This window comes from Streptomyces triticirhizae, assembly GCF_003696235.1.
Classification (GTDB): domain Bacteria; phylum Actinomycetota; class Actinomycetes; order Streptomycetales; family Streptomycetaceae; genus Streptomyces; species Streptomyces triticirhizae.
Genome location: NZ_RFFJ01000027.1, coordinates 1 through 43,412, shown reverse-complemented (window position 1 = coordinate 43,412; position 43,412 = coordinate 1). Strand labels below are relative to the sequence as shown.

The window sequence follows — 43,412 nt, the reverse complement described above, 5'->3', positions numbered from 1 at the left end:
TGCGGTAACGCGGCGAGGTGCCGCGTATGGCGTCGCGGGCCCGGCGAGACTTTACGGACACGGCCCAGCCGGGGCTCGTTGAGCCTCACGCGCCGTGGCCGGCGAGGAAGCGCCGGACCGCCGTGGCGATCGCCCCGGCGTCGATGCCGGCCGCCCGCAGCTGCTCGTCGGGCTTGGCCGAACCCGGCATGGTGTCCACCGCCAGCCGCAGCAGCCGGGGCACCTCCCGGCCGTCGGAGAACGCGTCCAGCACCGCGTCGCCAAGACCGCCGGCGTGCCGGTGGTCCTCCACCGTCAGCAGGCAGCCCGTCTGCTCGGCCGCCTCCCGCAGCGTCGCCGCGTCCACCGGCTTCACCGAGTACAGGTCGATCACCCGCACCGGCACACCCTCCTCGCCCAACTCCTCGGCCGCGCGCAGCGCCTCGTGCACCGTCACCCCGGCGGCCACCACCGTCAGCCGGTCGCCGGGCGAGGAGCGCAGCACCTTGGCGCCGCCGACGGGGAAGCGTTCCTCCGGCGGATAGATCACCGGGTCCGCGCCGCGTGAGGTGCGCAGATAGCGCAGCCCGCCGGTCTCCTCGGCCATCTCGGCGACCAGCTGGGCGGTCTGGTTGGCGTCGCACGGGTAGAGCACCGTCGCGTCGTGGAGCGCCCGGAACATGGCAAGGTCCTCAAGGCCCATCTGCGAGGGCCCGTCCTCGCCGATCGCCACCCCCGCGTGGGAGCCCGCCAGGCACAGGCCCACCCGGCTCACCGTCGCCATCCGCAGGAAGTCGTGGGCCCGGGTGAAGAACGCGGCGAACGTCGAGGCGAACGGCAGCCGGCCGCGCACCGCCATCCCGACCGCCGTCGCCACCAACTCCTGCTCCGCGATGTAGCACTCGAAGAACCGGTCCGGGTGCTCCTTGGCGAAGAACTCCGAACGCGTCGAGTCGCTGACCTCGCCGTCCAGCGCCACCACCTCGGGCCGCGCCGCGCCCAGCGCCGCCAGCGCCTCGCCGTAGGCGTTCCGCGTCGCGACCTTCTCGCCCACCTCGTAGCGCGGCAGTTCGGGCTGGGGCCCGCCCGGGGAGCGCGGAACCGTGGTCGCCTCCGGGCGGCGCACCTCGACCCGCAGGTCGCGCGGGCCGCCCAACTCCTCGACGGCCTCCGCCTCGTCGGGCACGGGCTTGCCGTGCATCCCCTCCCGGTCCTGCACCGCAGCGACCCCGCGCCCCTTCATGGTGCGCGCCAGGATCGCGGTCGGCCGGTCGGTGACGCCCGCCGCCTCCGTGTAGGCCGCGTCGATCGCCGCCGGATCGTGCCCGTCGACCTCGATGGTGTGCCAGTCGAACGCGGCGATCCGCCGCCGGTAGGCGTCCAGGTCCCACTCGTGCCGGGTCGGGCCGCGCTGACCCAGCCGGTTGATGTCCAGGATCGCGGTCAGGCTGGACAGCCGCTCGTAGCCCGCGTGTTCGAACGCCTCCCAGACCGAGCCCTCGGCCAGCTCGCTGTCGCCGCTGAGCACCCACACCCGGGACTCCGCCTCCTGGAGCCGCTGACCGGCCAGCGCGACGCCCGCGCCGATGGGCAGCCCCTGCCCCAACGAGCCGGTGGCCACGTCGACCCACGGCAGCCGGGGCGTCGGGTGACCCTCGAGACGGCTGCCCAGGGTGCGGAACGTCAGCAGCTCCTCGTCGCTGATCGCGCCGGCCGCCTTGAACGCGGCGTACAGCAGCGGCGAGGCGTGGCCCTTGGAGAGGATCAGCCGGTCGTTGCCCGGGTGCTCGGGCCAGTCGAAGTCGTAGCGCAGATGCCGCGCCAGCAGCACGGCCATCAGGTCGGCCGCCGACATCGACGAGGTCGCGTGCCCCGAGCCGGCCGTCGAGGTGGCGCGCACCGCGTCCACCCGGAGCTGCTGACCCAACTCGGCCAGATACTGGTCTGCGGATGTCATCTGCCTGCCTCCCGGATGCGCGCGGCCGGCTCTGCGGTGGTTTCTCGCGCTTCGTTCGCGCTCGGGGCGCCCGACGGGTCAGCCCGGCGTGCGCGGGCCGCCGCCGGGGATGTCCCCGGGCGGCCGGTGCCCGCCGTCGGGCACGCCGTCCCGGTACGACCACCGCAGCACCGCCCCCAGGCCGCCCGCCGGCAGCCCGTCCCGCGCCACGAACGGCGGCACCTCGGGCATCGGCCCCGACACCACGACGACCTCCGCGTCGGTGGCCGTCGCCGAGCGCAGCAGCGCGTCGTCGGCGCGGGCCGCGACCGGGTCGGGCTCGCCCAGATACGTCGACTCCGAGCGGCGCGCGGCCAGTTGGTCGGGCCCCGCGCCGACCCAGACGTCCCGGGCCAGGTCGGGCCCGTCCAGCCGGACCAGCAGGGTGTCGATCCGGTGCTCCCGCGCCGCCTCCAGCAGCGCCGGAACGCCCTCGACCGCCTCGATGCCGCGCTCGTCGGTCTCCACCCGGCCGGCCAGGAAACGGTCGTACATCTCGGCCGCGCGCCGCTCGCGCAGCCCCGCCCTGACCTCGTCGATCCGCTCGTCCAGCCGGTCCTCCCGCGCGCCCGCCGCGCGCCCGCCGAACTCGCTCTCCACGGTCGCGGCGCGCAGCGGCTCGGGCAGCCGCTCGATCACGGCGGCCCGCTCGAACGGGTCGCCCGCCAGCACCAGCAGCTCAGCGCCGGTGTCGGCGGCGTCCTCGGCGAGGTTCTCGGCGATCAGCCGGGCGTTCTCCTCCCAGGTGTTCTCCACGGCCAGCGTGAAGTGCCGCTCGGACCAGTCGGCCCGCCGGGTGCGGTGGATCGGCCAGTCCCGCCCGTCGACCTCGTCCAGCGGGCGCGGCCTGCCGTGCGTGCCACGCAGCTGGATGTCCGCGCCCTCCCGGTCCACGAACGCGACCAGGGTGGGCGGCCGGCGCTCCCCGAAGTCCAGCATCGGGCCGAGCCGGGGCAGCGGGGCCCACTCCGTCATCGGCGGCGAGGGCGGCGGCTCCGTCAGCGGGACGTCGAGCACGACACGTCCTCCGGTGGCGAAGAGCGCGTGCCCGACCTCCTCGCGGCCGAGTCCGGCGCACGCCTCGCGCACCGCCTGGCAGGTCGCGGCGTCGGCGCCCCGCGCGGCGAGCTGGTCGCCGGCCGCGCGGGCCTGGAGTTCCAGTTGCTCCTCCGCGTCCGCCGCGATCTGGGAGGTGTTGTAGTACACCGAGGCCCAGGGGCCGGGCTCGTGGAGCAGGGGGGTGAGAAATCCGAGATTCATGACGCCCTCCGGCGCGGTTCGGCGGTGGCTCGGGCGGCGGCCGGCTCAGGCGGCGACCCGGCCGAACTCGCGCAGCATCGCCTCGTTGAAGTACGGCAGGTCGTCCGGCCTGCGGCTGGTCACCAGGGGCCCCGGCTCGGCCCGGCAGACCTGGACCGGCTCGTCCACCCAGTGGGCGCCGGCGTTGGTCAGGTCAGTCCGCAGGCTCGGCCAGGAGGTCAGGGTCCGGTCGCGCACCACATCGGCCTCGATCAGCGTCCACGGCGCGTGGCAGATCGCCGCCACCGGCTTGTCAGCGTCGAAGAACGCCCGCGCGAACGCCACCGCCCGGGGGTCGGTGCGCAACGCGTCCGGGTTGGCGACGCCGCCCGGCAGCACCAGGGCGTCGAACTCCTCGGGCGAGGTGTCACCCACGGTGCCGTCCACCGGGAAGGTGTCGCCCCTGTCGAGGTGGTTGAACGCCCGCACCTCGCCGGCGCGGGTGGAGATCAGCTGCGGGGTCTCGCCGGTCGCGGCCACCGCACGCCACGGTTCGGTCAGCTCCACCTGCTCGACGCCCTCCGGTGCGGTGAGAAACGCGATTCGCATGGTCTGGTCCACCGTTCCTGTCGCTGGTCCTGCGCGTGGGCCCGGCGCCCGTCCGGGGCCGACCCGCGCACCGAGTAACCGGCGCGACGCACCGGAAAACCCCGCCCGCCGCATTCCTCGCCGGCACCGACGCGATCTCTCGCCCGGTCGCCCCCGGCGGCGACGCCACGACCTCGCGATGCCCCGCTTCGCACACCCCCGCGTCAACCCCACCCATCCCAAGCCCTCACGAAGGGGTGGTCTCCCGGGCGGAACGGTCTATTCCGGTCGCCGGCTCGGTAGCTTCCCCGCAGCGCGGCGGCGGGCCCCCTCCGCCGCGCCCTGTCACCGACAGCCACGTCCAGCACCATCCGAGGTCCCGGAGAGCCGATGCCCCCTTCGTCCGAGCCGCCCACCGCCACCACCCAACCGTCCACGTCGGCCCGGGTGCCGACCCAGAGCCCGGCGCCCGAGGCCGACCCGCTCCCGCTGCGCCAGAGCACCGAGATCCAGGGCGACATCCTGGCCGGCTTCAAGAAGGACCACGTGCACCTGCTGCTGCTCGCCTTCGGCGACCGCGACCAGGCCAGGGAGTGGCTGGACCGGCTGCGCCACCGGGTGGCCACCACCCGCGAAGTGGCCGACTTCAACCGCCAGTTCAGCCGCGCCCGGCGGGCACGCTCCGGCGTGGACCCCGAGCGGCACCACGCCACCTGGCGCTCGGTGAGCCTCACCCACGCCGGCCTGACCGAGCTGATCGGCGGCGCCCCCTACACGGACGCGCCCCGGGGCACCACCCAGGAGGCGTTCCTCCAGGGCCCGGCCCCGCGCGCCGAGTGGCTCGGCGACACCGAGGCCAGCGCCCCCGAGCACTGGCTCTTCGGCGCCGAGGAGCAGCCCGCCGTGCACGCGGTGCTCACCCTGGCGGCCGACCGTCCCGAGGACCTGGCGCGCGCGCTGGCGGAGGAGCGCGACGAGGCCGGGGACTCGGGTCTGACGGTGGTCTTCGAGCAGCCGGCCGGCACCCTCGCGGGCAGCCTGCGCGGCCGGGAGCACTTCGGCTTCAAGGACGGCATCAGCCAGCCCGGCGTGCGCGGCTTCGACGAGCCCGACCCGGACGACCCCGAGCACCAGCTGGGCAGGCCGGGCACCAGGATCGTCCCGGCCGGCGAGTTCCTCGTCGGCCACGAGAAGGACCACCGGCTGCCCGACTGGCTGCCCGAGTGGATGCGGGACGGCTCCTTCCACGTGGTGCGCCGCCTCGCCCAGGACGTGCCCGGCTGGTGGGCCCAGATGGCCGACCTGGTCGCCGAGTTGAAGAAGTCGAACGCCGTGCCGCAGCAGGCCACCAGCGAGTGGCTGGCCGCCCGGCTGATGGGCCGCTGGCGCTCCGGCGCCCCGCTGACCAAGCACCCCGACGCCGACCCGCACCCGGACCCCGAGACCGAGGCGGACAACGACATCCTCTACGGCGACGACCAACTCGGCCGCACCGTCCCGCTCTGCGCCCACCTGCGCAAGACCAACCCGCGCGACGGCCTGCTGGCCCGCGTCACCGACCCCGAACCCGTGCCGCTCCAGGGCGCGTTGGACGGCCGCCGCATCATCCGCAGGGGCGTCCCGTACGGCGAGCGCTTCGACCCGACCGGCGGCGCCGAGAACGGCCCGGACGCGCCGCGCGGCCTGGTCTTCGTCGCCTACCAGGGCGATCTGGTGGCCCAGTTCGAGTTCGTGCAGCGCTCCTGGGTCGACGCCGACGCGTTCCCCGAGCGCGACGCCCAGGTCGGCAGGGACGCGGTGATCGGGCGCGGCTCGCAGGCGTCCTTCCCGGTGCACGGCTCGCCGGACGCCCATGTCCCGCTCACCCTGCGGCAGTTCGTGCGGACGGAGGGCGCGCTCTACGCGTTCACGCCCTCGCTGACCGCGCTGCGGCTGCTGGCCGCCGGCGAGATCCCGCCGGGCGGGCCGCCGTCGGAGGACCGGGTGCTGGCCGCGCCCATGGTGCTGCGCAGGGGCGAGGTGATCAGCTCGGGGAAGGCCAGGCTGCGCTTCGAGGAGGACGGGGACCTCAGGGTCCGCGACGAGCGGGAGGAGGTCACCTGGGAGGCCGGCTACACCGGGGGCCGCTCGGGCCGCGCCGAGTTCTGGGAGGACGGCCGCCTGGTCCTGGTGGACTCCGACAGCGCGCCGGTCTGGTCCACGCCGACCGAGGGGAACGAGGGCGCCGTTCTGGTGGTGGCCGCCGACGGGGACGTGGCCGTGCGGGCGGCCGACGGCGGGGTGCTGTGGCGCACCGACACCGCCCACTGAACCGGTTCCGGGCCCGGGGCACCGCCGCCCCGGGCCCGGCCGGCTCAGCCCCGGCGGGGCGTCAGTCCGCGCAGCGGCCCGTCCAACTCCCGCTGGTAGAAGTCGAGGAACGCGTCCGGGTCGGGCCCGGCGTTCATCAGCACCAGCTGGTCGAAGCCGGCGTCCACGAAGGGCTGGGCGACGGCGAGGTAGCGTTCGACGTCGGCCCCGCAGGCGAAGCGCTCGCGGATGTCGCTCTCCCGGACGGTGGTGGTGGCGGCCTCGAAGTTGACCGGATTCGGCAGCTCGCTCATCACCTTCCAGCCGGTCACCGCCCACCGGTTGGTGGTCAACGCGGCCCGCACCGCCTCCTGTTCGTCGGCCGCGTAGGCCACGGACATCTCGACGAAGCGCGGCCCGTCGCCGCCCGCCTCCCGGTAGGCGTCCACCAGGTCGGCCCTGGGCTCGGTGGCGAAGAGCGCGGTGCCCAACTCGGCCGCGATCCGCGCCGCGTCCGCGCCGCCGGCCGCCACCGCCAACAGCGGCGGCGTGGGCGGCAGGTCGAAGACCCGGGCGTCCTCAAGCCGCAGGTGCTGGCCCTCGTAGGAGCGGTAGCCGCCCTGCCAGAGCAGCTGGATGATCTCCAGCGCCTCGCGCAGGAGTTGCTGACGCACCCGCACGGAGTCGGGGAACTCCAGCCCCACCACGTGCTCGTTGAGCCGCTCGCCGGAGCCGACGCCGAGGGTGAAGCGGCCGTCGGAGAGCAGCGCCAGGGTCGCGGCGGCCTGCGCGATGACCGCCGGGTGATAGCGCACGGTCGGGCAGGTCACGCCGGTGGCCAGGCCGATCCGCTCGGTCCTGGCGGCGACGCTGCCGAGCACAGCCCAGGCGAAGGGGGAGTGCCCCTGCACGTCGAGCCAGGGGTGGTAGTGGTCGCTGATCTCCACGAAGTCGAAGCCCGCGCGCTCGGCGAGGACCGCCTGCCGCACCAGCTCGGCCGGGCCGAATGCCTCGGCGGCCAGTTTGTAACCAATTCGCATACCGCTCCCTGGGCCTGGCGTATCCGTCCCCTTCGCTGGCACGCTGCCAGCGAGGGCGCCCGGCGCGGCGTTGGCAGGGCCGCCCCTCGGAGAGGAGTCCGTCGGATGGCCGACCCGTTGAAGGCTCAATGGTTACGTGACCATGACGCGACTCGTCCAGGTCAGGGATGGTGCAACGTTTTCTCTCTTCATCCCTTGAACACATGACGGGCCTTGAGTCCTCGTCAAAAGAATTCGGCGCGATGTATTGACGCCACTCGACCCAGACGATTAACTCCCTCGCAACATCGCCGGAACCGGTTCCGGAACCGGTGTCGGCGCTGCCGCCGAATGCCCGCGGCAGCCCCAGCTCAGCGTGCCGAGGAGCCTGCCCCATGCGTGTCACCATCGCCGATGTCGCCCGTAACGCGGCGGTCAGCAAGACCACCGTCTCACGCGTGCTCAACGGCAAGGGCGAGGTCGACTCCGAGACGGCGGAACGGGTCCGCACCGTGATCGCCGAACTGGGATACGTGCCCTCCTCCCGGGCCGTCGGCCTGGCCAGGGGAAACAGCCGCACCCTGGCCATGCTCGTCCCCTCGCTCACCTGGCCCTGGGTGGGCGAGGTGCTCCAGGGCGCGGCCGACACCCTGGAGGCCGCCGGCTACGGACTGCTGCTGTTCACCTGCAACCGGGGTGAGGAGTCGATGGCGCAGTTCACCAGCCAGGTCTCGGCCAGGGCCTTCGACGGGGTGCTGGTCATCGAGCCGGAGAACACCCGGGGTTCCATCGCGGCGCTCCACCACCAGGGGCTGCCGCTGGTCCTGGTCGACGATCGCGGCCAGGGCGCCGAGTTCCCCTCCGTCGCGACCACCAACCGCGAGGGCGGCGCCTCGGCGGCCCACCACCTGCTGACCTCGGGGCGTCGCGCGCCGCTGGTGGTCACCGGGCCGACCCAGTTCGGCTGCGTCCAGGACCGCCTGCACGGATTCGCCGAGGTGCTCGCCGAACACGGCGCGGCCCAGCCCGAATCCCGGGTCTTCGAGGGTGACTTCACCGTCCGCTGCGGCCAGAGCGTGGTCGAGTACGCGCTGGCCGAGCGGCTGCCCTTCGACTCCGTCTTCTGCCACAACGACCTCAGCGCCACCGGCGTGCTCCACGCGCTGCGCGCCGCCGGCCGCCGGGTGCCCGACGACGTCGCCGTCATCGGCTTCGACGACATCCCCATCGCCGCGTACACCGAGCCCTCGCTGACCACCGTCCGCCAGCCCATGCAGGCCATGGGCGAGGCGGCGGCCCGGCGGATGCTCAACCACCTCAGCGGTGCCACCACGTTGGAGCCGGACGCCGTCGTGTTGCCCACCGAACTGGTCATCCGGTCCTCCGCGCCAGGCTGACCCGTCCCCCCAGCTCGTCATCCGCCCACATTTCACAACCATGAATGATCACCCTGGGAGCTAACCCGTGAGAGTCCAATCACGATCCCGCAGAACCCTTGCTGTGGCGACGGGAGTTGTGCTGTCCCTCTCGCTGTTGGCCGCGTGTTCCGACGCCAACAGCAACCGGAACAACAACGGCGGCAGCAGCGGCGGCAACGGCGTTCTGACCGTGGGGATGCCCAACGGCCCGCAGGCCAACAACAGCAACCCGCTGCTGGAGACCTCGGCGAGCGCCTCGCTCGGCTACCGCGCCATGATCTACGAACCGCTGGTGATGACCAACGGCATCGCCCCCGAGGAGGAGGGCAAGCCCTGGCTCGCCGAACAGTGGTCCTGGAACGAGGACTTCACCGAGCTGGTGCTGACCGTCCGTGAGGGCCCGACGTGGTCCGACGGCGAGGAGTTCACCGCCGAGGACGTCGCCTTCACCTTCCAGCTGCTGAAGGACCACGCCGGCCTCAACGCCGGCGCCATCCCCTTCGAGGAGATCACGCAGGAGGGCAACACGGTCACCGTGACCTTCTCGTCCTCCCAGTTTGTCAACCAGGTCAAGATCTACCAGACCTACATCGTTCCCGAGCACATATGGTCCCAGGTCGACAACCCGGAGACCTACGAGGACCAGGAGCCCGTCGGGACCGGCCCCTACACCCTGAAGACCTTCACGCCACAGACCATCACCCTGACCCGGCGCGACGAGTACTGGCAGGACCTGCCCGAGGTCGAGGAGCTGCGCTACACCGGCTACAACGACAACAACGCGGCGACCACGGCGCTGGCCAACGGCGAGCTGGAGTGGTCCTACGTCTTCATCCCGAACTTCGAGGACGTCTACCTCTCCCACGACCCGGACAACTTCAACCTCTGGTTCCCCACCGGCCTGGGCATTCACGGCCTGTGGATCAACACCGAGCGTGAGCCGTTCGACGACGTGGTGCTGCGTCAGGCGATGAACATGGTCATCGACCGCCAGGCCATCCACGAGCAGGGCCACGCCGGCGCGTTCCCCGTGGTGGAGAGCCCCACCGGCCTGCCGCTGCCGGCCGGCGAAGCCTTCCTGGCGCCCGAGTACCAGGGCGTGGTGCACGAGCGCGACGTCGAGGGCGCCCGCGCCCTGCTGGAGGAGAACGGCTACACCTTCGATGGCGACGCGCTGCTGACGCCCGAGGGCGAGCCGGTCACCATGTCGCTGGTCGACCCGGCGGGCTGGTCGGACTACCTGACCTCGCTGTCGGTGATCTCCGACAACCTGGCCGAGATCGGCATCGAGGCGTCCGTCGAGACCGCGACCGTCGACGGCTGGCGCAACTCGGTCGACGCCGGCGGCTTCGACGCCACCCTGCACTGGACCAACGGCGGCGCCACCCCGTACGACACCTACCAGCACGTGATGGACGACGCGCTGCTCCAGCCGATCGGCGAGGCGTCCCCCGGCGGCAACTTCGGGCGCTTCAACTCCCCGGAGGCCGGCGACGCGCTGCGGGAGTACGCCAACGCCACCGACGACGAGGCCCGCACCGAGGCGCTGAACGAGCTTCAGCGGATCTTCGTCGAGGAGGTGCCGATGATCCCGACCGTCGCCTCTCCCGTCGGCGCCGAGTACAGCACCCAGAACTGGGTTGGCTGGCCGTCGGAGGAGGACCCCTACGCGCCGCCGCAGCCGACCCAGCGCAACGCCCTTGAGGTCGTGCTCAACCTGGAACCGGCCGACGGCTGACGCCCACAGCAACGAGGCCACCAAGCCCGCCCGCCCCCACCGCACATCCACCCCCACGCCCCAGGCGGTGGGGGCGGGCGCTCTCGCCGACGTACGACAGGAAAAACACACCGTCATGGCCAAGACTCCCGACCCGCCCGGCACAGCGACCAACAGCCCGCCCAGCGAAGGCGAAGTGGTCCTTGAGGCACGCGCCATCAGCAAGCACTTCGCCGTTCGCCGCACGCTGCGCAACTTCGCCGACCGCAACCGCCCGGTCGTGCACGCGGTGGACGACGTCTCCCTCAAGCTCCGCCGCGGCTCCGTCACCGCCGTGGTGGGCGAATCCGGCTCGGGCAAGTCCACCATCGCCCGACTGCTGGCGCAGCTGTACCCGACCAGCGGTGGGCAGCTGCTGCTGCACGGCAAGCCCACCAAGGTCGGCCAGGGCCGCGCCTTCCGCGCCTACTGTCGCCAGGTCCAGCTGATATTCCAGGACCCGTTCGGCTCGCTCAACCCCACGCACACCGTGCGGTACCACCTCACCCGCGCGCTGCGCATCCACAACCGCGCCGGGCGCACCGCCAAGGACCTGGAGCAGGCCCTCGCCCAGCTGCTGGAGCGGGTCCACCTCACCCCGCCCGAGCGGTATCTCGACTCCTTCCCGCACGAGCTGTCCGGCGGCCAGCGGCAGCGCGTCGCCATCGCCCGCGCCATGGCGGCCGACCCGTCCGTGCTCCTGGCCGACGAGCCCGTCTCGATGCTGGACGTCTCGATCCGTCTCGGCATCCTCAACCTGCTGCGCGACCTCAAGGAGCGCCTCAACCTCGCCATCCTCTACATCACCCACGACATCGCCTCGGCCCGGTACTTCGCCGACGAGACGCTGGTGATGTACGCCGGCCGGATGGTCGAGGGCGGCGACAGCGAGACCGTCACCCAGCGGCCCGCCCACCCCTACACCCAGCTGCTGACCTCGTCGGCGCCCGACCCGGACCGGATCGTCGCCGACCACAGCGCCGCCACCACGGTCGACCCGGCCGGCGGCGAGGTCGTCGTCGAGGAGGAGGAGAGCGAGACGGCCGGCGAGCCGCCGAGCCTGATCTCCCCGCCCAGCGGCTGCCGCTTCCACCCCCGCTGCCCCAAGGCGATGGAGCGCTGCCGCACCCAGGTGCCGCCCCGCTTCGACCTGGCCGACGGCCAGTGGGCGGCCTGCTGGCTGTACGCCGAGGACGCCCCCGAGCGGCCCGCGCCCCAGGAGGCATCGGCGTGAGGTATCTGATCCAGCGGCTCGGCTTCTACCTCTTCACCGCCTGGGCCGCCATCACCATCAACTTCTTCATCCCCCGGCTGATGCCGGGGGACCCCGTCGCGTCGCTGATCACGCGCTACGCCGGGCAGTTGGACAGCAAGGCGATCGACTCGCTGCGCACCCTGTTCGGCCTGGACAACGAGGAGTCCGTCTGGCAGCAGTACCTCGACTACTGGGGCAACCTCTTCCAGGGCGACCTGGGCACCTCGTTCACCTACTTCCCGACCGGCGTCTCCGAGATCATCAGCCAGAGCCTCCCGTGGACCCTGGGCCTGATGGGCCTGACCACCCTGCTCAGCTTCCTGCTGGGCACCGCGATCGGCGTCTACGCCGGCTGGAAGCGCGGCTCCTGGGTGGACAACATGCTGCCGGTCACCACGTTCCTCTCGGCCATCCCGTACTTCTGGCTCGGCCTGATCGCCATCGCCGTCTTCGCCGTGCAGTGGTCGGTCTTCCCGGCCTCCGGCGGCTATGACAACAGCCTGGTGCCGGCCTTCGACTGGCCGTTCATCTCCAGCACCATCTACCACGGCACCCTGCCGGCCCTGACCATCGTCGTCAGCGCCATCGCCGGCTGGATTCTCGGGATGCGGAACATGATGGTCTCCGTCTCGGCCGAGGACTACGTGCTGGTCGCCCAGGCCAAGGGCCTGCCGGAGCGGCGCGTGATGTTCTCCTACGCCGCCAGGAACGCGATCCTGCCGAGCATCTCCAACTTCGCGCTCTCGCTGGGCTTCATCGTCGGCGGCACCCTGCTGGTGGAGATGGTCTTCTCCTATCCCGGCATCGGCTTCGTGCTCTTCCAGGGCGTCGGCGCCAAGGACTACCCGCTGATGCAGGGGGTCTTCCTGATCATCACCCTCGCGGTGCTGGCCGCGAACCTGGTGGCCGACCTCATCTACCTGCTGCTCGACCCGCGAACCCGAAGGGAGGCGTGACGGTCATGGCGCTCCAGGCATCCGAGTCGGCCGTCGTCGCCGCGGCCGACACCGACGCATCGGCGCCGCGCCGCGACAAGCTGCGCTTCCTGCGCAACGGCAAGACCCTCGTCGGCCTGTCCATCCTCGGCTTCTTCGTGCTGCTCGCCATCTTCGGCGACGCGCTCGCGCCCTACGACCCCTCGGCGCGCGGCCCCAACATCATGGCCTCGCCGTCCTGGGACCACCCCTTCGGCACCACCCAGACCGGGCAGGACATCTTCTCGCAGATCCTGGTCGGCACCAGGGGCGTGCTGGTGGTGGGCTTCGTGGCCGCCGTACTGGCCACCGTGCTGGGCGTGTTGATCGGGGTGACCGCCGGCTATCTGGGCGGCTTCGGCGACGACGCGCTCTCCTCGTTGAGCAACATCTTCCTGGTCATCCCCGGGCTGCCGCTGATCATCATCATCACCAGCTTCCTGCCCGAGACCAACGACCTGACGATAGCGGCCGTGATCGGCCTGACCTCCTGGGCCTGGGGCGCGCGGGTGCTGCGGGCGCAGACGCTCTCGCTGCGCAACCGGGACTACGTCCAGGCCGCCCGCGCCACCGGCGAGTCCACCTGGCGGATCATCGTCTTCGAGCTGCTGCCCAACCTGACCCCGGTGATCGCCACCGGCTTCATCGGCACGGTCATCTTCGCGGTGCTCTCCAACATCACCCTGGCCTTCATCGGCATCGCCGACATCTCCGAGTGGAACTGGGGCACGGTGCTGTTCTGGGCGCAGAACAACCAGGCGCTGGCCCAGGACGCCTGGTGGTGGTTCGTTCCCGCCGGGCTGTGCATCGCGCTGCTGGGCACATCGCTGGCGCTGATCAACTACGGCATCGACGAGTTCATCAACCCGAGGCTGCGCAACGAGAAGGCGGACCGCAGCGTCACGATGCGCGTCGGCTTCACGCCCGTGCTGCGGGACCAGCCGGGCGTCCCGGCGGGCGTGGCCCAGGCCGGCTCGCCGGCCAGGGTGCCGGCACCGGCCCCGCCGCCGGGCAGCGCTCCGCAGGGCACCATCCGGAAGGACGACCAGGCATGAGCAGCACCCCACCCGTCCTGGAGATCTCCGGACTGAACGTCAACTACGGGCTGGGCGAGAAGGCCGTGCACGCCGTGCGCGACATCAACCTCACCCTGCACCGGGGCGAGGTCCTGGGACTGGCCGGCGAGTCGGGCTCCGGCAAGTCGACGCTGGCCTACGCCGTCACCCGGCTGCTGTCCCCGCCCGGCGTGATCACCGGTGGCGAGGTCCGCTACCACCCCCGGCAGGGCACCGACATCGACATCCTGTCGCTGGACTCCGAGCAGCTGCGGGCCTTCCGTTGGTCCGAGATCTCGCTGGTGTTCCAGGGCGCGATGAACTCCCTCAACCCGGTGCACACGGTGCGCTCCCAGCTCACCGACGTGCTCAAGGCGCACCGGCCCGACATGACCTCGGCCCAACGGCAGAAGCGGGCCGCCTCGTTGCTGTCCCTGGTCGGCATCTCGGCCGACCGGCTGGCCAGCTATCCGCACCAGCTCTCGGGCGGGATGCGGCAGCGGGTCATGATCGCCATGGCGCTCGCCCTGGACCCCGAGATCGTGATCCTGGACGAGCCGACCACCGCGCTGGACGTGGTGATGCAGCGCCAGATCCTCAAGCAGCTGTCCCGGCTCCGCCGCGAGCTGGACTTCTCGGTCGTCTTCATCACCCACGACATCTCGCTGCTGATCGAGTTCTCCGACCGGATCGCGATCATGTACGGGGGCCGGATCGTCGAGGAGGCGGCGGCCAAGGAGATCTACCAGACCGCCCACCACCCCTACAGCCACGGCCTGTTGCACTCCTTCCCCGCGCTGCACGGGCCGCGCAGGGAACTCACCGGCATCCCGGGATCGCCGCCCGACCTCACGGCGATGCCCCCTGGCTGCGCCTTCCACCCGCGCTGTCCCAAGGCGTTCGAGCCCTGCGACCAGCGAGTGCCCGCGCTGGAACCGGTCCCGGGGGACGGCTCACGGACCGTCGCCTGCTGGCTGCACGCCGACCACTGACAGGAGCGACCACAAGCGTCATGACAGCCCAACCCACCACAGCCACCACGACCACCCCCGTGGGCCCGCCCCGCGCCATCCCCGAACTGGCGGAGAACTTCACCTGGGGCGTCGCCACCTCCGCCTACCAGATCGAGGGGGCGACCGAGGCCGACGGCCGCACCCCGTCCATCTGGGACACCTTCTGCCGGGTGCCCGGCGCGGTGGTGAACGCCGACAACGGCGACACCGCCTGCGACCACTACCGGCTGATGCCCGATGACGTGAAGCTGATCGCCGGCCTCGGCGTGGACAGCTACCGCTTCTCGCTGGCCTGGCCCCGCATCCAGCCCGGCGGGAAGGGGCCGATCAACGCCAAGGGCATCGCGTTCTACGACCGGCTCGTCGACACCCTGCTGGAGCACGGCATCACGCCGTGGGCCACCCTCTACCACTGGGACCTGCCCCAGGAGCTGGAGGACGCCGGCGGCTGGCCGGAGCGGGACACCGCCCACCGGTTCGCCGAGTACGCCGAGCTGACCTACCGGGCGCTGGGCGACCGGGTGGTCAACTGGACCACCCTCAACGAGCCCTGGTGCTCGGCCATGTTGGGCTACCACGAGGGCATCCACGCCCCCGGCCGGAAGAACTTCTCCGACGCCCTGCACGCCGTGCACCACCTGCTGCTCGGCCACGGCCTGGCCAGCCAGCGGATCAGGGCGGCGGCGGCCGAGGCCGACAACGAGCTGAACCTCGGCATCGTGCTCAACCTGGGCCACGGCAGCCCCGCCAGCGACGACGAGCGGGACCGCGAGGCCGCGCGCCGCTCCGACGCCCTGGGCACCCGGCTCTACCTGGACGCCCTGGTGCACGGCCGCTACCCGGAGGACCTGCTGGCCGAACTCCCGGCCCACGGCGTCGAGTTGCCCGTCCAGGACGGCGACCTGGCGACCATCGCGCAGCCGCTGGACCTGCTGGGCGTCAACTACTACACCAGCCACCAGTTCGCCGGCACCGACGAGGAGGGCGCCACCACCGACGAGCGGGGCCTGCCGGTGGTGCGGATGGTGCCCTTCGGGCTGCCGCGCACCGCGATGGACTGGGAGATCGTCCCCTCGGGGCTCACCAGGCTGCTGCTGCGGCTGCACCGCGAGTACGGGGTGCCGCTGGTGATCACCGAGAACGGCGCCGCCTTCGACGACCGGGTCGCCGAGGACGGCGCGGTGCGGGACGCCGACCGCGTCGCCTACCTCGCCAGTCACCTGGCGGCGGTCGCCGAGGCCAGGGCCCAGGGGGCCGACGTGCGCGGCTACTTCGCCTGGTCCCTCTTCGACAACTTCGAGTGGGCCGAGGGCTACGAGAAGCGGTTCGGCATCGTCCGGGTGGACTACGACACCCAGAAGCGCACCGTCAAGGACAGCGGTGCCTGGTACCGGGACACCGTCCGGCTGACCCGGGGCGGCTAGCCGGCCGCCGCGCCACAACCACCAGACCACATCTCCCAGGGAAACGGCGGGGGCGAACGTTCGGCCACCTCGAACGTCCGCCCCCGCCGGCCTGTTCTCCTACCGGCGCGTCAGCCCGCCACCTCGGAGCGGTCGTCGCCCCAGAGCGTGTGGAAGCTGCCCGGCCGGTCCACCCGCAGATAGGTGTGGGCGCCGAAGTAGTCCCGCTGACCCTGGATCAGCGCGGCCGGCAGCCGGTCGGCGCGCAGCGCGTCGTAGTAGGCCAGCGCCGCCGAGAAGCCCGGCGCCGGAACGCCCAACTCGGTGGCGCGCGCGACCACATGACGCCACGCGTTCTGCGCCGAGGCCAGGTCCTCGGCGAACAGCTCGTCGGTCAGCAGCGTCACCGGCGCCTCCCCCTCGCCGAACGCCCGACGGATGCCGTTGAGGAACCGCGCCCTGATGATGCAGCCGCCGCGCCAGATCGCGGCCACCGACGCCAGGTCGATGTCCCAGCCGTACTCCTCGCTGCCGGCCTGGATCAGCTGCCAGCCCTGCGCGTAGGCCACGATCTTCGAGGCGTAGAGCGCCTGTTCCACCTGGTCGGCGAAGCGCGCCGCGTCGTCCGGGTGCAGCTCCGGGCGGTCGGGCCCGGGCAGCGAACGGGCCGCCTTCCGCAGCTCGGCGTGGCCCGACAGGCCGCGCGCGAAGACCGCCTCGGCGATGCCGGAGACCGGAACGCCCAGGTCGAGCGCCGTCTGCACCGTCCAACGCCCGGTGCCCTTCTGCTCGGCCTGGTCCAGCACCACGTCCACGAACGGCTTGCCCGTGGCGGCGTCCCGGTGCGCCAGCACCCGCGCGGTGATCTCGATCAGATACGAGTCCAGCCGGCCCTCGTTCCAGGTGCGGAAGATCTCCGCGATCCGCTCCGGCTCGTAGCCCGCGACCCGGCGCAGCAGGTCGTACGCCTCGGCGATCAGCTGCATGTCGGCGTACTCGATGCCGTTGTGCACCATCTTGACGAAGTGCCCGGCGCCGTCGGGGCCGATGTGGGCGCAGCACGGCTCGCCGTCCACCTGGGCGGCGATGCTCTCCAGCAGCGGGCCCAGCGCCTCGTAGGACTCGCGCGAGCCGCCCGGCATGATGCTCGGCCCGTGCAGCGCGCCCTCCTCACCGCCGGAGATGCCGCAGCCGACGAAGTGCAGCCCCCGCTCCCTCAGCGCGGCCTCCCGGCGGCGGGTGTCCTCGTAGTGCGCGTTGCCCCCGTCCATGATCATGTCGCCGGGCTCCAGCAGCGGCGCGAACTCGTCGATCACCGCGTCGGTGGGCGCGCCCGCCTTGACCATCACCACGATCCGCCGTGGCCGCTCCAGCGAGGCGACGAACTCCTCGGCCGACTCGGCCGGCACGAACGTGCCCTCGTGGCCGAACTCCTTGACCAACTCCCGCGTCCTGGTGGCCGTTCGGTTGTGCACCGCCACCGTGTGGCCATGACGCGCGAGGTTCCGGGCGAGGTTGCGGCCCATCACCGCCAGCCCCGTGACCCCGATCTGGGCCTGCCCAGCCATCTTCAATCAACTCCCATAGTGGAATGGTCACCGACCGGATGGGCCCGGTCGGGACGGAACGCTCGGCCGCGCCCCGGCCGTGCGGGGACGACGCGGCGCTGGTGGCGCCGCCTGGCCCGTGCGGGGCGGGAGGGGTGGCCGACTCACATCTCCTCGTGGTGGTCGGGATCGCCGCCCAACCGCCGGTGTGGGCGGTCGGCGACGGCGGCCATCTCCTCGGCGTCGAGCGAGAACCCGAAGATATCGATGTTGCCCCGTCGGCGCTCCGGATCCGCCGACTTCGGGATCGGCACCGCCGACAGTTGCAGGTGCCAGCGCAGGATCACCTGGGCCGGGGTCACCCCGTGCGCCCGGGCGATCTCCCCGATCCGCTCGTCCTTCAGCAGGTCGCTGCCCCGGCCCAGCGGGCTCCAGCTCTCGGTGACGATGCCCTGGCGGGCGTGGAAGGCGCGCGCCTCGTCCTGCGGCAGCAGCGGGTGCAGCTCGATCTGGTTGACCGCCGGCACCACCCCGGTCTCCTCGCGCAGCCGCGTCAGATGCGCCGGCGTGAAGTTGGAGACGCCCACCGAGCGCACCAGCCCCTCGTCCCGCAGCTTGACCATCGCGCGCCAGGCGTCGACATAGCGGTCCACGCTCGGGTTGGGCCAGTGGATCAGATACAGGTCGACATACTCCAGGCCCAGCCGGGACCTGGACTCCTCGAACGAGGCCAGCGTCTCCTGGTAGCCGTGGTGGCGGCCCGGCAGCTTGGTGGTGACGACGAGTTCCTCGCGCGGCACCCCCGATGCGGCGATGCCGCGCCCGACGCCGGTCTCGTTGCGGTAGTTGACGGCCGTGTCGATCAGTCGGTAGCCCTGCTGGATCGCGTCGGCGACGGAACGTTCGGCCTCGGCGTCGCTCAGCGGATAGGTCCCGAAGCCCACGGCGGGCAACGGATGGTCGTCGTTGAGGGTGTGGTGGGGGGCGGCCGGCACTGCTCCTCCTCCGATAGGCGATCCCCGGAAGGCGATCGCTCTCTACCGGTGCGCGTCCGTTCAGGGACGGTCACCGTCGATCATGTCCCGCCAGGGTAGCCACCACGCCTCCGCGTTGCCCCGCCCGCCATGCCCCGGCCGCCCGTCAGGCGTGCGACAGGCCGAACGACAGCAGGAAGCCGCAGACCAGGATCAGGCCGATGGCCAGCTGCGCGTCGTCGAACGCCTCCGGGATCATGGTGTCCGCGACCATCGCCAGGATGGCCCCGGCCGCCACCGACGTCGCCGCCGCGACCACCGCGTCGGGGAAGGAGCCCACCACCGCGTACCCCAGCAGCGCCGAGAGCGCGCTGACCGCCGCGATGGTGCCCCAGACCCCGAAGACATAGCGGGCGCCCCGGCCGGAGCGCCGCATCCCCGCCGCGCTGGACAGGCCCTCGGGCACATTGCTCAGCACCACCGCGACCACCGTCACCGTGGACACCGCCCCGCCGTCCAACAGGCTCACCCCGATCGCGGCCGACTCCGGCACCCCGTCCAGCAGCGCGCCCAGCGCCAACGCCAGCCCGGAGCCGCCCTGTTGGGACTCCGACGGCTGACGCTGGCCGGCGCTGTGCCCGGAGCGCTTGCGATGCCGGGCGCCACGCCGGGCCAGCCAGACGTTGCCCAGGGTGTAGGCGCCGGCGCCGAGCAGGGTGCCCACCACGGCCGGGGCCATCCCGGACCGCTCGAACGCCTCGCCCACCAACTCGAACGCGACGGCCGAGAGCAGCACGCCCGAGCCGAAGGCCATCACGGCGGCGATCAGCCATCGCGGCACCCGCGTCCCGTAGCCGATCCCGGCGCCCAGCAGCAGCGCCGAGCCGGCGACCAGGCCCCACAGGCCGGCCAGCACGATCTCCCACATGCCGCCTGCCTACCGCGCCGGCCGCCCCGGGCGGGGGAGGCGGGCCCCGGCACGCGTGTCCGCGCCCCGACGCGTTGATGACAAGGTCATGACGAAACGGTGGCAACGCGCGTCAACCGCGTTCCGTGGGAAGAATCCTTTCGTCCAACGCCCCTGTCGCCACGCGGCGTTACCCCACCGAGGAGAGTCCCCCCACATGCCTCCCACCCACCTCCGCCGCGCGCTGGCCGTCTCGGCGACCGCCGCCGCGCTCACCGTTCCCCTGCTCGGCGCCGCCCCGGCGGCCCCCGTCGACGCCGTCGCCCCGGCCGACGTGGTCGACGACTACTACGCCGACGCCGAGGGCCTCACCGGCGAGCCCCTGAAGCAGGCGCTCCACGAGATCATCAGCACCGACGTCACCACCCTCACCTACTCCCAGGTCTGGGACGCCCTCAAGGTCACCGACCGCGACCCGGCCGACCCCGACAGCGTGATCCTGCTCTACACCGGCCTCTCCCGCGACGCCGACGCCAACGGCGGCAACGTCGGCCAGTGGAACCGCGAGCACGTCTGGCCGCAGTCCCACGGCGACTTCGGCACCTCGCCGGGCCCCGGCACCGACCTGCACCACCTGCGGCCCAGCGACGTCCAGGTCAACAGCGACCGGGGCAACAAGGACTTCGACGAGGGCGGCACCGAGTCGCCGCGCGCCCCCGGCAACTACACCGACGCCGACTCCTGGGAGCCGAGGGACGAGGTGAAGGGCGACATCGCCCGGATGGCCTTCTACATGGCCGTCCGCTGGGAGGGCGGCGACGGCTTCGCCGACCTGGAGGTCAACGACACCACCGGCAACGGCTCCGTCCCCTACCTCGGCCGGCTCTCCACCCTGCTCGACTGGCACGCCCAGGACCCGCCCAGCGCGGCGGAGGAGGCCCGCAACGCCACGGTCTTCGAGGACTTCCAGGGCAACCGCAACCCGTTCGTGGACCACCCCGAGTGGGTCGAGGAGATCTGGTAGCGCGCGGAGTTCCGGCGAGGCGGGGCGGTCCGGTGACGCGCACGGGCACGTGACGCGCCGGGCCGCCGCCCAGCTCAGCGGGGCGATGGCGCAGACTGGGGCCATGGAACTCCAGATCACCGCCACCGACCCGGAGCACCCCACCACGCTGCTCGACCTGCCGTGGGACGTCCCGCTGGTGGACTGGCCAGAGGAACACCTGGTCTCGCTGCCCCGGGGCATCTCCCGGCACGTCGTGCGCTTCGCGCGCGCCGGCGGCGAGGTGTTCGCGGTCAAGGAGGTGGGGGAGTGGGCGGCGGTTCGCGAGTACGAGTTGCTGCGGGACCTCGACCGGCTGGAGGTCCCGTCGGTCGATCCCGTGGCCGTGGTCACGGGCCGAACGGACGCCCTGGGCGGGCCCCTTGAGCCGGTGTTGATCACCCGGCAGCTCAAGGGCTCGCTGCCCTACCGTTCCATGTTCGAGACCACCATGCGGCCCACGACCATCAAGCGGCTGCTGGACGCCCTGGCGGTGCTGCTGGTCCGGCTCCACCTGGACGGCTTCGCCTGGGGCGACTGCTCGCTGTCCAACACGCTCTTCCGCCGGGACGCCGGCGCCTACGCCGCCTATCTGGTGGACGCCGAGACCGGACAGATCCAGCCACGGCTGAGCCGGGGCCAACGGGAGTACGACCTGGAGGTCGCCCGCGTCAACATCGCCGGCGAGCTGATGGACCTGGAGGCCGGCGGCTCCCTCCACCCCTCCGTGGACCCGGTGCTCTTCGGCGAGGAGATCGTCACCCGCTACGGCGAGCTGTGGCACGAGCTGACCCGCACCTCGGTCTACCCCAGGGACAAGAAGCACTACATCGACCGGCGGATCAGGCGGCTCAACGAACTCGGCTTCGACGTGGCCGAGATGCAGATCCAGCGCTCGCCCGACGGCGACCACGTCACCTTCCTGCCCAAGGTCGTCGACGCGGGCCACCACCAGCGGCAGCTGCTTCGGCTGACCGGCCTCGACGCGGAGGAGAACCAGGCGCGCAGCCTGCTGAACGACCTGGAGACCTGGATGGCCGGCCAGGACGACTACGCCCCGGGCGACCCGCTCGGCGCCCGGCCCGAGGTGCTGGCACACCGCTGGGTGCGCGACGTGTTCCGCCCCGCCGTGCGGGGCGTGCCGCGCGAGCTGCGCGAGGGCATCGACACCGCGCAGATCTACCACGAACTGTTGGAACACCGGCTGACACTCTCCGAACGCGCCCAGCGTGACGTCGGCATGGACGTCGCGATCGAGGACTACGTCACGAACATCCTCCCCAACCGCCCGGCGGGCGAGCCGGTCCTCGACGTCGAGGAGTGACGGCAGCGCCGTGCCGCCGTGCGGTGCCGGCGCGGTGGGGTGGTGAGGCACGCGAGGCCCGGGGCGGGGTGGGTGGTGGGTGCGGGTGGTGTGTCCGGTCAACGACCACGCTGCCGCGCGAACATCGCCTGCCGTCCTGGTAGTCCGCGCGCCGCCGACGTCCGGGCCGGGGTTGGGGGCTCTTTCTCTGGGCGCCCGTCTGGAAGTGAACAGTTCGTTCAACGACCCGCGACATCCCCGACACCGTTCCGGGGCGTCAACGGGCGCCCCGCGCGCCCAGCGCCCTCGCCCACTCACGCCCCGCGCGCCCAGCGCTCCCGCGCCCGCGCGCCGCCGCGCCACCCCCAAGCCCAGCGGCGGCGTTCAGCACCCATCTTGACACCGCCATGGCGAGGAGTCAGGCTCCCTGCGGTGGGACCGCTCCCATGGGAGTTGCCTCCCGCCACCCGGCACGGGCTAGTCGTGGCGTCCGAGGCGAGGGCCCCGGCGCGAGGAGGACCTCATGGGCAGAATCCGGAAGTCGTTCCGTTCCCGCTGGGGGACCGCCGTCGCGGCGGCCCTGCCGCTCGTCCTGCTCGCGGGGTGCTCGACCAGCGGCGGCAGCGAGGGCGGGCGTTCGGACGACGGGACGGTCACCATCACCATGGGCCTCTTCGGCGTCATGGGCTTCGAGGAGACCGGAATCCTGGAGCGGTACGAGGAGGAGAACCCCGGCATCGAGATCGAGGCCGAGGTCGCCGGCGACGAACAGACCTACTACACCGCGCTCCAGACCCATCTCGCCGCCGGCAGCGGCCTGAAGGACATTCAGGGCATCGAGATCGGCCGCGCCAAGGAGATCGTCGACACCCAGGCGGACAGCTTCGCCGACTTCTCCGGGATGTCCGGGACCGACCACTTCCTGCCCTGGAAGCTTAACCAGATGACCACTCCCGACGGTCAGGTGCTCGGACTCGGCACCGACATCGGGCCGATGGCGGTCTGTTACCGCAGGGACATGTTCGAGGCGGCCGGGCTGCCCACCGACCGGGAGGAGGTGGCGGCGCTCTGGGAGGGTGACTGGTCGAAGTACGTCGAGGTCGGCGAGACGTTCATGGCCAACAGCCCCGACCCCGACCTGTCCTACATGGACAGCTCGACGGGCCTGTTCAACGCCATGGTCTACGGCAGCTCCGAGCAGTTCTACAACGCCGAGGGCGACCTGATCTACGACGAGAACCCGGTGGTGCTCGACGCCTGGGACCTCGCCTCCGAGGCCGCGACCTCGGGGATGACGGCGGCCCTGCGCCAGTACCAGCCGGAGTGGGACCCGGGCCTGGCCAACAGCACCTTCGCGACGGCCGTCTGCCCGGCCTGGATGCTCGCCCACATCAGCGAGAAGGCCGGCCCGGACAACGCCGGCAACTGGGACATCGCGCGGGCGCCCCAGGGCGCCAACTGGGGCGGCAGCTTCCTGTCCGTGGTGGAGGACAGCCCGGTGCGGGACGAGGCCATGGACCTGGTGGCCTGGCTGACGGCTCCGGAGCAACAGGAGTACATCTTCCAGGAGTTGGGCAACTTCCCGTCCTCCGAGCAGGCCATCGAGTCGGAGGGGGTCTCGTCGACCTCCTCGGCCTACTTCAACGACGCCCCGATCGGCGAGATCTTCGGCGCGGCCGCCCAGGAGATCCCCGACGAGCAGGTGCTCGGGCGCAAGGACGGCACGATCAAGGACGCGTTCACCCAGGGTCTGCAACTGATCGAGTCCCAGGGCAGAAGCCCGGAGGACGCCTGGAGCGCGACCGAGGAGAACATCGCCCGCGCCGTCGGCTAGTGCCGCGTCAGGCGTGTCCACCCGCCCCGGGGGCCGGCGCACGGCCCCCGGGGACCAGGGACCCGGGTGACCCGGGCCCCGGGCCACCCAAGGAAAGGACCAGCCAGCCGTGGCCACCCGCACTCCGGCGCCCCCGGCAAGGGAACGGCGGCGGCGCTGGCGCGACCTGCCGCACCGTCTCGACCTGCGCGTCGCGCCCTACGCCTTCATCGCCCCGTTCTTCGTCATCTTCGCCGCCTTCAGCGCCTACCCGCTGATCTTCACCTTCTGGGTCTCCCTGCACCGGGTCGAGCTGGCCACGATGGATCGGATGGAGTGGCTCAGGCTCGACAACTACACCGCGCTGTGGAGCGACGACCGCTTCTGGAACGCGCTGGCCAACACGTTCACCATCGGCGTGATCTCCACCGTTCCCCAGCTGTTGATGGCCCTGGGCCTGGCCCATCTGCTCAACTACAGGCTGCGCGGCTCGGCGTTCTTCCGGGTCGCGGCGCTGACGCCCTACGCCACCTCGGTGGGCGCGGCGGCGCTGGTGTTCACGATGCTGTTCGAGCGTGACTTCGGGATGATCAACTGGGGTCTTGGCCTGTTCGGTTTCGACAACATCGACTGGGAGAGCCGCAAGTGGCCCGCCCAGATCGCCATCTCCTGCATGGTGATCTGGCGTTGGACCGGCTACAACGCGCTGCTCTACCTGGCCGCGATGCAGGCCATCCCGCGCGAGCGCTACGAGGCGGCGGCGATCGACGGGGCCTCCCGCTGGCAGCAGTTCCTGCGGGTCACGGTCCCCGGCATCCGGCCCACCATCGTCTTCACCATCGTGCTGTCCACCATCGGCGCCACCCAACTCTTCGGCGAGCCCCTGATCTTCGGGCAGGGCGTCAACGGGATCACCGGCGGCGCGGACAACCAGTACCAGACGCTGGGCCTGCTGCTCTACGAGGAGGGCTGGCGCAACTACCAGATGGGCCGGGCCGCGACCGTGGCCTGGGCGATGTTCCTGCTGTTGATCCTTCTCTTCGTGCTGCACCGCGTGCTGCGGCGCGTGCTGTCCCGCCGAGCCTGACAGGAGCGTCGCCGACGATGACCACGCGGATTCTCAAGGACGCCGAGGGGCTCGCGCAGGCGGAGCGCGCGCCCGACGACGGGGGCGCGCGCCGGCGTTCGCGCTTCCGGCCTGGCGCCGGGCGGCAGCACCACGGCGGCCCGGTGGCCTATGTGCTGCTGGGGCTGGCCGCCCTGCTCTCGCTCTTCCCGCTCTACTGGACCATGGTGGCCGCCTCCACCGACAACACCCGGGTCACCCAGAGCCCTCCGCCGTTCCTGCCCGGGCCCAACCTGTTCACCAACCTCAGGGCCGCCTGGCAGGACGCCGGGTTGGGCGCGGCCATGGCCAACAGCCTGGTGGTGGCCACGGTGATCGCCACCTCCACCGTCCTCTTCGCCACCCTGGCCGGCTTCGCGTTCGCCAAGCTGCGCTTCCGGGGCCGCAACATCCTGCTGATGCTGGTGATCGGCACCATGATGGTGCCGCCCCAACTCGGCGTCGTCCCGCTGTTCATGCTGATGAGCGACCTGGGTCTGGGCGGCTCGCTGCCCTCGGTGATCTTCCCGACGCTGGTCAGCGCCGTGGGCGTGTTCTTCATGCGGCAGTACCTGGCCGACGCGCTGCCCGACGAGCTGGTGGAGGCGGCCCGGGTGGACGGCGCCCACGCGCTGCGGATCTTCTGGAGCGTGGTGCTCCCGGTGGCCAGGCCGGCGATGGCGGTGCTGTTCATGATCACCTTCGTGCACGCCTGGAACGACTTCTTCTGGCCCTATATCGCCCTGGACGACTCCAACCTCACCGTTCCCGTCGCCCTGACCCGGCTGAGCGCGGGCTATGTGCGCGACCAGTCGGTGATCATGGCGGGCGCGCTGCTGGGCACGCTGCCGCTGCTGGTGATGTTCGTGGTCTTCGGCCGGCAGATCGTCGGCGGCATCATGCAGGGCGCGGTCAAGGGCTGAGCGGCCGCCTGCGGTTGGGCGTGCCCGCTCCGCCGCCGGCGGGGCCGGGCCACGCGGCCGCCGGCCCTACCCGGCCGCGCCCGAGGGCAGGCCCGCCGTCAGCAGCAGCCCCATCTCCAGCGCGGCCACCAGCAGCACGGTGGGGAACGCCAGCCGCACCCCGCCGCGCCCGCTGCCCAGCCACAGCAGCCCGGCGACCGCCGTCAGCGCGGCGGCCGCCAACGCCAACAGGCTCAGCGCGCCGCCGAGTCGGGCCGCCCCGCCCAGGGCCAGCGCGGAGCCCAGCAGTGCCAACGCCGCCGCCACCCGGCTGCCCGCAGGGCCCAGCCGGTGGGGCAGCCCGCGCACCCCGACCCGGGCGTCGTCGGCCAGGTCGGGGAGCGTGTTGACGAAGTGCGCCGCGCACCCCAGCAGCGCGCCGGAGAGCACCAGCCACGGCGGGGGCGGCGGGGAGCCGGGCAGCGCGAAGGTGACCACGCCGGGCAGCAGGCCGAAGGAGACCAGATAGGGCAGCACCGACCAGGCCGTGGCCTTGATCCCCAGGTCGTAGACCCACGCCGAGGCCAGCGCCAACAGGTGGGCCAGCGCGGCCCTTCGCCCGCAGAGCGCGGTCAGCGCCGTGGCCAGGAGGGCCGAGCTGAGCACCATCCCGGCCACCGAGGCGGGCGCGAGCCGCCCCTGCGCCACCGGCTTGGCGAGCCGCCCGGCCCGCGCGTCCCTGGCCGCGTCCACCAGGTCGTTGAGCCAGCCCACCGAGAGCTGCCCGGCGAACACGGCCAGGGCGACCAGCGCGGCGGAGCCCGGCGGGTGGCCCACGCTCACCGCCAGGCAGACCGTCAACCCGGTGACCACCAGCACCGGAACGGGGTGCGCCGCCCGCGCCCAGGCCCGGGCCGCCGACGGCACCCGTCCCGGCGGCCCGCCCCCTCCCCACTCGCTCCCGTGCCCCCCGTGGCTGTCCGTGCGGACCCGCATCGCCTCGCCTCTTCCCTGGCTGTCACCGACCGTCCTCGGCCGCTGGCTGTCGTTCGGCACCGGCTGGTTGACTCGTGTGCCTTCGCGTACCTTGTCGCGTCTTCCTCGCGGTAGCGCCGGGGCGTTCCCCGGTGTCCCACCCCGGACGAGTGTCGGGCCGTTCACCCTCAGCGGGTAGGGCGCGCAACGGGCGTCGCGCGCCCCCGGACACCCTGGCGGCCCCCGCGCGGCGCCGCCGCATAGGCTGGGCGCGCCAGCGCGCCCCCGGGCGAACCAGGCGCGCACGACGGGGAACGCCCGCTCGCCGGGCGCGCGGGTCGGCCCGACGGGGGACGGAGACGGGCCCCCGGGCCGGGGAAGGGAACGGGGAGAACGCGTGGCCTATCGGGCGATATCCGCTCACCATCCGGACGGTCTCCGTCTGGAGAGTTACGCCGAGATCCTGGCCGAGGTCGCGACGACCGGCCGCCGGCTGACCCGGGCCGAGGTGCACGAACTGCGGGAGTTGGGGGAGCGGGCGGCGCGCGAGGGGCTGGGGCTGCGCGAGGTGGTCCGGGCCCATCTGGCCCTGGCCAGGGCCGCCTGGCCCGACCTCCCAGGCGCCAGCGACGCGTCCGGCGTCCGCCAGGTGCGCTCGGCCGCCACCTGTGTGCTGGCCGCGTCCGAACAGGCCGTGGACGCGCTGGCCGAGGGCTACGAACGGGCCCAGCTGGTCGCGGTGCGCCGGGACGAGGCGGCCCGCCGGGAGTTCATCGACGACCTGCTGCACGGCCGCAGCGACCTGGGCGACCTCTCGGCGCGCGCCGAGCGCTTCGGCCTCCAACTCGCCCACACCCACACGGTCGCCGTCGCCAGGGGCGACCAACCCCACGACGACACCGACCCGTTGACCCGGCGCGTCGAGACCGCGCTGACCACCCGCTTCGGCCCGCGCCGGGTGCTGCTGACCACCAAGGACGCCCGGCTGGTCTGTGTCGCCCCCGGCCACCAGCCCGACGTCGTCGAGTACTTCGCCGAACAGGCCCGGGTCGCCCTGGCCATGGAGGGCACCACCGAACGCGGCTGCCGGGTCGCCATCGGCCGGGCCCACCCGGGCCCCGGCGGCGTGGTGCAGTCCTACGAGGAGGCGCTGAGCGCCCTGGAGTTGGCCGACCGGCTGCGCCTGGAGCCCGTGGTGCTGCGCGCCTCCGAGCTGCTGGTCTTCCCCGTGCTCACCAGGGACCGGCACGCCATGGCCGACCTGGTGAGCACCGTGCTCGGCCCGCTGCGCGGGGCGCGCGGCGGCGCGGGGGAGCTGGTGCGGACGTTGAACGCCTACTTCGACGCCGGCTGTGTCGCGGCGGAGGCGGCCCGTCGGCTCTCGCTGAGCGTGCGGGCGTTCACCTACCGGCTGAAGCGGATAGAGCAGCTCACCGGCGCCGACCCGGCCGACCCGTTCCAGCGCTACACCCTCCAGACGGCGGTGATCGGCGCCCGGCTACTGGGCTGGCCCGAACAGGAGCTGTGAGCCCGGCGCGTGGGCGCGGCCCCCGCCGGGCGAACGCCCGGGTGCCCCGGCGGCCCCCACCGCCGAGGCACCCACCCGACCCGATGGGTGAGGCCGCTCAACTCCCTGCCCATCCAGCCTGGTTGGCGCGGCCCCGAGCCCGGCCCGCGCCGGCGCCCGGCCCCCCGCCGGATGCGCCGCCGCCGTCGGACGCCCGCGTCACCGAAACCCCCACCCGACCTCGGGGCGAGATCTTCCCCCGCTCGCCCCTCGGCCCTCTCGCGTTCGGTCACGCCCGGGCGTCCGGCCCGGCCGGGCCGCCCCCTCGCGGGGCCGCGCCCTTCCCCCTTCCCCCCTCGCCGCCCACCCCGGCGGCACCAGCGGTGGGCCCGGCCCGGCCCCCCGGCGCGCGTCGGGCCCACCTACGGTGACGGACGGTGGAGCCTCCCGGACGCGACGTCGCCGTCGCACACCCCGCCGGGGGACCCGCCGTGGTGGGGCGTCCAACGCCGTCATGCCGACATCGGGCAACCACCCCGGGAGCCTTCGCTCCCGTTGCCACCGCTTCCTGCTGGTGACTTGATGATGCCATTCCTGAGATGCGATTTTCATTGCCTGAACCCGGCAATCTTAACGCTTCTTTAATGCCAGTCACGTGAAGTGTGGGCCCGTTCACCCAGCTCGCACGCCTCCCGCCTCACTCCGGTGCGGCCGCGCGACTCCGGTGCCGGCGTGAGGTGTTGACGGTCCATGGGGGCGCCTCTATGGTCCGTTCGGATGCCTGGGCGGCGTTCGATATCTCGGATGTTGCGCGGGTGGCCTTCGATGCGAGACCAGAAGCAGGGACGACTTCGGGAGACCGCATGGCAAGCAGGAGACTCAGGACGGGTCTCACCACGGGAGCGCTGATCGCCGGCGCGCTCGTCGTGGCTCCACCCACGGTGGCCGACCCCGCCGCGGCGGAGACCGACTACACCCTCTCCGTCGACGCGGGCGCCACCGGCCCCACCATCGAGGAGACGATGTACGGCGTCTTCTTCGAGGACATCAACCACGCGGCCGACGGCGGACTCTACGCCGAACTGGTGCGGAACCGCTCCTTCGAGTTCACCACGCAGGACAACGCCTCCTACACCCCGCTCACCGGGTGGCGCGAGGTCTCCGCCGGCGCGAGCGGCACCGCCGAGGTGGTCGACGACGACGGCCGCCTCAACGAGAGGAACCGCAACTACCTGCGGCTGGCCCTCAACGGCGACGGAGGCTCGGCCGACGCCGGCTTCGGCCTCGCCAACGCCGGCTGGGGCGGGATCGCCCTCACCGAGGGCGCCGGCTACGACTTCTCCGTCTGGGCCAGGACCGACCAGCCCGCCACCCCTCTCACCGTCACCCTGAGGGACGAGCAGGGGACCGCGCTGGCCAGCCCGTTGACCGTCGAGGTCACCTCGGGGGAGTGGACGAGGTATCAGGGCACCCTCACCGCCGACGCCACCACCGACGCCGGCCAGGTCGAGGTCGTCGCCGGCGGCGCCGGCAGCGTCGCGCTCGACATGGTCTCGCTCTTCCCCCAGAACACCTTCCGCGACCGCCCCAACGGCCTGCGCCCCGACCTCGCCCAGGCCGTCGCGGACCTGGAGCCGAGCTTCGTCCGCTTCCCCGGCGGCTGCATCGTCAACACCGGCACCCACGAGGCCTACGAGGCGCCCGACTTCCCGAGGGAACGCTCCTTCCAGTGGAAGGAGACCGTCGGACCCGTCGAGGAACGGCCCACCAACCACAACTTCTGGGGCTACAACCAGTCCTACGGGCTCGGGTACTTCGAGTACTTCCAGTTCAGCGAGGACATCGGCGCCATGCCGCTGCCCGTGCTCCCCGCCCTGGTCACCGGCTGTGGCGAGAACCACCACACCGACGACCCCGAGCTGCTCCAACGCCACATCCAGGACGCCCTCGACCTGATCGAGTTCGCCAACGGCCCCGCCGACTCCACCTGGGGCGGGCTGCGCGCCGAGATGGGCCACCCCGAACCGTTCGGCCTCACCCATGTCGCCATCGGCAACGAGGAGAACCTCGCCGAGGAGTTCTACGCCAACTTCGAGCGCTTCCGCGCCGCCATCGAGGCCGAGTACCCCGAGATCACCGTCGTCAGCAACTCGGGCCCCGGCTCCAGCGGCCCGCTCTTCGACGACCTGTGGCGGCTCAACACCGAGGGCGGCGTCGACATGGTCGACGAGCACTACTACAACGACCCCGGCTGGTTCCTGGAGAACAACGACCGCTACGACTCCTACGACCGCGAGGGCCCCGACGTCTTCCTGGGCGAGTACGCCTCCCGGGACAACACCTTCTACAACGCGCTCGCCGAGGCCTCCTTCCTCACCGGCCTGGAGCGCAACGCCGACGTGGTGAAGATGGCCTCCTACGCGCCGCTCCTCGCCATGGAGGACGGCTACCAGTGGCACCCCGACCTGATCTGGTTCGACAACCGTGAGTCCTGGCCGTCGGCCAGCTACGAGGTGCAGAGGCTCTTCAGCGTCAACCGGGGCCACGAGGTCGTCCCCAGCCAGGCCAGCACGACCCCGATCGAACAGGAGCCCATCACCGGCGGCATCGGCCTGGGCACCTGGCTGACCAGCGCCACCTACGACGACGTCGAGGTCACCTCGGCCGACGGCGAGACCCTGTTCGCCGACGACTTCTCCGGCGGCGCGGACCGCTGGAGCGGCAACGGCAACGGGAGTTGGCAGGTCGTCGACGGCGCCTACGCCCAGACCGACGCCGGCGTGGAGGACGCCCTGGTCATCGCCGGCGACACCGGCTGGACCGACTACGACCTGAGGCTCACCGCCACCAAGCGGTCCGGCCAGGAGGGCTTCCTGATCGCCTTCGGCGTGCGGGACACCGGCAACTACTACTGGTGGAACCTGGGCGGCTGGGGCAACACCCGCTCGGCCGTGGAGCGCGGCGTCGACGGCGCCAGGAGCCCGGTGCTGGAGGGCGACACCACCACCATCGAGGAGGGCCGCGCCTATGACATCGAGGTCCGGGTGCGCGGGCGCGAGGTCACGCTGCTGCTCGACGGACAGGAGTGGGGCATCTTCACCGACGACGCGGTCGCCGAACCCTTCCGGCAGGTGGTCACCCGCGACACGGAGACCGGCGAGCTGATCGTCAAGGTGGTCAACGCCCAGGACGACGCGGCCCGCACCGCCATCGACCTCGGGAACGAAGTCCAGGTCGGCGACACGGCCGAGGTCACCGTGCTCCAGGGCGACCCGGAGGCGGTCAACACCCGCACCGAGCGGCCGATCCAGCCGGAGACCTCGACGTTCGAGGGCGTGGCCAACACGTTCGGCTACACCTTCCCGCCGAACTCGGTCACCTTCCTGCGGATACCGACCGGGCCGTAGGAGCCGGAGGAGCCGGCTCGGCCGCGCCGGGCCGCGCCGGCCGGGCATGGTCAACCGCTCGGCCGACGCGGCGAGTTGGGACTCGTCCCCGGTTGATCCGTCCGCCGACGCATCAACCGGGGACGACATCTGGTGGACGCCGGTCCGCTGGCCTATGGTTCCGTTCGAGCGTGAATGGGAGCGCTCCCAAGAGGCGGCGCACCCCGTGGGCGTCCGCAAGCCACCGTCCGACATTCAGCCATCGAGCGGAGTTCCCCATGATCCCCCGCACCGCCACCCACCGGCGTCTGGCCACGGTGCTCGCCGCCGCCGGCCTGCTCGTCTCCGCCACCGCGACGGCCGCAGCCTGCCCCACCCCGGACCCGGAGATCAACTGCGCCACCGACCAGCGGGAGTTCCTCTTCTGCGAGGACTTCGAGCTGCTGCCGCCCGGCGAGGTCACCGAGGCGAGCTGGGGCGTCGACACCCGCGACGGCGGCCTCACCGTGGTGGACGACGAGCGCGCCGAGGACGGCCAGGCCCTCGCCGTGCGCACCGAGGGCAACGGCCACGCGTTCCTGACCGTCGAGGACTTCGAGGCGCCGGGGAACAGCTTCTACGGGCGGATGGACCTCTTCGTCGCGGCGTTCCCCACCGAACCCGACTGGGCGCACTTCACGCTGGTCGAGGCGGCGGGCGAGGGCGACGGCACGCTGGTGCGGCCGATCGGCGGCCAGTATGTGCCCGAGGTGGGCGACGGGGTGGCGCTGTGGGGCGTCGGCTCCGACGGCGGGCCCACCGGGGACTGGACGGACTGGCGGGAGTCGGCCCCGGCCGAGGCCGGGCGCTGGACCTGCGTGGAGTGGCGCCAGGACGCCTCCGACAACCGGGTCGACGTCTGGCTGGACGGCGAACACCAGCCCGACCTGACCGTCACCACCACCCAACACGGCGGCGAGCAGGTCGACTTCGTCTTCCCCGAGTTCGACACGGTGCGCGTCGGCTGGCAGCTCTACCAGGTCGACCCGTACCCGACCTCCTACGACCTGCTGCTGGACGACGTGGTGCTGGCCAAGGAGCGGGTCGGCTGCGAGGGCTGAACCCGGCCGGGTCCCCGGCGCCGGTGGGGCCGCGCGGTGCCGAGGCGTCGGCCGCGCCGCCCGGGAAGGGCTCAGCCCTCGCCGAGGCGCGCCTGGACGGCCGCCAGATCGTCCCTGGCCCGGTCCAGGGCGGGTCGGTAGACGGGGAGCACGCGGGTCAACTCCGTGTAGATCCGCACCCCGTCGCCCGCCAGCCTGCGGGTCTCCGCCCGGTGGTCGAGCCCGACGCAGCCGGGCAGCACCGCGCCGCGAAACCGGCGCCGCTCCCGGACGAACGGCAACGGCTCCTCGTCCGTCACCGTCCACCGCCGCCGTTCCCTGGCCAACACCGCCGGGTACTCCGCCATCAGACGGGCCATCAGCAGCCGGGAGGACGCGGCGCCGGCGATCCGCTCGTCGGCCGGAACGGGCGCCTCGTCGCCGGGCGCCACCCGGGGCAGCCGCTCCGGCGGGCCCGAGAGGGTCGGGCCGATCGACTCGGGTACGCCCCGGCTGGGGTCGGCCAGATGCGCGGCGGCCAGCCCGGTGCGGGCGTGCAGGGTCGCGAACCTGCGCGACCTGGCCGCCTCGATCACCGGCACGCCCTCGCGGGTCACGGCACCGAGCGCGAAGAGAACGGGCGTGAGGTCGGTGCGCGGCGCCGACCCGGCCTCGCTCTCCGCGCGGCGCAGCAGGGTGCGGTGGAGCAGGAACGCGTTGATCCCGCGCTGGTAGACCATCCCCGCGCGGGTGGTCCGCCCGGCCTCCCGCAGGTTCCTGGCCCGCTGCCAGGCGTCGAGCGCCTCCGTCAGATGGCGGGTGATGTCGCGTGCCATGGTCCGTCCGTCCCTGGTTCTCGCGTCGGCCGTCGCCGGGGGAACGTCGGGCGGCGGGCCGGGCGTTCCCCGGGCCCCACGGCCCGCCGTGCGTGCCCGCTCACGGTACCGGGAGCCGCCACGATCGCGAGATGTCCGACATGTGGGCGTGGTTCGCCACCATCTGGGGGGAGTTGTCGACCAACGCGGCGAGTTGGCGTGTCGTGGCGGTGAGTTGGGGTGGGGAGTTCCCGGGTGCCTGTCTCAGGGTAGCGCCCCCGGGGCGTTCGCCGTGGGGTTTCGGCCCTTCCCGTTGGGGTGGGCCACCAGCGCGAAGCGGTGGCAGCTCACCTCCAGCGGCCGGCCCGCGCGCATCGCGCGGTGCAGCGCCCGCAGCCGGGCGTCGTACCGCGCCACGTCGAAGTCCGGGACCTGCCAGGGGGTGATCCGCAGGAAGAGCACCAACGCCCCGATGTCCGGCAGGCGTTCGGGCACCCGGGCCTCCGCCGACCAGTCCACGGTCCACCCGGCGTCCACCAGTTCCCGGCTGGCCGAGTTCCGACAGAAGTCGTGGTAGGCGTGCTCGGGGGCGCCCAGGGCCGCGTTGATCTCCGCCAGGTCCAGGCCGCCCACCTGCTGGGTGACGAACACCCCGTCGTCGGTCAGCACCCGGCGCAGCTCGTCGGGGTCGTAGGCGGTGTGCCGGCTGATCACCAGCTCGAACGAACCATCGGGGAACGGCAGTTCGCCGTTCTCGCCGTTCTCGTCGAGCGCGGCGACCTCCACGCCCAGCGGTGCGAGTCGGCGCCTGGCCACCGGGACGTTGGGCGGATAGCCCTCGGTCGCGGCCGTCCGCGCGGGCAGCGGGGCCAGCGAGGACAGGAACTCCCCGCCGCCGGTGCCCAGGTCCAGCAACGACCCCACCCGGGGCAGCCGCTCGCGCACCAGGCCCTCGTAGCTCCAGGGCAGGTCGCCCTCGGGGTCCGTCAGGCGCCCGTGCCACGGGCCGAAGTCCCACCCCTCGAAGGGAGCGGTGAGCCCCTCGGCCACCAGCTCCGCATAGCCGTCGTCGTCGGTTCGCTCCTCGCTCATCCGGCCATCCTGCGGGCGACGTTGACCGCCGCGCAACGCGTTATCCGGTACCGGCCCCGCCCGCGCCGGCCTACCGTCGTTCCCGTGCGGATCGAGGGCCGGGACCCCAGGGACACCCGCTGGGAAGACGACGACGCGGTCTACCGGGTCTCGTTCTGGGACCGGCGGGTGAACGTCGCCGACGAGTACGAGGTGCGGGGCGCGGACGTGGAGGAGGTCCTGGGCTGGGCGCGGGAGCGGGCCGCCGCCGACGGGCTCGCGTTCACGCTGTGGGCGCTGGTCGACGACGGCGTCCAGGGGCCGGGGCTGGTGCGGCTCGCCGGGGTCGCGGGCGACCCGTTCGCCCAGCCGAACGAGGCGCGCGGGGACCGGGCGGATGTGGCGGACGTGGACGAGGCGGCGCCGACCGGGGAGTGACCCGGCCGGACCCGCTCGCCGTGCCAGGCCGCCGGGCCGCGCCTAGGGTCGGGCCCATGCCGGAGCTGGCGGACATCGAGGAGTACCGGCGGGTGCTGGACACCTGCGGGCGGGGGCGCCGAGTGACCGGCGTCAGGGTGAAGGACGCGGGCGTGCTGCGCGGCGGGCTCGGCGCCCGGCGGCTGCGCGACGCCCTCACGGGCGCCCGCGTCGCGGAGCCCGAGCGGCACGGCAAGTGGCTGATCATGCACACCGGCGGACCGGCCGTGCTCTTCCACTTCGGGATGACCGGCCGGCTGGTCTGCGTACCCGAAGACGAACCGCCGGCCGCCCACGACCGGGTGCTGTTGACCCTCGACGACGACCAGCAGCTGCGGTTCCGCGACCAGCGCAAGCTCAAGGGCCTGTGGCTGGCGGCCGACCCGGGCGAGGTGGACCGGCTCCTCGCCGACCAGGGACCCGACGCCCTGTCCCTCACCCGCGAGCAGCTCGCGGACGCGCTCGACGGGCGGCCGCGCCAGCTGAAGGCGGCCCTGCTGGACCAGTCCCGCGTCGCCGGGCTGGGGAACCTCCTCACCGACGAGATCCTCTGGCACGCCCGCCTCCACCCGGCCCGCCGCACCAACGAGCTCGACCGTGCCCAACACGGCCGGCTCAGCCGGGCGTTGAAGCAGGTGCTCCGGGTCTCCGTGAGGGCGGGACGCGTGCCGCCGCGTCGCTCCTGGCTGACCGGCCACCGCGACGAGCCGTCCGGGGCCTGCCCGCGCTGCGGCACCGAACTGGCCCACGGCCGGGTCGCCGGACGCGGCACCGTGTGGTGCCCCCACGACCAGCCGGCCGCCCACGGCTGAGCGCCTCGCGCCACTGCTCCATTGGCGTCGCGACCGGTCCCGCCCAGCGTGTGCCGGTCGGGGCGGACCCCGGCGGCTGCCTACTGTCCGGAACCGAGACCGCCACGCCACCTCGGGCGCGCGGCCGGCCCGCGCACGAAGGAGACCCCGCATGACCGACGACTTCGTCCTCGATGTGACCCGGATTCGCGACGAGGCCAGGGCACGGATGGAGGCAGGACCGGTCACCGACACCTACGGCCTCAACCACGACCGGGTCATCGGGGTGCTCAACGACGTGGTGGCGACCGAGGTGGTCTGCTGGCTGCGCTACACCCGGCACGCCATCGCCGCCACCGGCATCGACCGCGCCCAGGTCTCCGCCGAGTTCACCGAGCACGCCAAGGAGGAGCTGGACCACGCGCTGCGCGCGGCCGAACGCATCTCCCAGCTGGGCGGCGACCCCGACTTCGACCCCGCGACCCTGGCCCAGCGCGCCACCACCGACTACACCACGCCGAAGGACGGCGACCTCAAGACGATGCTGAAGGACAACCTCCTCGCCGAGCGTATCGTGATCTCCACCTACCAGGAGATCATCCGCTGGCTGGGCAACGAAGATCCCACCACCCGGCGGCTGTTGGAGTCGATCCTGGAGGAGGAGGAAGACCACGCCGACGACCTCGTCGACCTCCTCGGCATCTGACGCGGTTTCCGGTCTCCTTCCGCCCTCGGCTCCTCCTGCCACGTCTCGTGGTGGCCCGGGCCGGGGGCGGCCGGCCCGGTCAACCCCGTCGCCCGGTCCCCGTCAGCCGTCCACCTCCACGATCTGTCGCGCGCCGTCCCTCGGTCGCTCCCCGCCCCCGGCCGGCCCGGGCACCGGCCGGAACTGGGCGGCCTGAAGGTCGTGCAGCGCCCGGTAGTGCCCCCGCTCGTCGGCCAACAGCTCCTCCGGGGTGCCCGACTCCACCAGCCGTCCCTCGTGCAGCACATGGACCACGTCGGCGTGGCGCACCGAGGCCATGCGGTGGGTGATCAGCACGATCGTCCGCCCCCGTTCCGCCAGCGACCTGATCTGCTCGAAGACCCGCGCCTCGGCCCTGGCGTCCAGCGCCGCCGTCGGCTCGTCGACCACCAGCAGCGGGGCGTCCCGGTAGTGCGCCCTGGCGATGCCGAGCCGTTGCCACTGTCCCCCGGAGAGCTGGTGCCCGCCCTTGAAGGTGCGTGACAGCAGGGTCTCCCAGCCCCGGGGCAACTCGGCCACCAGCCGCTCGGCGCCCGCGTGCGCGGCCGAGTCCGCGAGCCGCTCCTCGTCCACCGGCCGGTCGGTGCGGGAGATCGTGGCGTTCACCCGGGCCGTCATCGGCCAGCGGAAGTGGTCCTGGTGCACGATCGCGCAGTGGCCGAAGACCGCCTGCCGGTCCATCTCCCGCACGTCCACCCCGTTCCACCGGATGCTGCCGCCGTCCGGCAGGTAGAGGCCGCAGAGCAGCTTGGCCAGGGTGCTCTTGCCCGAGCCGTTCTCCCCGACCAGGGCCACCACCGCGCCCCCCTCGGCCGGCAGGGTCAACGACACGTCGCGGAGCACCGGTTCGCCGCTGCCGCCCGGATAGGCGAAGGAGACCCGGTCGAACTCGATGGTCCGCAGCGGGCTGGGCAACGGCCCGCCGCCCCCGGGAATCCGGTGGCGCTCCGACTCCACGATCAGCCGGTCCAGATCGCCCACGTACAGCGACTCCTCGTGCAGGTAGTTGATCTGGCGGACCAGGCCGTCCAGGTTGGCCGTGCCGGTGCGGATGGCCAGCACCGCCGTGCCGGCGGCGGCCAGCGCCATGGCGCCGGTCCACAGCAGGCCGGCCAGCAGCAGGTAGGTCGCCAGGGCCGCCGCTCCCGCGCACAGCGCGGCCAGCAGCTCGGTGCGCGCCGCGAGCCGCGCCAGGCGCGCCTGCTCGCCCTCCTGACTGGCTGACATCCCCCGGAAGTGCCGCAGGACGTACGGCCCGACGCCGTGCACCCGGATCTCCGGCGCCGCGTCCGTGTCCGTCATCAGCCGACCCAACATCGCCGCCGCCCTGCTGTGTTGTACCCAGCGGTGGAAGCTGCGGTAGCGCCGCCTGGCGACGCTGAGGGTGGCCAGCGCGCGGGGCAGCACGATGGCCACCAGCATCGGCAGCAGCAGCCAGTGCAGGGTGGTGAGCACCGCGCCCGCCGCCGCCAGCGAGAGCAGCGCGGCGATCACCGAGACCGCGTGCCGGATCATGTTGCGCGCCGAGGACGCCCCGTACTGCGCCGACTCCAACAGCCGATGGAAGTCCTCGTCCTCCATCGCGCGCATCTCCACCTGGTAGGCGCGCTCCAGATAGCGCTCCCTGGCCAGGCGTTCGACCTTGGGCTCCAGCGGGCCGGTGGCCAGGGTGGAGACCGCCCCACAGACCGCGCCCAGACCGGCGACGAGGCCCAGCAGCACGGCCACCGGCACGGCGTCCCGCAGGCGTTCGGTGATCTCGCCGCCGGCGAGCAGCGTGGCCAGCAGCCAGTTGACCCCGAGCAGGCCGAGCGCCTGGCTGACCCCGCGCAGCAGCTCGGCGACCGCCACCTGGATCGTCGCCCGTCGGTCGGCCCGCCAGGCGAGCCCGACGGCGCGCCCGACCAGCCCCGGCATCCCGCCGATCATCGAGCGCAGGTCCAACTGGTAGCGGGCTTCCTCGTGTTGGCTCCAGGAGGTGTCATAGACCAGCTGGCCGCCGAACAGCTCCCGCTCGGACGCGGAGACCTCGACCTCGGGTCCGTGGTCCGCCGCGCCGCGCCGCGCGCCGGCCGATCGGCGGCGGGCCCTCATCGACGGCCTCCCGTCCGGGCGCGGTCGCGGTCGGGGGAGCGGCGGGGCGCGGTCGGTCGTGCGGGTGGACGGGGGAGCGGAAGGGGAAGCGGGCGCATGGGCGTCGCCTTTCGTGGCCGGTCCGTTGGGCGAAGGAGACGGGGCCGCGCCCCGTTCTCATCACCCTGAGTGACATAACGGCCACCCTAGGGACGGGGTCTGACAGCCGCGCCGGGATTTCCGGGCGCCGCCCGGTTGTCCATGGCTGGTTGTCGCGCAACCATCCGACGACGGCCAGGGGGCGCTCTCCCCTGTGCGGATGGGAAGCCCGACCGCCCTCGGGCCGTTCCCCGCGCCTCAGGCGATGCCTTCGCGGTCGTTGCTCCGGGTAACGGGCGCCGACGGGGGCCGGGTTGACCGAGCCACGACCCGACCGAGACCTCCGAGGCGCTGGGGCGGTATCCGGACATCTCCTGGAAGGCGCACTCGGCATGAGCGCACGCCCTCAGCGCGCGCCGGGCGAAACACTCACCCGTCGGCGCGCCCCGCCGGATCGGCCTCCGTCACGGCCGCCATGTCCCGCACCAGCCGGGGCAACAGCCTGGCCAGCGCCCGCCGGTCGGCCGCCGACCAGCCGGCGGTCGCCTGGCCTACCACCTGCCGCCGGAACGCGCTGACGCCCTCCAGCGCTCGCCGCCCCCTGGCGGTCAGCGCCACCGGCGAGCGCCGCGCGTCGTGCCGGTCGGCGACCCGGCGCAGCACCCCGGCCGACACCGCCTGGCCCACCAGCCGGCTGGCCCGTGGCTGGTCCACGCCCAGCGCCGTGGCCAACTCGCCCACCGTGGGCCGCTCCCCGCGCCCGGTCGCCGCCGCCACCGCGTCCAGCAGCTCGAACACCGCGTTCGGCAGGTCGGGTTGGCGCCCGGGGGGCGCGTTCCTCCGGCGGGCGAGCGCCGCCAGCGCGCGCCGGGAGCGCGACCGCGCCAGCGCGACCAGCGCGCCCTCGATGGCCGCCAGCTCCCGCTCGGCGCCGCCGTCCCTCGCCCCGGTCCGTTCCGCCGAGCCCCGTTCCGAAGCCATCGCCGTCTCCTGCCCGTTCCGCTCGCCGTGGCCGGTGGGCCACGGAACCCCCGCCCGGAACGATACCCGGTCCAGGTTCCAACGCATGTACTGTTACATGTACAAACACATGTATGGGAGGCGAACCCGTGGAGACCGCGACCCGCAGGCCGATCGGCTACTGGCTCAAGCACCTGCACAACCTGTTGGAGGAGCAGCTGGAGACCACCCTCGCCCACCACCGCGTCGGCCGCAGACACTGGCAGACGCTCAACTCGGTGGCCCAACACCCGCACGGCGAGGCGGAGTTGCGCGAGGCGCTGGCACCGTTCTGGGGGCAGGGCGAGCCGGCGCTCGGCCCGCTGCTCGACGACCTGACCGAGCGCGGCTGGGTCGTTCGACAGCCCGACACCGACGCCCTCGCCCTCACCGACCGGGGCGCGGCCGTTCACGCCGAGCTGACCCGCCATGTCCAGCGCACCCGCGCCCTGCTGCTGACCGGCGTCAGCCCCGAGCGGTACACCGACACCGTCCACACCCTGGCCACCATGGCCGGGAACGTCGAACGAGCCCTCGCCGAGGAACGTTCCAAGTCGGCCTGACCGCCGACCCGTTCAGCCGGTCGCCCCGAGGTTCAGCCCGGCGATCCTGGGGAGGGCGCCGCCTCGCCGGCGAGGCGGCGCTGCTCGTCCTCGACGATGCGCCGCGCGATGGCCGCCTCCGAGAGGTCCGCCGCCTCGTCGGCCGAGGCCGCCACCTCGCTGTGCCGCGCGTACCGGTCGAAGAGGCGCTCCTTGCGGGCCAGCAGCTCCAGCATCCGCTCGTCCACGCTGTCCGCCGCCAGCAGCCGGTGCACCTGGACCGAACGCACCTGCCCCATCCGGTGCGCGCGCGCCACCGCCTGGCTCTCCCAGGTCGGCTTCACCTGCGGCTCGCACAGCACGACCACCGAGGCGGCCTGGAGGTTCAGCCCCACCCCGCCCGCCTGGATCTGGCACAGCAGCACCGCGTGCCCGTCCACGGCGGCGAACCGGTCCGCCAGCTCCTCCCGGCGCGGCGCGCTCACCGAGCCGTCGATCGTGCCCACCGGCCGTTCCCCCAACGCCGCGCCGACGGTCGCCAACACCTCCCGGAAGAAGGAGAAGACCAGCACCTTCGACCCGTTCTCCCGGGCCTCGGCCACGATCTCCCGCAGCCGACCCAGCTTCGCCGAGCCGGCCGGGTCGGCGTAGGCCGCGCGGCGCATCGCCGGGAAGCTGCCGCCGGCCACCGCCGCCCGGTAGGCGACCAGGTCCCCCGGCGACAGCTCCTCCCACTCGTCCACCCGCACCAGCTCCGGGAGTTCGGCGAGCACGTCCACCTGGTTGCGGCGCAGATAGACCGGCGCCACCGCCCTGCGGAACGCCACCGCGCCGGCCACCGCGTCCCGCCCCAGGACCTCGTCCGCCAGCGCGGGCCGCAGATAGCGGACCAGGTCGCGGAACTCGCCGACCCGGTTCTCCATCGGCGTTCCCGTCAGGAAGAGCACCCGCTCCACCCGCTCGGCCCAGGCGGCCACGGCCAACGACCGCAGCGCCGCGCGGTTCTTGACGTAGTGCGCCTCGTCCACGACCAGCATCGCCACCTCGGGCCCCGGCGCTTCGGGACCCGGCAGCGCCCGCAGCCCGTCGAAGGTGGTGACCGCGACCCCGCCGCGCGCCGCCCACTCCGCGCGCGCCGCCGCCCGGTCCTGGCCGTGCAGCCGGTACGCCGGCAGCGCGCTGCGCGCCTCGACCTCCCGCACCCAGCCGAGCAGCACGCTCGCCGGCGCGACCACCAGGAAGTGCCGGGCGCCCTCGGCCGACCACAGGTGCGCCAGGGCCGCCAGCGCCTGAACGGTCTTGCCCAGGCCCATCTCGTCGCCCAGGATCGTCCGCCGCTGGCTGAGCGCGAAGCGGGCGCCGAACTCCTGGTAGCCACGGAGCGTGACCCGGCGCGCGGTGTCGTCCAGCGGCGTCAGCCGCACCCGGGCCGCCACCTCGGCCGGCAGAAGGCCCTCGGAGGACGCCAACTCGGCCGCGCCCGAGGTCAGTTCGCCCAGCACGGCGTAGTACTCGGCCGACCTGGTGGTGAAGTCGAGCCAGGCGTCGAGCGCGGAGGGCGGCTCGCGCAGCAGGTCGGTCGAGACCTGCGCGAGCAGCGTCGGCACCTCGCGTTCGGTCAGTTCGGCCAGCGTCGCGGCGAGCCGGGGGAGCGCGGCGCGGGCCGCCGCCCTGCGCCGGCGCCGCCTCCGTCAGCAACGCCCGCAACTCCCCGGTCAGTCGCGCCGCCGTGCGCCGGGCGCGCGGCAGTTCGGGACCCGCGCCCACCAGACGCCCGAGCGCCACCACGAGCGCCGTGGCGCCCGGCTCCTCGCGCCGGTCGATATCCAGCCGAACGGCCACCGTCTCCTCGGCGGCCCGCGCGATCCCGGCCGCCGCCGCCCGCGCCTGCCGCGCGGACACCTCGCCGACCCCCGGCACCTGCCGCAGCCGGTACTCCGCCGCCTCGGCCACCTTGCCCACCGTGTCGAAGCCGGCCTCCTCCAGGGCGGCGACCCGCAGCCGGCCCGAGGTCACCTCGCGCAGCCGGGAGACCGGGATGCGCGCCAGCTCGGCGCGCACCAGCTCGGCGCGCAACGGAGCGAGCGCCTCGCGCGCGCTCTCCCATGCCCGCGCGTGGTCCGCGACGAGCGCCTCGGCGGACGCGACCAGCGCCTCCGCCCGCGCGCACAACTCCCGCGCCGCGAAACGGCCCCCGCCCCCGACGGCGTCCCCGTTCCCGCCCATGCCTCCCCACCCCGTTCCCGTCATCCCGCCTCACTCGCGCCCGGCGTCCCTCGCGCCCCTGGTGACCCCGTGCCGGCGGCCATCATCGCGCACGCCGGCGCGCGCAACGCCGCGCGAGCGCCCTCTCGTCCCGTCCGCCCCGTCACGCGGGAGTCCGCCCGCACACCTGGGGCCCTACCCGCTCATCGGTGCGATGCTGGAGGCATGACCGTCAACGACGCCGGTGACCGTACCGGCCTGCTCGCCGAACCGCCGCTCAGCTACGGACAGATCCTGCGGCTGGACGAACTGCTCCGGGTCGCCAGGGTCCACGAGGACGACGTGGACCGCACGCTGTTTCTCGCCACCCACCAGTCGTGCGAGATATGGTTCGCCGTCCTGCTGCGCCACCTGGAGATCGCCGGGCGGGCGCTGCGCGACGGGGACGGCGGGACGGCGCTGCGGCGGATCGAGCCGCTGCCCACCGTGATGCGCGTGCTCGGTGGCCAGTTCGACGCCCTGGCCACCCTCGCCCCCGACGCCTTCGGCCGCATCCGGGTCGAGTTGGGCGACACCAGCGGCTTCCAGTCCGTGCAGTGGCGCGAGGTCGAGTTCCTCTGCGGCCTCCGCGACGAGCGGCTGCTGCGCACGCGCGGCTTCACCGAGGCCGACCGGGAGCGGCTGCGGGCCCGGCTCGCCGCGCCCTCCGTCGCCGACTCCTTCGACGCCTACCGCGCGGGCGGGCACCCGCCCGAACTGGTGGAACGCGTCCGCGCCGCGCTGCTCTCCCTCGACGAGGCCGCCGCCCTGTGGCGCGCCCGACACGCCGCGCTGGCCGAACGGTTCCTGGGCGGCGCCCCCGGAACGGCCGGTTCCGAGGGCGCCGACTACCTCTGGCGGGCGGCCAGGCGACGGCTCTTCCCCGCCGCCTGGCCCCAGGACTGAGTCAGCCCACGGGCGCCCGCCCCTCCGGATCGCGCCCGCGCGCGCTCCGGCGCGGGGCCGCCGCGCGCAACGCCCCTCGCCCCAACGCGCCCACCGCCAGGGCCGCCGCGACCAGCCCCGCGCTCA

General features: G+C 73.1%; 33 protein-coding genes and 1 pseudogene. 21 read left to right on the top strand and 13 right to left on the bottom strand.

Annotated features, from left to right (window positions below; genetic code table 11):
- Positions 1–85 precede the first annotated feature (85 nt).
- The 3 genes from EBN88_RS07880 to EBN88_RS07870 all read right to left on the bottom strand — a co-directional run bounded on the left by EBN88_RS07880 (position 86) and on the right by EBN88_RS07870 (position 3,823).
- Positions 86–1,936: a transketolase gene (locus EBN88_RS07880; RefSeq protein WP_122183073.1), complete on the bottom strand. Its 1,851-nt coding sequence runs from the start codon at positions 1,934–1,936 to the stop codon at positions 86–88.
- 78 nt (positions 1,937–2,014) lie between these two features.
- Positions 2,015–3,235 carry a baeRF2 domain-containing protein gene (locus tag EBN88_RS07875; RefSeq protein WP_122183072.1) on the bottom strand — a complete coding sequence of 407 codons (1,221 nt, stop codon included), beginning with the start codon at positions 3,233–3,235 and terminating at the stop codon, positions 2,015–2,017.
- Between the two features lie 45 nt (positions 3,236–3,280).
- On the bottom strand, positions 3,281–3,823 hold the full coding sequence (locus EBN88_RS07870; protein ID WP_122183077.1) for a type 1 glutamine amidotransferase domain-containing protein: 543 nt from the start codon (positions 3,821–3,823) through the stop codon (positions 3,281–3,283).
- Between the two features lie 369 nt (positions 3,824–4,192).
- On the opposite strand from EBN88_RS07870, the gene EBN88_RS07865 reads away from it, so the two are divergent.
- Complete coding sequence (locus EBN88_RS07865) at positions 4,193–6,112, top strand: Dyp-type peroxidase (protein ID WP_122183071.1); 1,920 nt, start codon at positions 4,193–4,195, stop codon at positions 6,110–6,112.
- A 44-nt stretch (positions 6,113–6,156) separates the two neighbouring features.
- On the opposite strand, the gene EBN88_RS07860 is transcribed toward EBN88_RS07865, so the two are convergent.
- On the bottom strand, positions 6,157–7,131 hold the full coding sequence (locus tag EBN88_RS07860) for a TIGR03557 family F420-dependent LLM class oxidoreductase (RefSeq protein ID WP_122183070.1): 975 nt from the start codon (positions 7,129–7,131) through the stop codon (positions 6,157–6,159).
- A gap of 374 nt (positions 7,132–7,505) precedes the next feature.
- Here EBN88_RS07860 and EBN88_RS07855 point away from each other — a divergent pair, with 374 nt between their 5' ends.
- From EBN88_RS07855 to EBN88_RS07825, 7 genes are all read left to right on the top strand, one after another.
- A complete protein-coding gene (locus EBN88_RS07855) occupies positions 7,506–8,507 on the top strand; it encodes a LacI family DNA-binding transcriptional regulator (RefSeq protein ID WP_122183069.1) in 1,002 nt (333 codons plus the stop codon).
- A gap of 103 nt (positions 8,508–8,610) precedes the next feature.
- A complete protein-coding gene (locus EBN88_RS07850) occupies positions 8,611–10,266 on the top strand; it encodes an ABC transporter substrate-binding protein (protein ID WP_407703385.1) in 1,656 nt (551 codons plus the stop codon).
- 115 nt (positions 10,267–10,381) lie between these two features.
- A complete protein-coding gene (locus EBN88_RS07845) occupies positions 10,382–11,518 on the top strand; it encodes an ABC transporter ATP-binding protein (RefSeq protein WP_122183067.1) in 1,137 nt (378 codons plus the stop codon).
- A complete protein-coding gene (locus EBN88_RS07840; protein WP_122183066.1) occupies positions 11,515–12,495 on the top strand; it encodes an ABC transporter permease in 981 nt (326 codons plus the stop codon). Before EBN88_RS07845 ends, EBN88_RS07840 begins: the two co-directional genes overlap by 4 nt.
- 5 nt (positions 12,496–12,500) lie before the next feature.
- A complete protein-coding gene (locus EBN88_RS07835) occupies positions 12,501–13,568 on the top strand; it encodes an ABC transporter permease (RefSeq protein WP_122183065.1) in 1,068 nt (355 codons plus the stop codon).
- Entirely contained in the window at positions 13,565–14,560 is a 996-nt protein-coding gene (locus EBN88_RS07830) for an ABC transporter ATP-binding protein (RefSeq protein WP_122183064.1), read from the top strand. Before EBN88_RS07835 ends, EBN88_RS07830 begins: the two co-directional genes overlap by 4 nt.
- Positions 14,561–14,580: 20 nt before the next feature.
- On the top strand, positions 14,581–16,005 hold the full coding sequence (locus EBN88_RS07825) for a GH1 family beta-glucosidase (protein WP_122183063.1): 1,425 nt from the start codon (positions 14,581–14,583) through the stop codon (positions 16,003–16,005).
- Positions 16,006–16,115: 110 nt separating this feature from the next.
- Here the strand turns inward: EBN88_RS07825 and gndA are convergent, their stop codons facing one another.
- The 3 genes from gndA to EBN88_RS07810 all read right to left on the bottom strand — a co-directional run bounded on the left by gndA (position 16,116) and on the right by EBN88_RS07810 (position 19,433).
- Positions 16,116–17,552, bottom strand: coding sequence for an NADP-dependent phosphogluconate dehydrogenase (gndA, locus tag EBN88_RS07820; protein WP_122183062.1), 1,437 nt, complete (start codon positions 17,550–17,552; stop codon positions 16,116–16,118).
- A gap of 143 nt (positions 17,553–17,695) precedes the next feature.
- Positions 17,696–18,526, bottom strand: a complete 831-nt coding sequence (locus EBN88_RS07815) for an aldo/keto reductase (protein ID WP_122183061.1) — start codon at positions 18,524–18,526, stop codon at positions 17,696–17,698.
- Between the two features lie 145 nt (positions 18,527–18,671).
- Positions 18,672–19,433, bottom strand: coding sequence for a ZIP family metal transporter (locus EBN88_RS07810; protein ID WP_122183060.1), 762 nt, complete (start codon positions 19,431–19,433; stop codon positions 18,672–18,674).
- A gap of 196 nt (positions 19,434–19,629) precedes the next feature.
- Here EBN88_RS07810 and EBN88_RS07805 point away from each other — a divergent pair, with 196 nt between their 5' ends.
- The 5 genes from EBN88_RS07805 (at position 19,630) to EBN88_RS07785 (ending at position 25,598) form a co-directional block, all read left to right on the top strand.
- Positions 19,630–20,436 carry an endonuclease I family protein gene (locus EBN88_RS07805; RefSeq protein WP_122183059.1) on the top strand — a complete coding sequence of 269 codons (807 nt, stop codon included), beginning with the start codon at positions 19,630–19,632 and terminating at the stop codon, positions 20,434–20,436.
- 103 nt (positions 20,437–20,539) lie between these two features.
- Positions 20,540–21,778 carry a DUF4032 domain-containing protein gene (locus EBN88_RS07800; RefSeq protein WP_122183076.1) on the top strand — a complete coding sequence of 413 codons (1,239 nt, stop codon included), beginning with the start codon at positions 20,540–20,542 and terminating at the stop codon, positions 21,776–21,778.
- Between the two features lie 502 nt (positions 21,779–22,280).
- Positions 22,281–23,591 (top strand): ABC transporter substrate-binding protein, encoded by a 1,311-nt coding sequence (locus EBN88_RS07795; RefSeq protein ID WP_122183058.1) that lies wholly within the window; start codon positions 22,281–22,283, stop codon positions 23,589–23,591.
- Positions 23,592–23,700: 109 nt separating this feature from the next.
- The gene (locus EBN88_RS07790) at positions 23,701–24,657 is read left to right on the top strand and encodes a carbohydrate ABC transporter permease (RefSeq protein WP_122183057.1); all 957 of its coding nucleotides are present in this window, start codon (positions 23,701–23,703) and stop codon (positions 24,655–24,657) included.
- Between the two features lie 17 nt (positions 24,658–24,674).
- Positions 24,675–25,598, top strand: coding sequence for a carbohydrate ABC transporter permease (locus tag EBN88_RS07785; protein WP_122183056.1), 924 nt, complete (start codon positions 24,675–24,677; stop codon positions 25,596–25,598).
- Positions 25,599–25,664: 66 nt separating this feature from the next.
- Here EBN88_RS07785 and EBN88_RS07780 read toward each other — a convergent pair whose 3' ends face one another.
- Entirely contained in the window at positions 25,665–26,573 is a 909-nt protein-coding gene (locus EBN88_RS07780; protein WP_122183055.1) for a UbiA family prenyltransferase, read from the bottom strand.
- 376 nt (positions 26,574–26,949) lie between these two features.
- On the opposite strand from EBN88_RS07780, the gene EBN88_RS07775 reads away from it, so the two are divergent.
- The 3 genes from EBN88_RS07775 to EBN88_RS07765 all read left to right on the top strand — a co-directional run bounded on the left by EBN88_RS07775 (position 26,950) and on the right by EBN88_RS07765 (position 32,545).
- Positions 26,950–28,080 (top strand): PucR family transcriptional regulator, encoded by a 1,131-nt coding sequence (locus EBN88_RS07775; protein WP_233580520.1) that lies wholly within the window; start codon positions 26,950–26,952, stop codon positions 28,078–28,080.
- Positions 28,081–28,922: 842 nt separating this feature from the next.
- The gene (locus EBN88_RS07770; RefSeq protein ID WP_122183054.1) at positions 28,923–31,466 is read left to right on the top strand and encodes an alpha-L-arabinofuranosidase C-terminal domain-containing protein; all 2,544 of its coding nucleotides are present in this window, start codon (positions 28,923–28,925) and stop codon (positions 31,464–31,466) included.
- A gap of 257 nt (positions 31,467–31,723) precedes the next feature.
- Positions 31,724–32,545, top strand: coding sequence for a hypothetical protein (locus EBN88_RS07765; protein ID WP_122183053.1), 822 nt, complete (start codon positions 31,724–31,726; stop codon positions 32,543–32,545).
- Between the two features lie 71 nt (positions 32,546–32,616).
- On the opposite strand, the gene EBN88_RS07760 is transcribed toward EBN88_RS07765, so the two are convergent.
- Positions 32,617–33,360, bottom strand: a complete 744-nt coding sequence (locus tag EBN88_RS07760; protein ID WP_122183052.1) for a hypothetical protein — start codon at positions 33,358–33,360, stop codon at positions 32,617–32,619.
- A gap of 243 nt (positions 33,361–33,603) precedes the next feature.
- Positions 33,604–34,431: a class I SAM-dependent methyltransferase gene (locus tag EBN88_RS07755; protein WP_122183051.1), complete on the bottom strand. Its 828-nt coding sequence runs from the start codon at positions 34,429–34,431 to the stop codon at positions 33,604–33,606.
- Positions 34,432–34,515: 84 nt separating this feature from the next.
- Here EBN88_RS07755 and EBN88_RS07750 point away from each other — a divergent pair, with 84 nt between their 5' ends.
- The 3 genes from EBN88_RS07750 to EBN88_RS07740 all read left to right on the top strand — a co-directional run bounded on the left by EBN88_RS07750 (position 34,516) and on the right by EBN88_RS07740 (position 36,384).
- The gene (locus EBN88_RS07750) at positions 34,516–34,848 is read left to right on the top strand and encodes a hypothetical protein (protein ID WP_122183050.1); all 333 of its coding nucleotides are present in this window, start codon (positions 34,516–34,518) and stop codon (positions 34,846–34,848) included.
- Positions 34,849–34,904: 56 nt separating this feature from the next.
- Positions 34,905–35,699, top strand: a complete 795-nt coding sequence (locus EBN88_RS07745) for an Fpg/Nei family DNA glycosylase (protein ID WP_122183049.1) — start codon at positions 34,905–34,907, stop codon at positions 35,697–35,699.
- Positions 35,700–35,850: 151 nt separating this feature from the next.
- Positions 35,851–36,384, top strand: coding sequence for a ferritin-like domain-containing protein (locus EBN88_RS07740; protein WP_122183048.1), 534 nt, complete (start codon positions 35,851–35,853; stop codon positions 36,382–36,384).
- 102 nt (positions 36,385–36,486) lie between these two features.
- Here EBN88_RS07740 and EBN88_RS07735 read toward each other — a convergent pair whose 3' ends face one another.
- Both EBN88_RS07735 and EBN88_RS07730 read right to left on the bottom strand, forming a co-directional pair.
- On the bottom strand, positions 36,487–38,517 hold the full coding sequence (locus EBN88_RS07735) for an ABC transporter ATP-binding protein (RefSeq protein ID WP_122183047.1): 2,031 nt from the start codon (positions 38,515–38,517) through the stop codon (positions 36,487–36,489).
- 507 nt (positions 38,518–39,024) lie between these two features.
- Positions 39,025–39,576 (bottom strand): MarR family winged helix-turn-helix transcriptional regulator, encoded by a 552-nt coding sequence (locus tag EBN88_RS07730; RefSeq protein ID WP_122183074.1) that lies wholly within the window; start codon positions 39,574–39,576, stop codon positions 39,025–39,027.
- A 113-nt stretch (positions 39,577–39,689) separates the two neighbouring features.
- Here EBN88_RS07730 and EBN88_RS07725 point away from each other — a divergent pair, with 113 nt between their 5' ends.
- Entirely contained in the window at positions 39,690–40,157 is a 468-nt protein-coding gene (locus EBN88_RS07725) for a MarR family winged helix-turn-helix transcriptional regulator (protein ID WP_122183046.1), read from the top strand.
- Between the two features lie 32 nt (positions 40,158–40,189).
- Here the strand turns inward: EBN88_RS07725 and EBN88_RS07720 are convergent.
- Positions 40,190–42,362 (bottom strand): annotated as a pseudogene (locus EBN88_RS07720) (DEAD/DEAH box helicase).
- Positions 42,363–42,566: 204 nt separating this feature from the next.
- Between EBN88_RS07720 and EBN88_RS07715 the strand changes: the two are divergent.
- On the top strand, positions 42,567–43,286 hold the full coding sequence (locus EBN88_RS07715) for a tryptophan 2,3-dioxygenase family protein (protein WP_122183045.1): 720 nt from the start codon (positions 42,567–42,569) through the stop codon (positions 43,284–43,286).
- Positions 43,287–43,412: the final 126 nt, after the last annotated feature.

Excerpts from the sequence above, each read along its gene's own strand:
- EBN88_RS07835 (WP_122183065.1), top strand. The coding sequence starts at position 12,501 with ATGGCGCTCCAGGCATCCGAGTCGGCCGTCGTCGCCGCGGCCGACACC.
- EBN88_RS07795 (WP_122183058.1), top strand. The coding sequence starts at position 22,281 with ATGGGCAGAATCCGGAAGTCGTTCCGTTCCCGCTGGGGGACCGCCGTC.
- EBN88_RS07780 (WP_122183055.1), bottom strand. The coding sequence starts at position 26,573 with ATGCGGGTCCGCACGGACAGCCACGGGGGGCACGGGAGCGAGTGGGGA.
- EBN88_RS07715 (WP_122183045.1), top strand. The coding sequence starts at position 42,567 with ATGACCGTCAACGACGCCGGTGACCGTACCGGCCTGCTCGCCGAACCG.
- EBN88_RS07830 (WP_122183064.1), top strand. The coding sequence starts at position 13,565 with ATGAGCAGCACCCCACCCGTCCTGGAGATCTCCGGACTGAACGTCAAC.
- EBN88_RS07880 (WP_122183073.1), bottom strand. The coding sequence starts at position 1,936 with ATGACATCCGCAGACCAGTATCTGGCCGAGTTGGGTCAGCAGCTCCGG.
- gndA (WP_122183062.1), bottom strand. The coding sequence starts at position 17,552 with ATGGCTGGGCAGGCCCAGATCGGGGTCACGGGGCTGGCGGTGATGGGC.
- EBN88_RS07855 (WP_122183069.1), top strand. The coding sequence starts at position 7,506 with ATGCGTGTCACCATCGCCGATGTCGCCCGTAACGCGGCGGTCAGCAAG.
- EBN88_RS07845 (WP_122183067.1), top strand. The coding sequence starts at position 10,382 with ATGGCCAAGACTCCCGACCCGCCCGGCACAGCGACCAACAGCCCGCCC.
- EBN88_RS07800 (WP_122183076.1), top strand. The coding sequence starts at position 20,540 with ATGGAACTCCAGATCACCGCCACCGACCCGGAGCACCCCACCACGCTG.
- EBN88_RS07805 (WP_122183059.1), top strand. The coding sequence starts at position 19,630 with ATGCCTCCCACCCACCTCCGCCGCGCGCTGGCCGTCTCGGCGACCGCC.
- EBN88_RS07740 (WP_122183048.1), top strand. The coding sequence starts at position 35,851 with ATGACCGACGACTTCGTCCTCGATGTGACCCGGATTCGCGACGAGGCC.
- EBN88_RS07785 (WP_122183056.1), top strand. The coding sequence starts at position 24,675 with ATGACCACGCGGATTCTCAAGGACGCCGAGGGGCTCGCGCAGGCGGAG.
- EBN88_RS07765 (WP_122183053.1), top strand. The coding sequence starts at position 31,724 with ATGATCCCCCGCACCGCCACCCACCGGCGTCTGGCCACGGTGCTCGCC.
- EBN88_RS07755 (WP_122183051.1), bottom strand. The coding sequence starts at position 34,431 with ATGAGCGAGGAGCGAACCGACGACGACGGCTATGCGGAGCTGGTGGCC.
- EBN88_RS07875 (WP_122183072.1), bottom strand. The coding sequence starts at position 3,235 with ATGAATCTCGGATTTCTCACCCCCCTGCTCCACGAGCCCGGCCCCTGG.
- EBN88_RS07865 (WP_122183071.1), top strand. The coding sequence starts at position 4,193 with ATGCCCCCTTCGTCCGAGCCGCCCACCGCCACCACCCAACCGTCCACG.
- EBN88_RS07770 (WP_122183054.1), top strand. The coding sequence starts at position 28,923 with ATGGCAAGCAGGAGACTCAGGACGGGTCTCACCACGGGAGCGCTGATC.
- EBN88_RS07760 (WP_122183052.1), bottom strand. The coding sequence starts at position 33,360 with ATGGCACGCGACATCACCCGCCATCTGACGGAGGCGCTCGACGCCTGG.
- EBN88_RS07730 (WP_122183074.1), bottom strand. The coding sequence starts at position 39,576 with ATGGCTTCGGAACGGGGCTCGGCGGAACGGACCGGGGCGAGGGACGGC.
- EBN88_RS07810 (WP_122183060.1), bottom strand. The coding sequence starts at position 19,433 with ATGTGGGAGATCGTGCTGGCCGGCCTGTGGGGCCTGGTCGCCGGCTCG.
- EBN88_RS07725 (WP_122183046.1), top strand. The coding sequence starts at position 39,690 with ATGGGAGGCGAACCCGTGGAGACCGCGACCCGCAGGCCGATCGGCTAC.
- EBN88_RS07825 (WP_122183063.1), top strand. The coding sequence starts at position 14,581 with ATGACAGCCCAACCCACCACAGCCACCACGACCACCCCCGTGGGCCCG.
- EBN88_RS07860 (WP_122183070.1), bottom strand. The coding sequence starts at position 7,131 with ATGCGAATTGGTTACAAACTGGCCGCCGAGGCATTCGGCCCGGCCGAG.
- EBN88_RS07735 (WP_122183047.1), bottom strand. The coding sequence starts at position 38,517 with ATGAGGGCCCGCCGCCGATCGGCCGGCGCGCGGCGCGGCGCGGCGGAC.
- EBN88_RS07870 (WP_122183077.1), bottom strand. The coding sequence starts at position 3,823 with ATGCGAATCGCGTTTCTCACCGCACCGGAGGGCGTCGAGCAGGTGGAG.
- EBN88_RS07745 (WP_122183049.1), top strand. The coding sequence starts at position 34,905 with ATGCCGGAGCTGGCGGACATCGAGGAGTACCGGCGGGTGCTGGACACC.